This window comes from Azospirillum sp. A26 (assembly GCF_042604635.1).
Classification (GTDB): Bacteria; Pseudomonadota; Alphaproteobacteria; order Azospirillales; family Azospirillaceae; genus Azospirillum; species Azospirillum palustre.
The window spans coordinates 725,001-781,880 of sequence record NZ_CP170473.1 but is presented as its reverse complement, the minus strand read 5'-3'; the positions used below and the strand labels follow the sequence as shown (position 1 = coordinate 781,880).

General features: G+C 67.4%; 47 protein-coding genes and 1 pseudogene (2 of these 48 running past the window's edge). 20 read left to right on the top strand and 28 right to left on the bottom strand.

Features of this window, described 5'->3' with window-relative positions:
• The 5 genes from ABNQ39_RS17715 to ABNQ39_RS17695 form a co-directional block, all read left to right on the top strand.
• A protein-coding gene (locus ABNQ39_RS17715) for a tagaturonate reductase (protein WP_376962205.1) crosses the window boundary here: on the top strand, positions 1-70 show its 3' portion. 1,436 nt of this gene lie to the left of the window's left edge; the window shows 70 of its 1,506 coding nt (coding positions 1,437-1,506); the start codon falls outside the window, past its left edge; it ends in the stop codon at positions 68-70.
• A gap of 30 nt (positions 71-100) precedes the next feature.
• Entirely contained in the window at positions 101-463 is a 363-nt protein-coding gene (locus ABNQ39_RS17710; RefSeq protein WP_376962203.1) for a hypothetical protein, read from the top strand.
• 33 nt (positions 464-496) lie between these two features.
• Positions 497-1,576: a LacI family DNA-binding transcriptional regulator gene (locus tag ABNQ39_RS17705; RefSeq protein WP_376962201.1), complete on the top strand. Its 1,080-nt coding sequence runs from the start codon at positions 497-499 to the stop codon at positions 1,574-1,576.
• 103 nt (positions 1,577-1,679) lie between these two features.
• Complete coding sequence (locus tag ABNQ39_RS17700; protein ID WP_376962199.1) at positions 1,680-2,798, top strand: serine hydrolase domain-containing protein; 1,119 nt, start codon at positions 1,680-1,682, stop codon at positions 2,796-2,798.
• 83 nt (positions 2,799-2,881) lie between these two features.
• The gene (locus tag ABNQ39_RS17695; protein ID WP_376962197.1) at positions 2,882-4,408 is read left to right on the top strand and encodes an FAD-binding oxidoreductase; all 1,527 of its coding nucleotides are present in this window, start codon (positions 2,882-2,884) and stop codon (positions 4,406-4,408) included.
• Positions 4,409-4,470: 62 nt separating this feature from the next.
• Here the strand turns inward: ABNQ39_RS17695 and ABNQ39_RS17690 are convergent, their stop codons facing one another.
• The 3 genes from ABNQ39_RS17690 to pflB form a co-directional block, all read right to left on the bottom strand.
• Complete coding sequence (locus ABNQ39_RS17690; protein ID WP_376962195.1) at positions 4,471-6,999, bottom strand: esterase-like activity of phytase family protein; 2,529 nt, start codon at positions 6,997-6,999, stop codon at positions 4,471-4,473.
• Positions 7,000-7,114: 115 nt separating this feature from the next.
• Positions 7,115-7,876, bottom strand: coding sequence for a pyruvate formate-lyase-activating protein (pflA, locus tag ABNQ39_RS17685; protein WP_109050639.1), 762 nt, complete (start codon positions 7,874-7,876; stop codon positions 7,115-7,117).
• A 184-nt stretch (positions 7,877-8,060) separates the two neighbouring features.
• A complete protein-coding gene (gene pflB, locus ABNQ39_RS17680; protein WP_428846413.1) occupies positions 8,061-10,346 on the bottom strand; it encodes a formate C-acetyltransferase in 2,286 nt (761 codons plus the stop codon).
• A gap of 396 nt (positions 10,347-10,742) precedes the next feature.
• On the opposite strand from pflB, the gene ABNQ39_RS17675 reads away from it, so the two are divergent.
• Positions 10,743-11,603 carry a MurR/RpiR family transcriptional regulator gene (locus tag ABNQ39_RS17675; protein WP_376962192.1) on the top strand — a complete coding sequence of 287 codons (861 nt, stop codon included), beginning with the start codon at positions 10,743-10,745 and terminating at the stop codon, positions 11,601-11,603.
• A gap of 9 nt (positions 11,604-11,612) precedes the next feature.
• Here ABNQ39_RS17675 and ABNQ39_RS17670 read toward each other — a convergent pair whose 3' ends face one another.
• The 4 genes from ABNQ39_RS17670 to ABNQ39_RS17655 all read right to left on the bottom strand — a co-directional run bounded on the left by ABNQ39_RS17670 (position 11,613) and on the right by ABNQ39_RS17655 (position 15,605).
• Entirely contained in the window at positions 11,613-12,578 is a 966-nt protein-coding gene (locus ABNQ39_RS17670) for an agmatinase family protein (RefSeq protein WP_376962190.1), read from the bottom strand.
• A 15-nt stretch (positions 12,579-12,593) separates the two neighbouring features.
• The gene (locus ABNQ39_RS17665) at positions 12,594-13,820 is read right to left on the bottom strand and encodes a radical SAM protein (RefSeq protein ID WP_376962188.1); all 1,227 of its coding nucleotides are present in this window, start codon (positions 13,818-13,820) and stop codon (positions 12,594-12,596) included.
• Positions 13,813-14,754: an EamA family transporter gene (locus ABNQ39_RS17660; RefSeq protein WP_376962186.1), complete on the bottom strand. Its 942-nt coding sequence runs from the start codon at positions 14,752-14,754 to the stop codon at positions 13,813-13,815. The genes ABNQ39_RS17665 and ABNQ39_RS17660 overlap by 8 nt, the downstream gene beginning before the upstream one ends.
• Before the next feature lie 473 nt (positions 14,755-15,227).
• Positions 15,228-15,605 (bottom strand): hypothetical protein, encoded by a 378-nt coding sequence (locus ABNQ39_RS17655; RefSeq protein WP_376962184.1) that lies wholly within the window; start codon positions 15,603-15,605, stop codon positions 15,228-15,230.
• A gap of 208 nt (positions 15,606-15,813) precedes the next feature.
• Here ABNQ39_RS17655 and rraA point away from each other — a divergent pair, with 208 nt between their 5' ends.
• Positions 15,814-16,344, top strand: coding sequence for a ribonuclease E activity regulator RraA (rraA, locus tag ABNQ39_RS17650; protein WP_376962182.1), 531 nt, complete (start codon positions 15,814-15,816; stop codon positions 16,342-16,344).
• 202 nt (positions 16,345-16,546) lie between these two features.
• Positions 16,547-19,138, top strand: a complete 2,592-nt coding sequence (acnB, locus tag ABNQ39_RS17645) for a bifunctional aconitate hydratase 2/2-methylisocitrate dehydratase (RefSeq protein ID WP_376962180.1) — start codon at positions 16,547-16,549, stop codon at positions 19,136-19,138.
• An 82-nt stretch (positions 19,139-19,220) separates the two neighbouring features.
• Here acnB and ABNQ39_RS17640 read toward each other — a convergent pair whose 3' ends face one another.
• On the bottom strand, positions 19,221-20,120 hold the full coding sequence (locus tag ABNQ39_RS17640) for an MBL fold metallo-hydrolase (RefSeq protein ID WP_376962178.1): 900 nt from the start codon (positions 20,118-20,120) through the stop codon (positions 19,221-19,223).
• A gap of 284 nt (positions 20,121-20,404) precedes the next feature.
• On the opposite strand from ABNQ39_RS17640, the gene ABNQ39_RS17635 reads away from it, so the two are divergent.
• Positions 20,405-21,514: an ABC transporter substrate-binding protein gene (locus ABNQ39_RS17635; protein WP_376962176.1), complete on the top strand. Its 1,110-nt coding sequence runs from the start codon at positions 20,405-20,407 to the stop codon at positions 21,512-21,514.
• A 24-nt stretch (positions 21,515-21,538) separates the two neighbouring features.
• On the opposite strand, the gene ABNQ39_RS17630 is transcribed toward ABNQ39_RS17635, so the two are convergent.
• Entirely contained in the window at positions 21,539-24,562 is a 3,024-nt protein-coding gene (locus ABNQ39_RS17630) for an EAL domain-containing protein (RefSeq protein ID WP_376962174.1), read from the bottom strand.
• 458 nt (positions 24,563-25,020) lie between these two features.
• On the opposite strand from ABNQ39_RS17630, the gene ABNQ39_RS17625 reads away from it, so the two are divergent.
• Both ABNQ39_RS17625 and ABNQ39_RS17620 read left to right on the top strand, forming a co-directional pair.
• Positions 25,021-25,347, top strand: a complete 327-nt coding sequence (locus ABNQ39_RS17625) for an antibiotic biosynthesis monooxygenase family protein (protein ID WP_376962172.1) — start codon at positions 25,021-25,023, stop codon at positions 25,345-25,347.
• 36 nt (positions 25,348-25,383) lie between these two features.
• A complete protein-coding gene (locus tag ABNQ39_RS17620; protein ID WP_376962167.1) occupies positions 25,384-26,277 on the top strand; it encodes a pirin family protein in 894 nt (297 codons plus the stop codon).
• Between the two features lie 42 nt (positions 26,278-26,319).
• On the opposite strand, the gene ABNQ39_RS17615 is transcribed toward ABNQ39_RS17620, so the two are convergent.
• The 12 genes and pseudogenes from ABNQ39_RS17615 to ABNQ39_RS17560 all read right to left on the bottom strand — a co-directional run bounded on the left by ABNQ39_RS17615 (position 26,320) and on the right by ABNQ39_RS17560 (position 36,902).
• On the bottom strand, positions 26,320-27,177 hold the full coding sequence (locus ABNQ39_RS17615; RefSeq protein WP_376962165.1) for a hypothetical protein: 858 nt from the start codon (positions 27,175-27,177) through the stop codon (positions 26,320-26,322).
• Positions 27,178-27,306: 129 nt separating this feature from the next.
• Positions 27,307-27,651 carry a HesB/IscA family protein gene (locus tag ABNQ39_RS17610; protein ID WP_098738185.1) on the bottom strand — a complete coding sequence of 115 codons (345 nt, stop codon included), beginning with the start codon at positions 27,649-27,651 and terminating at the stop codon, positions 27,307-27,309.
• 22 nt (positions 27,652-27,673) lie between these two features.
• A complete protein-coding gene (locus ABNQ39_RS17605) occupies positions 27,674-28,123 on the bottom strand; it encodes an iron-sulfur cluster assembly protein (protein ID WP_376962163.1) in 450 nt (149 codons plus the stop codon).
• Positions 28,124-28,138: 15 nt separating this feature from the next.
• Complete coding sequence (gene sufU / locus ABNQ39_RS17600; protein WP_098738187.1) at positions 28,139-28,606, bottom strand: Fe-S cluster assembly sulfur transfer protein SufU; 468 nt, start codon at positions 28,604-28,606, stop codon at positions 28,139-28,141.
• The gene (locus ABNQ39_RS17595; RefSeq protein ID WP_376962160.1) at positions 28,603-29,865 is read right to left on the bottom strand and encodes an aminotransferase class V-fold PLP-dependent enzyme; all 1,263 of its coding nucleotides are present in this window, start codon (positions 29,863-29,865) and stop codon (positions 28,603-28,605) included. Before ABNQ39_RS17595 ends, sufU begins: the two co-directional genes overlap by 4 nt.
• Positions 29,866-29,867: 2 nt before the next feature.
• Entirely contained in the window at positions 29,868-31,235 is a 1,368-nt protein-coding gene (sufD, locus tag ABNQ39_RS17590) for a Fe-S cluster assembly protein SufD (protein ID WP_376962158.1), read from the bottom strand.
• Positions 31,235-31,924 (bottom strand): annotated as a pseudogene (gene sufC, locus ABNQ39_RS17585) (Fe-S cluster assembly ATPase SufC); the annotation flags it as partial. The gene sufD and the pseudogene sufC, both read right to left, overlap by 1 nt.
• Before the next feature lie 133 nt (positions 31,925-32,057).
• Entirely contained in the window at positions 32,058-33,542 is a 1,485-nt protein-coding gene (gene sufB / locus ABNQ39_RS17580; RefSeq protein WP_376962156.1) for a Fe-S cluster assembly protein SufB, read from the bottom strand.
• Positions 33,543-33,587: 45 nt separating this feature from the next.
• Positions 33,588-34,058: an SUF system Fe-S cluster assembly regulator gene (locus ABNQ39_RS17575; protein WP_376962154.1), complete on the bottom strand. Its 471-nt coding sequence runs from the start codon at positions 34,056-34,058 to the stop codon at positions 33,588-33,590.
• A gap of 314 nt (positions 34,059-34,372) precedes the next feature.
• Entirely contained in the window at positions 34,373-35,407 is a 1,035-nt protein-coding gene (locus ABNQ39_RS17570; protein WP_376962152.1) for a hypothetical protein, read from the bottom strand.
• Positions 35,408-35,418: 11 nt separating this feature from the next.
• Positions 35,419-35,844, bottom strand: coding sequence for a phage holin family protein (locus ABNQ39_RS17565; RefSeq protein WP_376962150.1), 426 nt, complete (start codon positions 35,842-35,844; stop codon positions 35,419-35,421).
• The gene (locus tag ABNQ39_RS17560) at positions 35,841-36,902 is read right to left on the bottom strand and encodes a hypothetical protein (RefSeq protein ID WP_376962148.1); all 1,062 of its coding nucleotides are present in this window, start codon (positions 36,900-36,902) and stop codon (positions 35,841-35,843) included. The genes ABNQ39_RS17565 and ABNQ39_RS17560 overlap by 4 nt, the downstream gene beginning before the upstream one ends.
• A 207-nt stretch (positions 36,903-37,109) precedes the next feature.
• Between ABNQ39_RS17560 and ABNQ39_RS17555 the strand changes: the two genes are divergently transcribed.
• The gene (locus ABNQ39_RS17555) at positions 37,110-38,354 is read left to right on the top strand and encodes a hypothetical protein (protein ID WP_376962146.1); all 1,245 of its coding nucleotides are present in this window, start codon (positions 37,110-37,112) and stop codon (positions 38,352-38,354) included.
• A 159-nt stretch (positions 38,355-38,513) separates the two neighbouring features.
• A complete protein-coding gene (locus tag ABNQ39_RS17550) occupies positions 38,514-40,673 on the top strand; it encodes a malate synthase G (protein ID WP_376962144.1) in 2,160 nt (719 codons plus the stop codon).
• 40 nt (positions 40,674-40,713) lie between these two features.
• On the opposite strand, the gene ABNQ39_RS17545 is transcribed toward ABNQ39_RS17550, so the two are convergent.
• Both ABNQ39_RS17545 and ABNQ39_RS17540 read right to left on the bottom strand, forming a co-directional pair.
• Positions 40,714-42,036, bottom strand: coding sequence for a class I SAM-dependent methyltransferase (locus tag ABNQ39_RS17545; protein WP_376962142.1), 1,323 nt, complete (start codon positions 42,034-42,036; stop codon positions 40,714-40,716).
• A gap of 12 nt (positions 42,037-42,048) precedes the next feature.
• The gene (locus ABNQ39_RS17540; protein WP_376962140.1) at positions 42,049-42,525 is read right to left on the bottom strand and encodes a class I SAM-dependent methyltransferase; all 477 of its coding nucleotides are present in this window, start codon (positions 42,523-42,525) and stop codon (positions 42,049-42,051) included.
• Positions 42,526-42,924: 399 nt separating this feature from the next.
• Here ABNQ39_RS17540 and ABNQ39_RS17535 point away from each other — a divergent pair, with 399 nt between their 5' ends.
• Positions 42,925-43,746 carry a ParB/RepB/Spo0J family partition protein gene (locus ABNQ39_RS17535; protein ID WP_376962138.1) on the top strand — a complete coding sequence of 274 codons (822 nt, stop codon included), beginning with the start codon at positions 42,925-42,927 and terminating at the stop codon, positions 43,744-43,746.
• A 26-nt stretch (positions 43,747-43,772) separates the two neighbouring features.
• Here the strand turns inward: ABNQ39_RS17535 and ABNQ39_RS17530 are convergent, their stop codons facing one another.
• Positions 43,773-44,405: an MBL fold metallo-hydrolase gene (locus ABNQ39_RS17530; RefSeq protein WP_376962136.1), complete on the bottom strand. Its 633-nt coding sequence runs from the start codon at positions 44,403-44,405 to the stop codon at positions 43,773-43,775.
• A gap of 260 nt (positions 44,406-44,665) precedes the next feature.
• On the opposite strand from ABNQ39_RS17530, the gene ABNQ39_RS17525 reads away from it, so the two are divergent.
• Both ABNQ39_RS17525 and ABNQ39_RS17520 read left to right on the top strand, forming a co-directional pair.
• Positions 44,666-45,118: an RrF2 family transcriptional regulator gene (locus ABNQ39_RS17525; protein WP_376962134.1), complete on the top strand. Its 453-nt coding sequence runs from the start codon at positions 44,666-44,668 to the stop codon at positions 45,116-45,118.
• A 105-nt stretch (positions 45,119-45,223) separates the two neighbouring features.
• On the top strand, positions 45,224-45,928 hold the full coding sequence (locus tag ABNQ39_RS17520; protein WP_376962132.1) for an SDR family oxidoreductase: 705 nt from the start codon (positions 45,224-45,226) through the stop codon (positions 45,926-45,928).
• Positions 45,929-46,028: 100 nt separating this feature from the next.
• On the opposite strand, the gene ABNQ39_RS17515 is transcribed toward ABNQ39_RS17520, so the two are convergent.
• The 3 genes from ABNQ39_RS17515 to phoU form a co-directional block, all read right to left on the bottom strand.
• Positions 46,029-47,321: an adenylosuccinate synthase gene (locus ABNQ39_RS17515; protein WP_376962130.1), complete on the bottom strand. Its 1,293-nt coding sequence runs from the start codon at positions 47,319-47,321 to the stop codon at positions 46,029-46,031.
• A 147-nt stretch (positions 47,322-47,468) separates the two neighbouring features.
• Positions 47,469-48,623 (bottom strand): ATP phosphoribosyltransferase regulatory subunit, encoded by a 1,155-nt coding sequence (locus ABNQ39_RS17510; protein WP_376962128.1) that lies wholly within the window; start codon positions 48,621-48,623, stop codon positions 47,469-47,471.
• A gap of 223 nt (positions 48,624-48,846) precedes the next feature.
• Positions 48,847-49,617 carry a phosphate signaling complex protein PhoU gene (phoU, locus tag ABNQ39_RS17505; RefSeq protein WP_376962126.1) on the bottom strand — a complete coding sequence of 257 codons (771 nt, stop codon included), beginning with the start codon at positions 49,615-49,617 and terminating at the stop codon, positions 48,847-48,849.
• A gap of 301 nt (positions 49,618-49,918) precedes the next feature.
• On the opposite strand from phoU, the gene ABNQ39_RS17500 reads away from it, so the two are divergent.
• From ABNQ39_RS17500 to ABNQ39_RS17490, 3 genes are read left to right on the top strand one after another with little or no spacing between them, the layout of a single operon-like run.
• A complete protein-coding gene (locus ABNQ39_RS17500) occupies positions 49,919-50,644 on the top strand; it encodes a hypothetical protein (RefSeq protein WP_376962124.1) in 726 nt (241 codons plus the stop codon).
• A 25-nt stretch (positions 50,645-50,669) separates the two neighbouring features.
• The gene (locus ABNQ39_RS17495; protein WP_376962122.1) at positions 50,670-52,808 is read left to right on the top strand and encodes a CHASE2 domain-containing protein; all 2,139 of its coding nucleotides are present in this window, start codon (positions 50,670-50,672) and stop codon (positions 52,806-52,808) included.
• Between the two features lie 53 nt (positions 52,809-52,861).
• Positions 52,862-54,559: a ShlB/FhaC/HecB family hemolysin secretion/activation protein gene (locus tag ABNQ39_RS17490; protein WP_376962120.1), complete on the top strand. Its 1,698-nt coding sequence runs from the start codon at positions 52,862-52,864 to the stop codon at positions 54,557-54,559.
• A 111-nt stretch (positions 54,560-54,670) separates the two neighbouring features.
• Here the strand turns inward: ABNQ39_RS17490 and ABNQ39_RS17485 are convergent, their stop codons facing one another.
• Complete coding sequence (locus ABNQ39_RS17485) at positions 54,671-55,330, bottom strand: cold-shock protein (RefSeq protein ID WP_376962118.1); 660 nt, start codon at positions 55,328-55,330, stop codon at positions 54,671-54,673.
• 411 nt (positions 55,331-55,741) lie between these two features.
• Between ABNQ39_RS17485 and ABNQ39_RS17480 the strand changes: the two genes are divergently transcribed.
• Positions 55,742-56,880 carry the 5' portion of a right-handed parallel beta-helix repeat-containing protein gene (locus ABNQ39_RS17480; protein ID WP_376962116.1) on the top strand. It continues 742 nt past the right edge of the window, so only the first 1,139 of its 1,881 coding nucleotides appear in the window; its start codon is at positions 55,742-55,744; its stop codon lies beyond the right edge, outside the window.

Sequence of the window (56,880 nt, the reverse complement as noted above, 5' to 3'; positions counted from 1 at the left end):
GGCCGAAAGCCTCGCCGCCATCGAGGCGAAGGGCATGAAGGCCGCCATGGCCGATCTGGTCGCCGGCTGATCCGGCTGCCGTACCGCAGGAGAACGGGGCGTGTCCACCGGGACGCGCCCCGAAGGCATGACATCAATGACACCCCTTCTCAGCCGGCGTATCGCCGAACTGGAGCTTGACGCGGCCGTGCTGCGCCATCGCCTGTTGCATATCCCGCTCGCACTGCAAGAGGATTGCGGTCTGTGGGCAAGCCATAGGATCATCGGTCGCGAGGCGTTGAGCCTGTTCCGGGCGGTGCGCCAGGAGACGCGTGACAGCGGGGAGGATTGCGATTCGGAACTCTGCCGGATCGAGGCCGCCTATCAGCTCGTTCACGACGCGATCCTGGCGCTGTCCGAACTGGCGCTCGCCAACCCGGACCATGGCGACATGGCCCATGCCGACCCGCCGACGCGGCACTGATGCGCCGCACCTGATGTGTGAGGAAGACCGACGATGCAGACGACCGAAACCAGGAAGCGGACACGCCGCGGCACCCAGCGGGTGACGATGACCGACGTGGCCACCGCCGCCGATGTGTCGGCCAGCACCGTCTCGCTCTATCTTCGCCGGCCGGAGGCGGTGTCCCACCATCTCGCCGAACGCATCGCGCGGGTGATCGACGAGATGGGCTATGTGCCCAATCTGGTCGCCGGCAGCCTTGCCGCCGCGCGCAGCCGCACCGTCGGCGTCATCCTGCCGTCCATCCTGAATTCCTTCTTCGCCGAGACCTACAACACGCTCCAGGGCATGTTCCAGGCGGCGCATTACCAGACCCTGCTCGGCGTCAGCGAGTTCAGCCCGGAGGAGGAGGAAAGCCTGATCCGCGCCTTCCTCGCCTGGTCGCCGGCGGCGATGGTGGTGACCGGCTTCCACCACACCGAACGGACCCGCGCCATGCTGGCCTCCTGCGGCGTGCCGGTGGTGGAGATGTGGGACATGCCCGGCCACCCCGGCGAGGCGGTCAATATCAGCGTCGGCTTCTCGCATTTCGAGGTCGGCCGCATGCAGACCAGCCACCTCTACGACCAGGGCAGCCGCAAGGTCGCCTACATCGGCGCCGCCGCCCACCAGGATCTGCGCGTCCGCAGCCGCACCGACGGCTACGAGGCGGAGGTGATGCGCCGCGGCCTGCACGATCCCATCGACTTCACCGTTCCCGATGCCGCGACGACGGAGGTCGGGCGCTGGCTGATCGACGAGATCCTGACCCGCCATTCCGACATCGACGGCGTCGTCTGTTCCAACGACGCGCTGGCGCTGGGTGTGCTGTTCGAGGTCACCCGCCGCGACCTGAAGGTGCCGGACGATCTGGCGGTGGTGGGATTCGGCGACCTTCCCTTCAGCAGCTCCTGCCCGCCGCCGCTGACCACCGTCCGCCCGCCCCAGCGCGAGATCGGCCGCCTCAGCGCCACGCAGATCCTGGCGGCGCTCGACGGCGTCCGCGTCACGCCGAAGCACCACAACCTGGACTGCGAACTGGTGGTCCGCGGCAGCACCCGACCAGTGGTAAAGGGGCCGGCTGAAAAGCGCTAACGTCCGCGCCTTGCCGTTTCCCGATTGCGAGTCATACCCTCGATTCCGGTTATGGCTTTCGGCGTAATCCCGCCGGGCCGCTCACTGGATGGGGGCAGGGTGCATGCGCACGCAAGGACGGGACGATACCGGCGGCTTTTCCAGCCGCACCGGGCGGTTGCGCCGGCTGATGCCGGGATTGGCGCTGCTGCTGGCCCTGGCGATCCCAGCCTCCGATGCCGCAGCCGCCAAGCCCGACCGTCTGCAACGGCTGCTCGACCGCTTCCTGGCCGACGAGGAGCTGGATGGTGGCATCCTGCTGGTGTCGGGTCCGGACGGGCGGCGGGTGGTGGTGTCCGGCATCGCCGACCGCAAGGGCGGGCGGCCGGTGACGGAGGACACCCGCTTCTATGTCGCCTCCGTCGGCAAGATGGCGACCGCCGCCGCCGTGCTGCAACAGGTGGAGGAGGGGCTGCTCTCGCTCGACCAGCCGGTGCGGGAACTGGCGTCCGACCTGCCGCTGGACAGGATCGCCAACGCCAACCGGGCGCGGCTGGTCCATCTGCTCGACCACAGCTCGGGCATTCCCGATTACATCACCGACGCCTATCAGGAGGATGAGGCGGCGAAGCCGGAGCGGCTGCCGCGCGACGGCACCCTGCTCGCCTATGCGGCGGGGGAGAAGGCGACCGGTCCGGTCGGCGGGCATTACGAATACTCCAACAGCAACTATGTCCTGCTCGGCCACATCGCAGCGCGGCGCGACGGCCTTCCCTTCGCGCAGGTTCTGCGGAACCGGGTGCTGGAGCGGGCCGGGATGGCTTCGACCAGCGTCGGCGCCGATCCGCGCGACCGCAGCCTCGCCCATGGCTACACCGGGGAGGGCGACGTCAGCCGGCGGTCCTGGGCGGCGACCACCGGCGACGGGCCGCTGGTCACCACCGCCGGCGATCTGGAACGCTTCGTCTTCGCCCTGTTCCGCGACAACCGGCTGCTGGCGGCGCCGACGGTTCGCCGCATGCTGACCCCCTCGGAGAACGAAGAGGGGCAGGGGCTTGGTGTGGCGTTGTGGAAGGACCGCTGGGGACGCGGCGCCGGCCATGACGGGCGCTATGACGGGTTCGAGGCCGATGTCCGCTATTACCCCGGCCGCCGCACCGCGCTGATCTTCCTGACGAACGGCAACCAGCAGAGCGACGATGCCCTGCTGGATGCGGTGGCCGAGGAGGTGTTCGGCCCCTGATCCGGGTACCGTTGACGGAAATTATTATCAATAGGATAGTAAATATAGAAAAACACAACTTATAAAACAGGATGGACAGGCCCATGGCGCTCGGACTGCACGCTTCCCGCCGCAATTTCCTTGTCGGGGCCGGCCGGTTCGCCGGTGCCGCTGCCGCGGTCCGGCTGATGCCGGGTTCCGCCCTCGCGGCGGAGACCGGTGGGGCCTATTGCCCGCCGCCGTCGGCCTGGTCCGATCTGGCGAAGGGGGTGAAGGGCGGGGTGTTGCGGCCGGAGGATCCGTTCTTCGCCGATATCTGCCGGCCCAACAACCTGCGCTATGGCGCCACCCTGCCGGCCGGCATCGCCCGCTGTTCTCGGCCGGAGGACGTCCAGGCCTGCATCGCCTGGGTGAAGAAGCAGGCCATACCCTTCGCTGTGCGCTCCGGCGGCCACAATTACGCCGGCTTCTCCACCACGCCCGGCCTGCTGATCGACATGACGCTGATGGCGGGGGCGGAGCCGGTGAAGGGCTCCGACGGGCTGGTCCGGGTGCTGGGCGGCACGCTGAACTCCTACGTCTACAAGCAGATGGAGCGGCTGGGCCGCACCATCACCCATGGGCGCTGCGATTCGGTCGGTGCCGCCGGATTCCTGCTCGGTGGTGGCATCGGCTTCAACATGCGCAAGTTCGGCATGGCGTCCGACCTGCTGCGCGCGACGGAGCTGGTCAAGGCCGACGGCAGCCACGTGAACGCCAATGCGGACAGCGAATCCGCTCTCTATTGGGCCTGCCGCGGCGGTGCCGGCGGGAATTTCGGCATCAACACCTCCTTCACCCTGGAAACCCGCCCGGCGGAGCCGGTGACGGTGTTCAACCTGGTCTGGACCGGCAAGGATCTGCCAAAGATCCTGAAGCTCCTGCTGACCGAGCTGGCGGCGGCCCCCGACGAGTTCGGTAGCAAGATCAACGTCACCATCCCGAGCTGGCAGGAGCGCTGCGCCAACGTGCCGCTGAAGCTGTCGATCCTCGGCCAGCTGCACAAATCCAGAGTGACGTTGAAGGAAATCTTCAAGTCCACCTGGGAGTCGATCGACTGGAGCCAGTCCAAGCTTGAGGAGAACGTGCCCTACTGGACGGGGCAGGATTTCCTGACCGAAACCACCTTCCCCTATTACTACCAGGAAAAATCCAGCTACATGACGGCGGCGAACATCGGCGACGAGGCCATCGCAGCGATGTTCGACTGGGCGGCCAGGATGTCCGCCACCTCGATGCCGGTCGCCTTCAAGTTCTTCCAGGTCGGCGGCGCCATCAACCGCGTAGGCCCTACCGAGACCGCCTATGTCCACCGCGGCTACGACTGGCTGTTCTCGGTCGAGACCAACTGGTGGCGGCCGACGGATTCGGTCCTGCTGATCGAGCAGGCGCTGGAATGGCAGCAGCGCTTCTACGACGACGTGAACCGCCGGACCAAGGCGCAGGGGGCGTTCCAGAACTTCCCCGACCCGTCGCTCGCCGACTGGCAGCGGGCCTATTACGGCGAGAATCTCGCCAAGCTGGCCGAGGTGAAGAAGGCGGTTGACCCGACCATGCTCTTCACCTTCGCCCAGGCGATCCGCCCGGCGTAAACTTTAACCGGACCGGTGCGGCAAGTCGGGCGGGAGGGCCTCCCGTCCGACTTGCCGGTTTCTCAGAAGCGGTAGCCGACCGAGGTGAAGACGCTGTGGTCGCGGTTGTCGTGACCGAACTTGCCGTCATAGCCGACCTGCCACGCCACCGCTCCGCTCAGCAGAGTGACGCCGGCCCCGGCACGCAGCCCGTCGCGTTCGGGCGTGCCGAAGGTCCGGGTCACCGTGCCCAGGCTGCTCGTGGTGCGGTTGGCGAGCGTGGCGGCCAGCGTCTCGGCCCCGCGCACCCGGTTCCACTCGTAGCTGAGGCGGGCCTGCGGGATGATCGACGCGCTCTCCGTCTCGAAGCGGTGGGCGACCTGCCCGCCGAACTCCCAGCTCCAGCCGCGCTGGGTCTGGCTCGGCAGGATGCCGTTCAGGTGGATGGCTTCCGCCTCCGTGTAGCCGTCGATGGTGGCGCGGGTGTAGCGCGCCGCGGCGACCGGCCCGAACGACCACGCCCCTTCGCCCAGCTCATAGCCGCCATCGACGCCGACCGACCAGCTGCGCCCCTTGGTCTCGCCGCGGGCGGTGAGGCCATAGGCGCCGGTGTTGCGGGCGATCTTGTCGTAGTTGTCGAAGGAGTAGGTGCCCGACAGGCTGCCGAAGAAGCCGCCGTACTGGCCGGCGACATAGGGGCTGATCGAGGCGGAGCGGACCTTGGCGCTGCCGGTGTCGCCGAAGGACAGGCTGTTGCGTGCGCCCCCCACGGCGAAGCCGGCGACGAGGTTGTCGGCGATGCGGATGTCGGCACCGACCTGCCCGGTGCGCGAATCGGTGTCGCCGCCCAGCGCCATGCCGGTGTCGTCGGCGTTGTTGTAGCCCAACCGTCCGCCGGCCCAGCCGCTGATCGCCGGACCGCTTGCGGCCTGCCCACCTCCTTCGCCGGAGGCGCCGAGGAAGCGCAGGCCGTTCAGATGGCTGCGCACCGAGCGCGACGCCGCGTCGGCCATCGCCACCGACGCGTTGCCGAGGCCGCGTGCCACCGGCAGGGCGGTCTGGCGCAGCGATTCGATGGCGAGCGGATCGACGTAGGTCGGCAAGGTCAGCCGGTAGACCAGCAGCATCGTGTCGACATTGGCTCCGGCGTCATAGGCGGCGCCGACCTGATAGCCGTTGCGGGTCAGGAAGTCGTTGTCGTTGCCGACGAACAGGAAGAAGTCGTCGGGCTTGGCGGCGTCGAGCACCGGCAGCAGCCCCATCGCCTCCCACTTCTCCGACAGCAGGTTGGCGTCCTGCGCGCCGCCATTGTGCAGCCCGAACTTCGCCAGCTGGCCGTTGTTGTTGATGCTCAGGAACTGGCTGTAGGACACCGGCGTGACCGAGGCCACCAGATTGCCGCCGGGGGCGACCGGGGTGGTGCCCTCGTATGCGGTGCCGACCAGATTGGTGGCGTTCGACACGTCGACGATGTCGATGCTGCGGTAGAGCGAGTTGGTGCCGCTCAGCCCCTGGCCATTGTTGCTGTCGCGCGACAGGACGAGGAACTGCTTGTCGTTCAGCGCCAGCATCTCGCTCTGCGCCGCAACCAGCGTGCTGCTGCCGGACCGGAAGGTGGGCAGCGGCACGACGTAATGGCCGATCAGCGCCGGGCTGTCCGGGTTGCTGGACACATCGTAGATCAGCAGGCGGGTGTTGCGCCGGGTGGCGCTGTTGCCGCCGGTGCCGCCGTCCTGGCGGGTGGCGCTTTGCAGCAGGGTCGCCAGCTTGGTCTTGTCCGGCGTCAGCGACAGGCCTTCCAGTCCCTGGTTGTTCTGGCGGCCGGTGACCGGGTCGGACGGGGTCGGCGCCGGCTGGCCGGTGGCCGGGTTGTTGGAGGCGAAGTCCAGCCCGCCGTTGCGGACCGGCAGCAAGGCGGCCGGCGGCTGCACCGCCGAGATCATCCGGCCGGTGGCGGAGAAGTGATAGATGTAGGGGCCGTATTCGTCGCTGATGAAGAAGCTGCCGTCGGCGAGCCGGGCGATGCCCTCGGTGTCGAGGCTGACCTTGCCGTTGTAGGCCTGCGGCAGGGCCGGCAGCCCCCCGGCGGCGGCGCGCACGCCGCTGCGCGGCTGCGGGTCGAGACCGGTGGTGACGGCGCCGTTCGCCTCCGTCAGCAGGGTGGTGTCGAGCAGGCTCAGCCCGATCTGCGACTGCTGCCCGCTGCCGGCGGCCAGCGCGGCGCTGCCGTAATAGGGCGTCAGCGACAGGGCCAGCGTGTTGAATCGCGGCCGGTAGTCGGTGGTGCCGACGACGTTGTAGCCGCGGTCGGGCAGGGCATACATGATGCCGCTGTAGCTGTCACCGCTGCGCCGCCAGGACTTGGCGTCGAAGGTCAGCCCGGACATCGAGCCGAAGGTCTCGCCATACTTGTCGCGGGTGGCGGAGCCGATCCGGCCGACGCCGACCAGACCCTGGTTGACGAAGCTGGAGCCGCCGACGGTCACGCTGTCCACGGTCTGGGCGGAGGCGACCCCCATCGCGACGCCGCAGGTGGACAGGATGAGAGAGGCGAGGCCGGTGGCGGACAGCAATGCCGTCCTCAACCGTCCCGCACGGTGTATCGTCCGCATTGAAAAGAACCCCCCAATTGAAACCCAAGCGAATTCCAAAGGGGGTATTAGGCGAGGGCGCGTGACGGCGTCGTGTCGCCTTCGTGACGTGTCGATGACGTTTTCGGCAGGGGGCTCAGTCCGCCCGCAGCCCCTGCGCCTGGAACTGTTTGCGCACCCGCTCCACCAGCTCGCGCGACGGCGGTTCGGTGTCGGTCAGCATGTATTTGCGCCCCAACGCCTTCCATTTGTGCTCGCCCATCTTGTGGAAGGGCAGCACGTCGACCCGGTCGACCACGCCCAGCCCGGCGACGAACTCCGCCAGCCCGTCGATCTCGGCCGCGTCGTCGGTCAGGTTGGGGACCAGCACATAGCGCAGCCAGATGCGCTTGTTCAGCCCGGCCAGCCGTTCCGCGAACTCCAGCGTCGGGCGCAGCGGAACGCCGGTCAGGTGGCGATAGGTCTTCTCGGAAAAGGCCTTGATGTCGAGCAGGACGAGGTCGACGTCCTCCAGCAGATGGTCGTCGGCATGGTTGCCGAGGAAGCCGGAGGTGTCGAGCGCGGTGTGCAGCCCCAGCGCCTTCGCCCCGCGCAGGATGGCGGCGGTGAATTCCGGCTGCACCAGCGGCTCGCCGCCGCTCAGCGTCAGCCCGCCATGGGCGCGTTGCAGGAAGGTGGCGTAGAGCGCGATGTCGTCGAGAACTTCCGCGGAGGTCGTCCGCGTCCCGTCATGCATGTGCTGGGTGTCGGGGTTGTGGCAGTACAGGCAGCGCAGCGGGCAGCCCGACATGAACAGCACATAGCGGATCCCCGGCCCGTCCACCGTTCCGCCGGTCTCGACCGAATGGATCCAGCCGGAAACGGAGCCGGGGCGGGCTTGGGGGAGGGGGGGTGTCATAACCGATCCAATTTTAAAACTTTGCGCCCGGATATCCCCCTCTCCCCCCCCGGGGAGAGGGTCGGGGTGAGGGGGATGCATCTGGAGGATTCTCGGTAAAGGGCCGCTGCGCGCCCCCCTCACCCTAACCCTCTCCCCGGGGGGAGAGGGGATCGCTCTAGGGTGGAAGGGAAGCCGACGCCCCTCAATGCTTGTCGTGGAACGTCCGGCTGATGACGTCGAGCTGCTGCTCGCGCGTCAGCTTGATGAAGTTCACGGCATAGCCGGACACCCGGATGGTCAGCTGCGGATACAGCTCCGGATGGTCCATGGCGTGCAGCAGCGTCTCGCGGTCGAAGACGTTGACGTTGATGTGGTGACCGCCCTGCGCGGCATAGCCGTCCAGCATGCCGACCAGATTGCTCACCCGCTCGTCCTCGGTCCGGCCGAGAGCGCCGGGGACGATGGTGAAGGTGTAGCTGATGCCGTCCTGCGCGTGCGCATAGGGCAGCTTCGCCACGCTGGCCATCGATGCGATGGCGCCCTTCTTATCCCGCCCGTGCATCGGATTGGCGCCCGGCGCGAAGGGCTGGCCGGCCTTGCGGCCGTCCGGCGTGTTGCCGGTCTTCTTGCCGTAGACCACGTTCGAGGTGATCGTCAGCACCGACTGGGTCGGCATGGCGTTCCGGTAGGGCTTCTGCTTGCGCAGCGCCGTCATGAAGCGCTCGACCGCCCACACCGCGATGTCGTCGACCCGCGCGTCGTTGTTGCCGAAGGCCGGATAGTCGCCGTCGATCTCGAAATCGGTGGCGAGGCCGTTGGCGTCGCGGATGACCTTCACCTTGGCGTGCTTGATCGCCGACAGGCTGTCCGCCACCACGCTCAGGCCGGCGATGCCGCAGGCCATGGTGCGCAGGATGTCGCGGTCGTGGAGCGCCATCTCCATCCGCTCGTACATGTACTTGTCGTGCATGTAATGGATGGCGTTCAGCGCGTTCATGTAGACCTTGGCCAGCCACTCCATCATCGGCTCGAAGCGGGCCATGACCTCGTCATAGTCCAGCACGTCGCCGGTGATGGGCGCATAGGCCGGGCCGATCTGCTCGCCCGAAACCTCGTCCTTGCCGCCGTTGATGGCGTACATCAGCGTCTTGGCCAGGTTGGCGCGGGCGCCGAAGAACTGCATCTGCTTGCCGATGCGCATGGCCGAGACACAGCAGGCGATGCCGTAGTCGTCGCCCCAATAGCCGCGCATCAAATCGTCGCTCTCGTACTGGACCGAGCAGGTCTTGATCGAGGTGTCGGCGCAGAAGCGCTTGAAGCCGTCCGGCAGCTTCTCCGACCACAGCACCGTCAGGTTCGGTTCCGGCGCCGGCCCCAGATTGTGCAGGGTCTGCAACATGCGGAAGTTGGTCTTGCTGACCAGCGTCCGGCCGTCCAGCCCCATGCCGCCCAGGCATTCCGTCACCCAGGTCGGGTCGCCCGAGAACAGCTGGTCGTATTCCGGCGTGCGCAGGAAGCGGACCAGACGCAGCTTCATGACGAAATGGTCGATCATCTCCTGGGCTTCCGCCTCGGTGATGACGCCGTTCCGCAGGTCGCGGTCGATGTAGATGTCGAGGAAGCTGGAGACGCGGCCCAGCGACATCGCCGCGCCGTTGGCTTCCTTGACCGCGGCCAGATAGGCCAGATAGGTCCACTGCACCGCCTCGCGGCCGGTGGCGGCCGGGCGCTTGACGTCGAAGCCGTAGGAGGCGGCCATCTCGACCAGCTCCTTCAGCGCGCGGATCTGCTCGGAGATCTCCTCGCGCAGGCGCAGCACGTCCTCGTCGATCCGGCTGACCTCCAGCGACGCCAGCTGGGCCTTCTTGTCCTTGATCAGGAAATCGGCGCCGTACAGCGCCAGCCGGCGATAGTCGCCGATGATGCGGCCGCGGCCATAGGCATCGGGCAGGCCGGTGATGACGCCGGACTTGCGGCAGCGCAGCATCTCGGGCGTGTAGACATCGAACACGCCGTCATTGTGCGTCTTGCGCAGGACCGGGAACACCTCCTCCAGCTTCGGCGACGGGGTGTAGCCGTAGGCCTCCAGCCCGGTCTTGACCATGCGCCAGCCGCCGAACGGCATGATGGCGCGCTTCAGCGGCTTGTCGGTCTGCAGGCCGACGATCACTTCCAGCTCGCGGTCGATATAGCCGGCGGCGTGTGAGGTGATCGAGGCGAAGACTTCGGTGTCGGCGTCCAGGACGCCGCCCTTGGCGGCGCGTTCCTGCTTCAGCAGGTCGGTGACCTTGGCGAACAGCGCGGTGGTGCGGGCGGTGGGACCGGCGACGAAGCCCGCGTCCCCTTCATAGGGGGTCAGGTTGCGCTGGATGAAATCGCGGACGTCGACCGAGCGGCGCCAGACGCCCGGGGCAAAGCCGCGCCAGGGGTCGGCGGCGGACTGCTGCTCCGTGGCCTGGGCAAGTCCGTCCATCAGCAGGGTGTCCATGATGACTCCTCAGAGATATAGCCGTCGGCGCGGGTCAATGGCCGTGTCGGCGGTCTCGTGGTGCCCGCGAACCACGCGGGACGATTGGAAGCATAGGCGCAATCGGCGCCGGATTCGTTGATACACGTCATATTTTCAGACCGGGCGCGGGGCGGCCGGTGCGGTGACCGATGCCGTGCGTTGCGCCCGCTCTGTAGTTTTACTACATACTCCCGGACAGGCATCCGGACAAGGCGGACAGGCCCGGCATTTTGTCGCAGGGCAAGGCCGGAGCGGTTGGAAACGCTTGGAAAGGGCGTGCCCGGCACGCGACGGAATCGGTCGTTCGCAGCGCTGTATATGTAGCTTTGCTACATGTGCTAGGCTGACCCACAATCAGAAGGGAGCGCCCCCCACATGCTGGCGAGAATCGCCGCCGTCCGCGACCAGATCCGGCCTTCGGAACGCAAGCTGGCCGACTATGCGATGGCCCATCCGGGCGACGTGATCAACCTGTCCATGGCCGAACTGGCCGACCGGGTCGGGGTGAGCGAGCCAACGGTGGCGCGCTTCTGCGCAGCACTCGGCTGCCGCGGTTTCCGCGAGTTCAAGATCAAGCTGGCGCAGGACATCGCCGGAGGCATGCCGTTCCTGCACCAGGACCTGTCGGTGGGCGGGGAACTGGACGCTGATGGCGGCGTGCCGGGGGCGGTGCTGGCCGGCAAGCTATTCGACCGGACCATCGCAACGCTGATGCAGGTGCGCAACAACCTGCCGGCCGACGCGGTGGACCGCGCCGCCGACGTGCTGGCCGCGGCCCGCCGGATCGAGTTCTACGGCTCCGGCAACTCCGGCACGGTGGCGGAGGACATCCAGCGCAAATTCTTCCGGCTGGGCATGCCGACCGTCGCCTACACCGACTCCCACGTCTATTTCGCCTCGGCCCTGACCCTGGCGAAGGGCGATGCCGTGGTTGCGGTGTCCAGCACCGGCCGCACCCGCGACATCCTCGACGCCGTGCAGAACGCCCGGAAGGCCGGGGCCGACGTGGTGGCACTGACCCGCTCCGGATCGCCGCTCGCCGACATGGCGACGGTCAGCCTCGTCGCCGACGTGGCCGACGATTTCGATATCCACTCGCCGATGACCGTCCGTATCGCCCATCTGGTGCTGGGCGACATCCTGTCCATCGCCGTCGCCCTGCGCATGGGCGACACGCTTCAGGAACGGCTGAAGCGCCACGACCGTGCGGTGGATGCCCATGTGTCGGAGCGTTAGGCAGCCGGATCAGCCTTGCTGAAGGCGGGCCGCCCGGCCGGCCAGGAAATTCATCGCCAGATGGGCTGCGGACTGGGCGGTGAGGCCAGTGCTGTCCAGAGGCGGGCTGACCTCCACGATGTCCAGGCTGGCGTGGGCTGCGCTGCGTGCGATCTCGAACACCGCATCGGCCACGTCCCAGAGGGTCAATCCGGCGGGATTGGGAACGCTGGTGCCCGGAGCGAAGCCCGCGGACAGGCAGTCGATGTCGATGGAGATATGGACCGCGTCGGTCGGCTCCCCCGCATGCCGGATGGCCTCGGCGACGGTTGCGGCAAGCCCGGCGCGACGGATGTCCCACGGGGTGCGGACCATGATCCCGGCCGCTTCCGCCAGCTCCATGTACGCACCGGAGTAGATCGGCGCGTCGATGCCGAGCTGGACGCTGTGGCGATGGTCGAACACCTCGGCCACCGTATGCATCCAATGACCGGAATGCTCCTTCCCGGGCACCGGAATGCGCGAATCGAAATGGGCGTCGAAGACGACCAGCCCGAGCTTGCGGTCCGGGCTGCGTCTCAGCAGGCCGCGCAGGATCGGGTCGGTGATGGAATGGTCGCCGCCCAGGAACACCGGGGTGTCGCCGGGAGCCAGGCCGGCGACGGTTTCCGCGATGTGGCGATAGGTGGCGTGGATGTCGTTGGTGACCTCGATTTCGCCGAAACGGCGCAGCCGCAACCGGCTGAGATCGGTCCGCTTGTCCGTGCAATAGAGGCTGAAGCCGTCCAGAGCCGCCAGGATGGCGGACGGGCCGAAGCGTGTGCCCGGCCGATGGCTGACCGCATGGTCGAACGGAATTTCCAGGAACAGAATGCCGGTACCATCCTCAACGGAAGGACGGTCGTGATTTTCTTCATTCCCCGGACTTCTGACTGGCCTCTCCCATGCACCGGAAATCCAGCGGACGGTGGAGTCCTCGACGACGCGCGTGTTCATATCGCTCCCCGCCGCTCAATCGTCCGAACCGACCGGGACCGCACCGGTCCGGGCGAGTTCGATGCGGCCAACCCCCACCATCCCCTTCGCCCGTTCGACGATGTCGTCCGGTGCATTGGCCGCCTGCCAGCTCTGATAATCCTCCAGCTTGCGGGCCACGGCCGACTGGTCGCGTCCTTCCCATTGGCGTTCGCGCACGAGGCAGAAGCCGTCCTGGTCCGGTTGCCGCACATGGCGCGCATAGGCCGAACTCCAGATCGCCTCAAGCGAATCCGTACGGACATGGCCGATCAGGCGGGAAAGCCCGTTGCAGTCGTAGACCTCGCCGAACAGATTGACGAACAGGCCGCAATTGACCTGCCGGCAGCGGTAGCCCCCGCCCATCGGCCTGCTGGGCTGGTAGACGATCCCGTATTCCTCCTCGTCGATGCCCCGCATCAGTTCGATCAGTTCGTCGGCGCGGTTTCGTTCGAGCAGGATCGATTTGTGGTCGGCCAATCCCTCGGGGATGAGGGTGACGATATAGCTGTGGACATTGTTGTCCCGGCACCAGCGGAACAGGTCGGCGACGCCGTTCAGATCGTGGTATTTCGGGGTTACGACGACATCGATCGCGAGGCGGGTCGGAATGGTCTGGTTGAACCCGCGGGCGAGCAGGATGCGCATCGCCTCGTGCGCCTTCTCGCCATAGCCGCGGAGACCGACCATGCGGTCCTGCACGACCGTGTCGATGTTGTTGTATTTCAGGAAGATCGTCGCCCCCAGATCGTACAGCCGGTCGGCCGCCGCCTCGTCCAGGTGATAGCCGCTGGTGAACACGACGCTGGTCATGCCCAGCTCGTGGATGAACGAGACGATTTCCCAGAATCCGGGATCCAGCATCGGCTCGCCGGCACCGGGAAACTCGACCGTCGTGGCTCCGAGCGCCTTGGCTTGGCGGATGATGTCCTTGCGCTCCGTCGTGGTCAGTTCCTGCCGGTTGGGAACGCCGTTGTAACGGTCGGGCGTGCGGTCGCAATAGAAGCACTTCAGGGCACAGTCGCCGGTCAGGTCGAGATCGAGATGGATCATCCGCCCGGTCGCCGCGGCGGCGCCGATCAGGCTGGGGCAATGATCCGTGCCTTTCGCCCACAAATCCTCCAGCCGCCTTCCCGCCGCCTGGATGTGGGGAAGTGAGCGCCGGTCCAGATCGGGCTCGATACGGAGATGATCGAGCGGAAGGGTGGCGGGGGTATCAACCATTGTTTGCCTCCAGCAGGGCGGTGCCTTCGGCGGGGCTGCGGGGCGATTTTGCCGGCGCACTGCTCTTCTGCCGTTCCGAAAGCGTGACGAGGATGACGGAAAGGGAGACGAGCGCAATGCCCGCCATGTTGGCGGGGGTCAGCGTTTCTCCCAATAGAAAGTAAGCCATGAGGCCGGCGGCCAGCGGGTCGAGCAACCCGATCACCGTCGCCGGCAGTGCATCGACATGGCGCAGGCCGAACAGCAGCAGCCAGTAGGGGAGGATGGTGGCGACCACGGCGATGAAGCCGATATAGGCGACCATCTCCGCCGTCGGCTCCAGCCTGTGCAGCCCGAGGAAAGGCAGGGCGGCGGCCCAGACGACCGAAGAGATGGCGAAATTCCAGAAGGTCAGCGCCGTGGCGCCGATGCCTCGCGCCTTGCAGGCGTTGCCGATGATGTTGAAGACGGCAAAGGCGAGGCCGCAGGCGAGCCCGACGGCCAGACCGGCGGAGAGCCTTACCCATTCGCCGCCGCCGCCCGTCAGAAGGAAGCAGCCGACGAGGCTGAGCGCGACGATCCCGCAATCGCGACCGCCGATGCGCCTGCTGCCGAAAAGCGCGCCGAGCACCAGCACGAAGAAGGGCGAGGTGTATTCCAGCGTGATGGCCGCCGCGACGTTCATCATGTCGATCGCCAGATAGAAGGTCGCGTTCACCACGACGAACACGATGCCTGCCGCCACCGCCATCGGCCGGGCAGGGGGTGGAATGTGGAAGGACCGACCCGGAACGAGGGCCATGATCGACCCGAGAACGGCGCAGGCCACGAAACTGCGGATCGCCGTCAGGTCGAGAGGGGATACGGTGCCGACGAACAACACCTTCGCCGCCGCTCCCGCCGCACCGAACAGGATCGCCGCGACGAAGATCGCGACCATGCCCACGGCACGCATGGACCTCTGCTCCGTCATGTCTTCTCCTGAGCTGGCGTTTTCCGGTCGGCCTTTCACCAGCAGGCCAGCAGCAGTGCGGCACGGACGCGCAAGCCGTCATCATGGGAAGCCGGCGGCTTTCCCATGGAATCCGGCTGGCAAACGGCTCGTGACGGTGCGGAGGACTTTCGGCAGTGGCCGGTATGACCACAGTCAGGCTATGGGATTACCGTTACCCACATCGGATTCGTGCGTCAAGGTGAATTTAGAGAATTTAAAGTAAAACATATGAAGGTATGAAGAGAAACAAAGACAAACTTAGAGAGCGAAGCAATGAATGCAGGCGGTGCCCAGGCCTGCGGAATTCCTGTCCCCCAAAGTTAAGACAGGTCAGAGATTCGTGGGCGATTCAAAAAGGGGCGACAGTGTGGCCGTGGAGCCGCTCACCGCCAAGTGGAGCGGCTCCATCGCGGAAATGGTCTCGATCCGCCGTCTCAGCGCCTGCCCGGCAGCTTCGCGCCTTCGCGGGCATAGATCTGGATCGGCCGGCAATCCTCGTCGAGCGTGACCACCAGCGAGCCCGGCTGGTCCTTAAGATACACCCAGGCATCCCAGCGGACGATCTTGTCGCGGTATTCGTCGCGATAGATGCCGTAATTCACGCCGCGCACATTGCTCGCAGGCAGGCCCACGCCGGTCAGCACCGCGGCGGTCTGCGGGTTGCAGTCGTTGGTCACATTGCTGTTGATGACGGAAAGCAGCGCCGGATCGGGCTGTGCCACCGGCGGGGGCGAGAGGGTCGAGGCGCAGGCGGAGACCAGCATCGTCAGCGCACCGGCCGCGGCGAAAGCCGCGAGGTTCGGCGTTTTCATGGGGAAGACACCATCCGTTTTCTTCGTCTTTTTGAAAATATGGGTGGCGGTTGCTGGAACGTCGATTGCACGTTCGGCAAATCTCCTGCGTCACGTTCGCCGACCTGCCGTCATCGCGGTGCGCGGCTCTTGCCTGCCGCCCGGCTTTGGCGCAAGAGGGGACGCGGGAAAGTCCCTGCACCGTTCACGCTGCGGAGTTCCAGGCCCCATGACGACTGACCAGACCGCCACCGACCAGACCGCCACCACCTTCGTCCCCACCTGCGACCTGTTCGACCGATTCAAGGACGACGCCCGCTATGTCCTGCCGGGCTTCCGCGATTTCGGCGGCGTCACCCGCTTCACCGGTGCGGTCGTCACCGTGAAGTGCCTGGAGGACAATTCCCGCGTCAAGGAGCTGTTGGCAACTCCCGGTGCCGGCCGCGTTCTGGTGGTGGACGGCGCCGGTAGCCTGCGCTGTGCCCTGATGGGCGACATGATCGCCGCATCGGCGGTGAAGAACGGCTGGGCCGGCGTGGTGATCTGGGGCTGCGTCCGCGACGTGGCCGAACTGGCGACCTTGCCGCTCGGCATCAAGGCGCTGGCCTCGATCCCGCGGGCTTCCACCCGCCGCGACCAGGGGCTGGTGGACGTGGCCCTAGACCTGCCGGGCGCCGCCGTCCGCCCCGGCGACATCCTGTTCGCCGACGAGGACGGTATCGTGCTGCTGACACCCGAGCAGGCGGCCGTGCTGAAGTAAAGCGGGGAAGACGAAGTGGTCATACCAAGCGCCGGTAATACCAGTGCAAAAAGAATGGCAGCTTCGTCCTGTCCGCTTCACGTAAGCGGGGCGCCCCCTTGCACTTTCACTTTAGCAGGCATATAAACCCGACCTGAGTTCAAGCGGGCCGTCTCACGGTTCCCATCCAAGGGCCGGCCTTTCATTTATGAGGAACCCTGCCGTGCTCGAAGCCTACCGCCAGCACGCGGCCGAACGCGCCGCCCTCGGAATCCCGGCCCTGCCCCTGACCGCGAAGCAGACGTCGGAACTGATCGACCTGCTGAAGGCCCCGCCGGCGGGCGAGGAGGCCTTCCTCCTCGACCTCATCACCCACCGCGTTCCGGCCGGCGTCGACGATGCCGCCCGCGTCAAGGCCGGCTTCCTGGCCGCCGTCGCCAAGGGCGCCGACAGCTCGCCGCTGATCTCCAAGGTCAAGGCCACCGAACTGCTGGGCACCATGCTCGGCGGCTTCAACGTCCAGCCGCTGATCGACCTGCTGTCGGATGCCGAATGCGGCACCGCCGCCGCGGAAGGCCTGAAGAAGACCCTCCTGGTCTTCGACTTCTTCCATGACGTCAAGGAACTGGCCGACAAGGGCAACGCCAACGCCAAGTCGGTGCTGCAGTCCTGGGCCGATGCCGAGTGGTTCACCTCGCGTCCGGAAGTCCCGGCGTCGATGACGCTGACCGTCTTCAAGGTGTCGGGCGAGACCAACACCGACGACCTGTCGCCGGCCCCCGACGCCTGGAGCCGTCCGGACATCCCGCTGCACGCGCTCGCCATGCTGAAAAACCCGCGTCCGGGCATTGAGGCCGACGAGCCGGGCCAGCGCGGCCCGACGAAGCAGCTGGAAGCGCTGAAGCAGAAGGGCAACCTGATCGCCTATGTCGGCGACGTGGTCGGCACCGGCTCCTCGCGCAAGTCCGCCACCAACTCGGTGCTGTGGTTCACCGGCGAGGACATTCCGTTCGTCCCGAACAAGCGTTTCGGTGGCGTCTGCCTCGGCACCAAGATCGCCCCGATCTTCTTCAACACCATGGAAGACGCCGGCGCCCTGCCCATCGAACTCGACGTCAACAAGATGGAGATGGGCGACGTCATCGAGCTGCGCCCCTATGAGGGCAAGGCGCTGAAGAATGGCGAGGTCATCGCCGAGTTCACCGTGCGCTCCGAGGTGATCTTCGACGAGGTGCGTGCCGGCGGCCGCATCCCGCTGATCATCGGCCGCGGCCTGACGACCCGCGCCCGCGAGGCGCTCGGCCTGCCGGCGTCGGAGCTGTTCCGCCAGCCGGCCTCCCCGGCCGACACCGGCAAGGGCTACACGCTGGCCCAGAAGATGGTCGGCCGCGCCTGCGGTCTGCCGGAAGGCAAGGGCGTCCGTCCGGGCACCTATTGCGAGCCGAAGATGACGACGGTGGGGTCGCAGGACACCACCGGCCCGATGACCCGCGACGAGCTGAAGGATCTGGCCTGCCTGGGCTTCTCGGCCGATCTGGTCATGCAGTCCTTCTGCCACACCGCCGCCTATCCGAAGCTGGTGGACGTCAAGACCCACCACGAGCTGCCGGACTTCATCTCCACCCGCGGCGGCGTGGCCCTGCGTCCGGGCGACGGCGTCATCCACTCCTGGCTGAACCGCCTGCTGCTGCCGGACACCGTCGGCACCGGCGGCGACAGCCACACCCGCTTCCCGATCGGCATCAGCTTCCCGGCCGGTTCCGGTCTGGTCGCCTTCGCCGCCGCCACCGGCGTGATGCCGCTGGACATGCCGGAATCGGTCCTGGTCCGCTTCAAGGGCGAGATGCAGCCGGGCGTCACCCTGCGTGACCTCGTCAACGCCATCCCGCTCTACGCGATCAAGGCCGGCCTGCTGACGGTCGAGAAGAAGGGCAAGAAGAACATCTTCTCCGGCCGCGTGCTGGAGATCGAAGGTCTGCCCGACCTGAAGGTCGAGCAGGCGTTCGAGCTGACCGACGCCTCGGCCGAGCGCTCGGCGGCGGGCTGCACCGTGCTCCTGAACAAGGAGCCGATCATCGAGTACATGACCTCCAACATCACGCTGATGAAGTGGATGATCGCCAACGGGTACGCCGATGCGCGCACTCTGGAGCGCCGCATCAAGGCGATGGAGGCGTGGATCGCCGATCCGCAGCTGCTGCGTCCGGACGCCGACGCCGACTATGCCGCGGTGATCGAGATCGATCTGGCCGACGTCAAGGAGCCGATCCTGGCCTGCCCGAACGATCCGGACGACGTGAAGACGCTGTCCGAGGTCGCCGGCGACAAGATCGACGAGGTGTTCATCGGCTCCTGCATGACCAACATCGGCCACTTCCGCGCCGCCGGTAAGATCCTGAACGGGAATTCGGACCTCCCGACCCGCCTCTGGATCGCTCCGCCGACGAAGATGGACGCGATGATGCTGACCGAGGAAGGCTACTACGCCACCCTCGGCAAGGCCGGCGCCCGCATGGAGATGCCGGGCTGCTCGCTGTGCATGGGCAACCAGGCGCAGGTCCGCAAGGGCTCGACCGCCGTCTCGACCTCGACCCGCAACTTCCCGAACCGTCTGGGCATCGACACCCGCGTCTACCTGTCGTCGGCCGAACTGGCCGCCGTCGCGGCGCTGCTGGGCAAGATCCCGACCACCGAGGAGTATCTCGCCCAGGTCGGCGTGGTGAACAAGTCCGCCGCCGACATCTACCGCTACATGAACTTCGACCAGATCCCGGCCTTCCAGGAAGTCGCGGACAAGGTCGCCGTTCCGGCCTGATGGCCGCAAGCAGCGGTCTGTAAAGGAAACCCCGCCGGAGCGATCCGGCGGGGTTTCTTGTCTGTATTGAAGGAGGTGGAGGTTAGGGAGCGCAATAGGCGCTTCGGTCCTCTGCGCGTGCCGGCTTCTCCAGATAAATCCCCTGCCGTGGGATGGCGATGCCGTCGAATTCGTCCGCCAGCCGGTGCAGGGCGGCGCGCATTTCGGCCCCCTGCATCGGCTCGCCGTGTCCGGTGATGACCAGTTCGGGGTCCAAGGCCGCCAACCGGGCAACCGACTCCCGTGCCTTGTCCCACTCGACAGTAAAGTACATCGGTGGGCCGTGCATCTCCGCCCGTTGTACCGCGACGGCGTAGGCCGATTCCTGCCCCGTTGTGACGAAGGCATCACCGACGATCATCGAGCGATCCTGCTCCCGCCAGAAGGAGACATGGCCGACGCTGTGCCCCGGCGTGTGGATCCAGCGCCAGCCTGGCATGTCCGGCACCGACCCGTCCTCCGGCAGGGCATGCAGGCGCGATCCGACATCCACCGGTTTGCGCGGGTAGAAGCGCGCCAGCGCCGCCATCGCGCCGCCGCCGACCGACGGATCGCCGGGCGGGTAGGCGGCCCGACCGTTCAGATAGGGGTGCTCCAGCGGGTGGGCGTAGACCGGGGCGTCCCACTCCTCCGCCAGATCCTCCAACACCCCGACATGGTCGAAATGGCCATGGGTCAGGACGATGGCGGCGGGTCTGGCATCGCGGCCGAACCGGTCCGCGGCGGCGGCGCGGATGAAGCCCTTGGTGCCCGCCAACCCGGCATCTATCAGCATCCAGCCGCGGTCACCGGCTCCTGGCGGCCCCCAGAACACCACATTGACGATGCCGAGCCGCCGGTAGGCGAGGTCGGGCGCGATCTCATGCGTGTGGTCGTTGCGCAGCGCATCAAGCGCCGGATCGATTGCGCTGCTGTCCTCCGACAACGGAATCTGCGAGGCCATGGCTGTCCATCTCCCACCTGTGTCCTTCGACAACAGCACGGAGCGGCGCTCGTCCTGTTTTGCGGCTCGGGTTTTCCTGCCTCGCTCGCTCTCGGTTGCAGGCCGGTGACCCGCTCGAACAGTGGCGTACACGGCGATGGCGGCGAACGGTCGCGGTTTCCGTCGGAGCGCTGCGAAACCCATGATCGCGCTTTCAAAATCCTGTCGTATCGGTCAGAAAAGGAAACATGCCGTGGCCGGCGGATATGGTCCGGCACAAAATAGCCATCCTGGGAGAACCAATCATGCGTCTCACCGTCCTTTCCTTCGTCAGCGCGACGGCGCTGCTGGCCGGCTTCGGCACGGCGCAGGCCGACATCGTGATCGGCCTGGGCACGGCGACGACCGGCCCGGTCGCGGCGCTGGGCGAGCAGTCGGTGTACGGAGCCAAGCAGGCGGTCGCGGACATCAACGCCAAGGGCGGCGTGCTGGGGCAGAAGCTGGTGCTGAAGGTGGGTGACGACGCCTGCGACCCGCGTCAGGCGGTGGCCGTCGCCAACCAGTTCGTGCGCGAGAAGGTGACGGCGGTGGTCGGCCATCTCTGCTCCGGCGCCAGCATCCCGGCGGCCGACGTCTATCAGGAGGAAGGCGTGGTGATGGTCACCCCGACCGCCACCAACCCGCTGCTGACCGCCAAGGGCCATCCCAACATCTTCCGCGTCTGTGGCCGCGATGACCAGCAGGGCGTGGTTGCCGGGAATTATCTGGCCCAGACCTTCAAGGGCAAGAACGTCGCGGTTCTGGACGACAAGCAGGCCTATGGCAAGGGGCTGGCCGATGTCGTGGTGGAGACGTTGGAAAAGGCCGGCAGCAAGGTCGCCTATCGCGGGTCGGTCACGGCGGGTGAGAAGGACTTCTCGGCGCTGATCACCAGCCTGAAGGACAAGAACATCGATGCCGTCTATTACGGTGGCTACCATCCGGAACTGGGCCTGATCGTCCGTCAGGCGCAGGAACAGGGCATGAAGCCGCAGTTCATCGCCGGTGACGGCCTGAACAACCAGGAATACTGGTCGATCACCGGCCCGGCCGGCGAGGGCACGCTGTACACCGACAGCGCGTCGGCGGCCAGCGATCCGAAGGCGCAGGAGCTGATCGCCTCCTTCAAGAAGGCCGGCTTGCCGGAACCGGGCAACTTCGCCTTCTACAGCTATGCTGCGGTTCAGGTGATCGCCGAGGGGCTCCAGAAGGCCGGCGGCACGGACAGCGGCAAGCTGGCGAAGACCCTGCATTCCGGCAGCTATGACACCGTCGTCGGTCCGGTGGAGTTCGACAAGAAGGGCGACATCACCAAGCCGAACTATGTCATGTATGTCTGGAACAACGGCCAGCCCAAGATGGTGGCGCAGAAGTAACTGGAACAGGGAACTGGCCCACCATCATGCGTGGGCCGGTTCTTCCATTTCTGCGATCTCCGTTTTCTTCATATATTTGGCGATGAAGTCTTCGACGGACATCGGCCTGTCGAAGTGGTAGCCCTGGAAAACCGTGCAGCCGCGATCTTTCAGAAAATCCCGCTCGGCTGCGGTTTCCACCCCTTCCGCCACCACCTTCAAGCCGAGACGGCTGGCAATCGACAGCATCGTTTCCACCAGAACCGCATTGTGGCTGTTGCTGTCGACATCCTGGACGAAGGAGCGGTCGATCTTGATTTCCCGCACCGGCAACCGCTTCAGGTAGGACAGCGACGAGAAGCCGGTGCCGAAATCGTCCAGCGAGAAGGAGATGCCGAGAGCGGCAAGCTCCGACATTTTGGCGGCGGTGTCGGCACAGTCGCCGACCGCGATGCCCTCGGTGATCTCCAGCATCAGGCGGCGCGGGTCGGTCCGGGTGGCGCGCAGAGCGGCGATGACGCCGGCGCAGAAATTCGGCTGTCGGAACTGGCGCGGGCTGATGTTGACCGACAGGTGGCAGTCGCTGCCGGCATCGGCCAGCCGGCGAAGCACATGGCAGGCCTCCATCAGGACCCAATCGCCGATCGGCAGGATCAGGCCGGACTCCTCTGCCTCCGCGATGAAGGCGCCGGGGGCGACGAAGCCGCGCTGCGGATGCTGCCAGCGGATCAGAGCCTCTGCCGCCACCAGCGTGCCGTCGGCGCTGGTCTGCGGTTGCAGGAACAGGATGAATTCCCCGGCATCGACCGCCTTGCGCAAATCCTGGAGCAGCAGCAGCCGGGCCTGGGCCTCGATCAGCATGGCGGGATCATAGTCGCGGATGGTGTTCCGCCCGCCGTCCTTGGCGGCATACATGGCGGTGTCGGCCTGTTTCAGCAGATCCTCCACCGACTCGTCCGGCGTCTTGGGGAAGACGGTCAGGCCGATGCTGGCGAAGATGCTGTGCTCGCAGCAGTCGAGCTGGAAGGGTTGGGCCACCGCCTGCCGGAGCTTTTCCGCCACCTTTGAGGCGATGGCGGTCGCCTCCTCCAGCGTGGCACCGATGTCCGGCAGCAGGATGACGAACTCGTCCCCGCTCAGCCGGCAGACCAGATCGCCCTTGCGCAGGGTGGCGTTGAGCCGCGCCGCCAGTTCGCGCAGCAGCATGTCGCCGACCATATGGCCGCGGGCGTCGTTCAACCCCTTGAAATCGTCCAGATCGAGGAACATCAGCGCACCGCAGCGCGCGCCCAGCCGGGCCGCCCGCAGATGGACGTCGAGATGCTCCATCAGCAGGCGCCGGTTCGGCAGGTTGGTCAGCGGGTCGTAGAAGGCGAGATTCTCGATCTGCCGCTCCGCCTGCTTCCGCTCGGTGACGTCCATCACCACGGTGAGATAGCCGCGGACCGTGCCGCCGCTGTCGCGCAGCACGCTGGTGACGGTGGAAATCGAGATGCGGGCACCGTTCCTGCGCACGCCGGTCCACTCACCGGGCTCGGGCCGGCCGCTGCACCGGGTGTGGGCGACCAACGCCGCGAAATTCGCCTTGACCGGACGGTCGAGCTCGATGGACAGCCCGTCGGCATGGGCGCGCAGTTCATCCGGGTCATAGAGGCGCGGCAGGTCGGCGCTGCCGATCATCTCCGCCGCCGGGTAGCCGAAGATGCGCTCCGCCTCGCGGTTGAAGACACGGACGACGCCGTCCAGCGTGGTGGCGACGATGCCGCAGGCGGCGCTTTCGAGGATTCCGGTGTTCAGCGACAGGCTGTCCTTCAACGCCTCGCGGCCGGCATAGGTCTCGGTCACATCCTGGAAGACCATGACGACGCCGTGCAGCGTGCCGTCGCGGTCGCGGATGGGCGAGGCCATGTCGGCGATGTGGCTGCGGGTTCCGTCGCACGCCACCAGAACGGTGTGGTTGGCGAGGCCGACCATGTCGCCGTTCTTCAGCACCTGCTCGACCGGCACCGGCACCCGCCGGCCCGTCTCCGCATTCTCGATGTCGAACACCTCGGTCACCGGCCGTCCGGCGGCCTCGCCCAGGGTCCAGCCGGTCAGCCGCTCCGCCACCGGGTTCATCAGGCTGACGCGGCCGGCGGTGTCGGTGGCGATCAGCCCGTCGCCGATGGACAGCAGGGTGACGCGGGCCTGCTCCTTTTCCCGCCAGAGGTCGCGTTCCGACTGGTGCAGGGCGTCATAGGGGTGATGCACCGCGGTGACGAACACCGCGCGGTACAGATACCAGTAGCCGATGACCTTGTAGACATGGCCTGCCATGTTCGCGAGGTCGTAGACGCTGAGATAGAGGGTGAAGCACAGTTCGCTGATCGCGATGGCGATGGCGGCGATCACCATGCGGTGGACGTCGAGCGTGCGCGCCGCGCGCCGGCGGCGATAGAACATCAGCGCCGCCGCGGCATAGAGAAGAACCAGCAGATATTCGGCAGCGATCTTCAGCGGCGTCAGCCCGCTCCCGGCCACATAGGTGCGTGGCAGCAGATCCGGGTGCCACAGGACCGCCCAGAAGATCGCAGCGCTCGACAGCAGAACCCCGCCGATCAGCGGATAGCGCAGGGCCGCCGAGTTCGCCGTGCCGGCCTTCCAGGGAAGGACGGCCGCCATCAGCAGCGCCAGCGCCGCCACCAGCCGGGCGCCGAGCCAGAAGGCGATGGCCTTTTCCGGGCTGGCCGGCGTCACGAAGTCGGGCATGCCGGCAAAGGACAGCAGATGCCCGAAATCGAGCAGCGCCACCCCGAGGAAGCAGGTGGACAGCGCCAGCAGGGCCGGCGGGGTGTCGTCGTTCCGGGAGTGCCAGCCGATGGCGAAGATCAGGGTGGCGACGGCGATGGCGAAGGTTTCGAAGAAGGTGTGCAGCGGCAGGTAATCGGCCAGTTCCACCGACCCCGGCACACGGGCGCCCTGAAGCACGAGCAGGAAGGGAACGGAGAGGGTAACGAGCGTGCCGATGGCGCCAGGAGGCTTGGCACGGCCTTGCACCGTCCCCGTCTGCTTTGGGACTGTCGCAGTCATTTCGCTCCCCCCGGCCACTGGGTCGGTCACCCGGCCCGCGGACCTTGTACCTCTTATGCGTATATTAGAGCTTAACGGCATTAGGGGTCCAGACACGGACAACCCTTACCGGACTGGACGTTTGGAACAGCGTGAAACAGATTCCGGAGGCTGTTCCACTGTTCAGCACATCCGGGGCATGTGGAGATCGCGAGGGGCTTGCGAAGAACGGGCATGGTTGCTTCTCCGGACCGGGGGAGGCGTGTGCATTGTATCCCATCGGTCGGAGCACATGTGGGCACTTGGGAAAAAGTGGGCATCAAGGCTTTGAAGTGTATGTGAGATTTGCGGATTCGGCGTCTCTGCTCCGGCGCGGTACGATCATAAGAGACGCCGCGTCAGGTTGATTGCCCCGCGCTGCCGCCAACTCTATCCTCGACCGGGTCGGGCCTGTCGACCACGCCGGAAAGGAATGCCGCATGTTCATCGCGATGAACCGTTTCAAGGTCCGCCATGGGGCCGAGCAGGAGTTCGAGGAGGTCTGGCTGAACCGCGAGGTCCATCTGCACAAGGTGCCGGGCTTCGTCGAGTTCCACATGCTGCGGGGGCCCGACCGGGACGACCACCGGCTCTATTCGTCCCATACGGTCTGGGAGTCCGAAAGCGCCTTCCAGGGCTGGACGCGGTCGGAAGCCTTCCGCAACGCCCATGGCAATGCCGGTGCCCGCAAGCCGCTTTACGTCGGGCCGCCGGAGTTCGAGGGGTTCGAGGTCATCCAGACCGTGCCGCGCGATCCCAACGCCTGAACGAAACAAGCCTCAACCGTCGGGAGGAAGACCCCCATGCTGGATTTGGTGATCGAACAGCGCCGCAAGAGCCTTGGCGGTTTCGAGGTGGGACGGGTTCTGCCCTTCGTCCAGCGGCGGATGGTCGGCCCCTTCGTCTTCTTCGACCATATGGGGCCGGTCGATTTCCAGCCGGGCCTTCCCCGCGACGTCGACGTGCGTCCCCACCCGCACATCGGGCTGTCCACCGTGACCTACCTGTTCGAGGGCGAGATCATGCACCGCGACAGCGTGGGCTCCGAACAGCCGATCCGGCCGGGCGAGGTGAACTGGATGACCGCCGGCCGCGGCATCACCCACTCCGAGCGTTTCGAGCGCGCCCGGATGGAAGGCGGGACGATGCATGGCATCCAGGCCTGGGTCGCCCTGCCGGAAGCGGATGAGGAGACCGACCCGGCCTTTGCCCATTACGGCACCGGCGACCTGCCGGTCTTCGAGGACGGCGGCGTGCGCGGCCGGCTGGTGGCGGGCGAGGCGTTCGGGGCCAGGGCGGGGGTGAAGACCCATTCCCCGCTGTTCTACATCCACTGGGATCTCGCCCCCGGCGCCCACGTCGCCTTGCCGGAGGACGGATGGCAGCGCGCGGCCTATGTGGTGGCGGGAAGCGTGGAGGTGGAGGGGCAGCGGTTCGAGGCGGGGCGGATGATCGTCTTCGCCCCCGGCCATCCGGCGGCGCTGACCGCCGCCGCCCAGTCCATCGTCATGGCCGTCGGCGGCGAGCCGCTGGGGCAGCGCTTCATCGACTGGAACTTCGTGTCGTCCCGCAAGGAGCGGATCGAGCAGGCCAAGGCGGATTGGCGGGCCGGGCGGATGAAGCTGCCGGACCTCGACAACGGCGAGTTCATCCCGCTGCCGGAGATGCCGAAGCCGCCGCCCAACCCGATGTCGTGAGGGGCAGCGAAAGCGGCGCGGCATCATCGGGGAACCGGTAATCTATCGGCTGACTGGTTTGAAGCTGAACCACGCCGGCATTGTGCCCTTGCCCAGACCGGGAATGTCGTAATCGGCGGCGAAGCGCGCCATTGCGTTGTTTTCGAGTTTGAAGCCGCCTGCAAAGAGCCGGTCGGCAGCGTCCAACTCGTCCTTGCTTGCGATCTTGTCGGTGGTCGAACTGGTTTCCCGATCATCGTCACCAAAGTTCAGATCGGCGAACCGATTGGCCTTGCTGGTGAAGACCGCCCCCATCAAGGAACGCTCCTCGTCCGACACATGGATGGCGCCGGGGGGCGTGGTTCCTTTGAGGCGTTCGGAGACCGAGCGGTGCATGGCGCTGACCTCCTCCTGACTGACGGAGCCATTTTTTCGCGCTTCGCCCAGTTGGTCCATCTCCTTGAGCGCCGACCAGTACTCTGGATTCTCGGTGGCCTTCGCCGCTGCGGCACCCTGTTCATGAGCGACCTTCATGCGGTCGGACATCTGCTGTTCTTCGGCACTGTGACCGCTCTCGGTCACGAAGCGGTTGAACAGCGCATTCTTCGCCAGGGACCGCAGCCCCTTCACAGCGTCATCCGCCGACACACGGCCGGATTCGACAAGGCCTTCCAACTGCTTCTTGCTGTCGGAGTCGAGATGCTCGAATGCCTTCGCTGCGAGGCCGCTCAGCGCCTTGCCGAGTTTGCTGACCGCAACGGTATCGCCGGCAGAGGCGGTCGATGCGTTGACCGACGCCGTTTCCGCTTTGTTTGGCATAGGGGACGAAGCGGCTTTGCCGGCGAACAACTGCGCTGTTGCGCTTGTGCCGGCCTTGCCGGTCAATGCCGCCCAGGCGTTGCTGTAAACGCTTTGCACCATTCCACACCCCCAACTTTGCGTGGCACTACGATCACCATAGCGCAAGCGGGGGTGTGAGTCAAAATTACGCGAGAATTATTATTATATTTCCTCCACCGCCGCGAGTGGCGGTGGAGGCGTTGCCCGATCTCAAACGTGGAAACTCTCGCCGCAGCCGCAGCGGCCCTTTTCATTCGGGTTCTTGAAGACGAAGCCGGTCTGGAACTTGTCGTCGACATAGTCCATCTCGCTGCCGATCAGGAACATGACGGCGGCCGGGTCGATCAGGATGGTGACGCCCTTGTCCTCCACCACCTCGTCGAACTTCATCTTCTCCTTGGCATACTGAACGTCGTAGCTGAGGCCGGAGCAGCCGCGCGCCTTCACGCCGATGCGCAGGCCGACCATGTCGTCGGTGGCCTTGGACATCAGCGCCTTGACGCGCTCCGCGGCGGCGTCGGTGATCGTGAGCGCCTTGGGCAGGGGGCGGGCCATGGTGACGGTCTCCTAATGCGGCTCAGAACATATCCAGTTGCAGGCGGGCTTCCTCGGACATCATGCCCTGGTGCCACGGGGGCTCCCACACCAGCTCGATCTTGACCTCGTTGACGTCCTCGACGCCCAGCACGGCCTGACGGACCTGCTCGGGCAGTTCGCCGGCCACCGGACACATGGGGCTGGTCAGCGTCATATCAATCTCGACATTGCGCTGACCATCCATGTCCACACGGTAGATCAGCCCCAGTTCCCAGATGTCGACCGGGATTTCCGGGTCGTAGCAGGTCTTGATGGCCGCCACGACGCGATCCATGATCTCCTCCCGCGGGTCGTAGCCCTCGGGCGGCTGGGGCATCGGGGCGAAGTCCTTGGAGTCGGGAGCCGCGGTCGTCGCATCGGCCTTCAACTGCGCCTCGGCTTCGGCCGGATTGGGAGCCATCGGGCGCTGGGTCAGGGCTTCATCGGGCATTTCGATCCCCTTCCGTCAAAACTGGTCGCTGGAGGCCGAAGCCTCGCCATGGAGTGCCGCGTTCATGGCGTGCCAGGCCAGCGTCGCGCACTTCACCCGCACCGGGAACTGGCGCACACCGGACATCACCATCAGCTTTTCCATCGTCTCGTCGTCGACACCCTCGGGGATGTCGGGCTCATCCTGGGTGCACAGCTCGTGGAAGGCGTGGAACAGCTTTTCCGCTTCCGCCGCCGTCTTGCCATGCACCAGCTCCGTCATCATCGAGGCGCTGGCGGTGGAGATGGCGCAGCCGCGGCCCTGGAAGGCCACATCGTCAACCACCCCGTCCTTCAGGGTCAGATAGACCATGAAGCGGTCGCCGCACATCGGGTTCTCGCCCTTCGCCTCGCGGTTGGCATCGTCGGGATGGCGGAAGTTGCGGGGATGCTTGCCGTGGTCCAGGATCACTTCCTGATACAGCTCGCGCAGATCGTCCATCATGCTCCGAAGAACTCCTTGACCGCCTGGAGGGATTGGACGAGGGCGTCGGCTTCCTCCCGGGTGTTGTAGAGGCCGAAGGAGGCGCGGACGGTCGGTCCGACGCCGAACCGCTCGGCCAGCGGCTCGGCGCAATGGCGGCCGACGCGCACGGCAACGCCATACTGGTCGACGATGGTGCCGACATCGTGCGGGTGCACGCCGTCCAGCGCGAAGGAGACGATCGGCCCCTTGCCGGGCGCGGTGCCGACGATGCGCAGCCCGTCGATCTGCGACAACTGCTGGGTGGCGTATTGCAGCAGATCGTGCTCGTGCGCGGCGATGGCGTCGCGGCCGAGAGCCTCGACATAATCGATGGCCGCACCCAACCCGATGACCTCGGTGATCGGCGGGGTGCCGGCCTCGAAGCGCGACGGCGGCGCCTTGAAGGTGGTGCCTTCGAAGCTGACGCTCTCGATCATGTCGCCGCCGCCCTGGTAGGGGGGCATCTTCTTCAGGAGGTCGTACTTGCCGTAGAGCACGCCGAGGCCGGTCGGGCCGTAGAGCTTGTGCGCAGTGAAGACGTAGAAGTCGGCGTCGATGTCCTGCACGTCGACCGTGCCGTGGACCACCGCCTGGCTGCCGTCGAACAGGACGGGCACGCCGCGCTCATGCGCCAGCCTGGCGATGGTCTTGGCCGGGGTGACGGTGCCCAGCACGTTGGAGCAGTGGGTGATCGCCACCAGCTTCGTGCGGTCGGACAGCAGGCCGCGGTAGGCGTCCATGTCGAGGACGCCGTCCTCGTCGCACGGCACGACCTTGATGACGATCTTCTTCTCGGCCTGGAGCAGCTGCCACGGAACGATGTTCGCGTGATGCTCCATGATCGACAGGATGACCTCGTCGCCTTCGTTCAGGAAGGTCCGGCCATAGCTGGAGGCCACGAGGTTGATCGCCTCGGTCGAGCTGCGGGTGAAGACGATGCAGCGGTCGTTCGGCGCGTTCAGGAAACGCGCGACCTTGGTGCGCACCGCCTCGAACTGGTCGGTCGCGGTCTGCGACAGGAAATGGACGCCGCGGTGGATGTTGGAATAATCCTCCTCCAGGAAGCGGGTCATGGCCTGGATGACCTGACGCGGCTTCTGGGCGGAGGCGCCGCTGTCCAGATAGACCAGCGGCTTGCCGGGCTTTCCCTTCCTGGCGTGGACGCTGCGGGCGAGGATCGGGAAATCCTCCCGCACCCGCTGCACGTCGTAGGCTTGGTTCAGGATGGCATCGGACATGGTTACTTCTGCTCCTCCAGCCAGCCGGCCACGATCCCCTGGAAGGCGTCGCGGATCGACTCTTCGGCGATTTCCTCAAGGGATTCTGACAGGAAGGCGCCGATCAACAGGCCCTGGGCAGCGTCGTGGTCGATGCCGCGGGCGCGCAGGTAGAACAGCGCGTCGTCGTCCAGCTCGCCCGCGGTGCAGCCGTGGCTGCACTTCACGTCGTCGGCGTGGATTTCCAGCTCCGGCTTGCTGTCGATCTCGGCCCCGTCGGACAGCAGCAGGGCGCGGTTCAGCTGGTAGCCGTCGGTCTTCTGCGCACCGGGGCAGACGGTGATCTTGCCCTGGAACACCGCGCGGGCGGTGTCGTCGATCACGCCCTTGTAGACCTCGCGGCTGGTGCCGTTCGGCTGGGCGTGGACGATCAGCGTGGTGGTGTCGGCATGCTGGGTGCCACGGACCAGATAGCCGCCGCTGACATGGGTGCGGGCATCGGTGCCGTCGAGGCGGCTGACCACCTCGTTGCGCGACAGCTTGGCGCCGGTCGTCAGGATGAAGTTGTCGTAGCAGCCGCCGGCCGCCACCGTCGCCGCGATGTGCGACAGGTGGATGGCGGATGCGCCGTCGCGCTGCGACTTGTAATGGTGCAGGGTGGCGCCCTTGCCGACAAACACCTCGGTGACGTGGTTCGCCAGCGTGGTGCCGGCACTGCGGCCGACATGGTGTTCGACCACCACCGCCTTGGATCCCGCCTCCGCGATCAGCAGGCTGCGCGGGTGGCAGGAGGTCGCCTGCGTCTCCGAGCCGACCGAGACGAAGACCAGCTCGATGGGGCGTTCGACCTGGACGCCGGCCGGCACATGCAGGACGGGACCGTCGGCGAGATAGGCGCTGTTCAGCGCGACCAGCGGACGGTCGTCCGCCGCGGCGAGGCGGCCGATATGGTCGGCCAGCAAATCGCCGTGGCTGTTGAGCGCGGCGGCGATGCTCAGCAGTTCCACACCGGGCGGCAGGCCCTCGACCGACGACAGATCGGCGCGGAAGCGGCCGTCGACGAAGACCAGACGCGGGCCGTCCTGCCCCTCGGCGCGGACGGTCGGCAGCAGGTCGATCACGGCGGCGGCGGGGGCGGCCGGCTGGAAGCTGACCTTGGCGAGGTCGCGCAGGTTGGTGTAGCGCCAGCTCTCGTTCCTGATCGTCGGCAGGCCGACGGCGGCGAAGCGCTCGCGGCCCGCGGTGCGCAGCTCGCGCAGCCAGGACAGGCCGCTACCGGGCAGGCCGGCACCCACCTCGTCGAGCGGCGCCAGGAAGGCCGGCGCCGTCGCCGGATCGGCGCCGCGCGTCGAGTAGGTCATCGGGTGGAGCGGGGAATGGTTGGCCGTCATCACGCCGCCTCGCTCGCGCCGAAGTCGCGGTAGCCGTTCTTCTCCAGCTCCAGCGCCAGTTCCTTGCCGCCGGACTTGACGATGCGGCCGGCGGCCAGCACATGGACATGGTCGGGAACGATGTAGTCGAGCAGGCGCTGGTAGTGGGTGATCACCAGCATCGAGCGCTCCGGTGAGCGCAGCGCGTTGACACCCTCGGCGACGATTTTCAGCGCGTCGATGTCGAGCCCGCTGTCGGTCTCGTCGAGGATGGCGAATTTCGGCTCCAGAACCGCCATCTGCAGCGTTTCGTTGCGCTTCTTCTCGCCGCCGGAGAAGCCGACATTGACCGCGCGCTTCAGCATCTCGTCGCTCATGCCGAGCGCCTTGGTCTTCTCGCGGATCAGCTTGAGGAACTGCATGGCGTCGAGTTCCTTCTCGCCGCGATGCTTGCGGATGGCGTTGATCGCGGTCTTCAGGAAGGTGGTGTTGCCGACGCCGGGGATTTCGACCGGATACTGGAAGGCCAGGAAGACACCCTCGGCGGCCCGCTCCTCCGGCTCCATCGCCAGCAGGTCCTTGCCGTAATAGGTGACCGAGCCTTCCGTGACCTCGTAGCCGTCGCGGCCGGCCAGCACGTAGGACATGGTGCTCTTGCCGGCGCCGTTCGGCCCCATGATGGCATGGACCTCGCCCGGGCGGATGGTCAGGTCGACGCCCTTGAGGATTTCCTTGCCGTCCACGGTGGCGTGCAGGTTCTTGATTTCGATCATCGTCTTCGCCTCGTTGTCTTCTTCAGGCCGCCGGCACGCCGTCCGGTCTTCACGTTCTGTCGGAGGGGCTTTACCCCACGCTGCCTTCCAGGCTGATGCCCACCAGCTTCTGCGCCTCGACGGCGAATTCCATCGGGAGTTCCTTCAGGACCTCCTTGCAGAAGCCGTTGACGATCAGGGACACCGCGTCCTCTTCCGAGATGCCGCGCTGGCGGCAGTAGAACAGCTGGTCCTCGCTGATCTTGGCCGTCGTCGCCTCATGCTCGATGCGGGCGGAGCGGTTGCGGCTCTCGATGTAGGGGACGGTGTGGGCGCCGCACTGGTCGCCGATCAGCAGGCTGTCGCACTGGGTGTGGTTGCGCGCACCCTCCGCACGGGGCAGGATCTTCACGAGGCCGCGGTAGGTCTGCTGCGCCTTGCCGGCCGAGATGCCCTTCGACACGATTGTCGAGCGGGTGTTCTTGCCGATGTGGATCATCTTGGTGCCGGTGTCGGCCTGCTGGAAGTTGTTGGTGATGGCGACCGAATAGAACTCGCCCACCGAATTGTCGCCCTGCAGGATGCAGCTCGGATACTTCCAGGTGATCGCCGAGCCGGTCTCGACCTGCGTCCAGGAGATCTTGGAGTTCCGGCCACGGCAGGCGCCACGCTTCGTGACGAAGTTGTAGATGCCGCCGACGCCTTCGGCATTGCCGGGGTACCAGTTCTGGACGGTCGAATATTTGATCGTCGCGTCGTCCATCGCCACCAGCTCGACCACCGCGGCGTGCAGCTGGTTCTCGTCGCGCTGGGGCGCTGTGCAGCCTTCCAGATAGCTGACATAGGCGCCTTCGTCGGCGATGATCAGCGTCCGCTCGAACTGGCCAGTGTTGGCCTGGTTGATGCGGAAGTAGGTCGACAGCTCCATCGGGCAGCGCACGCCCTTGGGGATGTAGACGAAGCTGCCATCGGTGAAGACCGCGCAGTTCAGCGTCGCATAATAGTTGTCGGTGTAAGGCACCACCGAGCCGAGATACTTCTTCACCAGCTCCGGGTGCTTCTGCACCGCCTCGGAGATCGCGCAGAAGATGATGCCCATCTCCTCCAGCTTGGCCTTGAAGGTGGTGGCGACCGACACGCTGTCAAACACGGCGTCCACGGCGATGGCCGGGCTCTTGCCTTCCGACCCTTCGACGCCGGCCAGGATCTCCTGCTCACGCAGCGGGATGCCGAGCTTCTCGTAGGTCTTCAGCAGTTCGGGATCGACCTCGTCCAGAGACTTCGGCCCGGCCTTCTTCTTCGGCGCCGCATAGTAATGCGCGTCCTGATAGTCGATGGGCGGGAAGCTGACGGCGGCCCATTGCGGCTCCTCCATCGTCTGCCAGACGCGGAACGCCTTCAGGCGCCACTCCAGCAGCCACTCCGGCTCCTCCTTCTTGGCGGAGATGAAGCGGACGATGTCCTCGTTCAGGCCCTTCGGCGCGACGTCGGCCTCGATGTCGGTCGTGAAGCCGTACTTGTACTTCTGCTCGGTGACGGCGCGGACCTGCTCGACGGTTTCCGGTTGGGCGGCCATGGCTTTGCCTCGTCCTTCTCAAGAATGCTGTTCGGTGCGCGCCGTTCAGTGCGCAGGGCGGGCCGGCTGGGCGGCTGTGGAAGTCGTTGCGGCTGCCGGAGCCGGGAAGGTGATCGGGACCATCATGTCGGCCAGCGACACCTCCTCCAGCGCGCCGCGGATGGCGCGGTTCACCTTTTCCCAACCGCCGCGCATGGGGCAAAGTTGCTCCACCCCGCACTGGCTGTCGGCGCCGTCGACGCAGGCGGTCAGCGCGATGGGACCGTCGAGCGCCGTGATGATTTCCGCGATGGAGATTGCATCGGCCGCCCGGCTCAGCGCATAACCGCCGGCAGCACCGCGCTGCGAGGTGGTGAGACCCGCAGGCGTCATCGCCTTCATCAGCTTGGCGACGGTGGGGGCGGGAACGCCGGTGCGGTCGGCAAGATGGGCGACGGTGTGGACCGTGCCGACCTGGCGCGCCATCTCGCTCAGCACGACGATGGCATAGTCGGTCAGCTTGCTCAGCCGGATCATGCCCGCACCCCGTTTCACCCCGGTTTCGAATACAGGACCAATTTAGTCCTGATTGCTCCGGGGGGCAAGGGGCGTTTGTCGATAAAAGCACAGGGTTTCCGCGGCTTTCGCGGGTTTGCATGGCTGACGTGCCGGCAATACCCGTCAACGCCGCTTGGTTATAGCGCCGCGATTGTCCCCACGCTACAGCGAAGCCGCAGGTCAGGCGACGCGATGCGGCGGTTTGCCGCAGGGTCGCGAAGAGTTTTCCAAATACGGAAAACCCCGCGCCGGGAGCGGCGCGGGGTCGGACCGGTGGCGATGGAAGCGGGGGATCAGCCCGGCTTCTTCACTTCCTCGCGGGCGGCGTTGGTGGCTTCGGTGACGACGTCGCGGACGTCTTCCTTGGCCGACTCGACCACGGTCTGGGCGGCCGCCTGGGCGGCGCGGGTGCCGCGGTCCAGCGCGTCCATGGCGATGGCCTTGGCCCGCTCGGTCGCCTCGTCGGCATAGTCGCCGACCCACTGCTTCTCATAGCGGGTGCCGGGCAGGGCGGCGCCGATGGCCGCACCCAGCGCGACGCCCATGGCGCCGGCGACGATGGGATGATCCTCGATCAGATCCCAGAAGCCGGTCGACATGTCGTGCGCGCGGTGGCGCAGATGGTCGGTCGACGGCGTCATCGAGGACAGGCGGGACACGCCGCGGCTGACATAGCCCTGCGACTGGCGCTGGCTGTGGAGGTCGCTCCGGCCGGACACATGATCGGACGCTTGGCCGTCGTCCGAACCGCCCACCATGCCGCTGACGGTGCCCGACGCGCTGTCGTAAGCCGAGCTGACCGCGCCCGAGGCGCTGTCATAGGCCGAGCTGGCGGCGTTGCGGACGCTTTCGCCGGCGTCGCTCAGCGTTTCGCGGGCGTAGTCCACGGCGTCGCCCACGCGGTGGCGGGCGTTGCGGACGGTGCTGGAGCGGGCGATGCGGCGGTCGTAGCCGGTGCTGGACAGGGCCAGCCAGCCCAGACCGATGCCGACCAGCGCCAGCGGGATCGGGTTGCTGGTGACGCTGTCCAGCACCGACCCGGAGGACTGGGACTGCCGGCGGTTGTAATGGACGGTCTGGCCGCTTTCGTAACGGTCGGTCTGGTGCAGGTTGGCGCGCTGGGACGGGGTGTCCGGGGTCGACGGCGAGTAGGTGTGCTTCATGGAATTCTCCATCAGGGTTTGGGGAGACCACCGCGTCAGACTGTCGCGCAGACGGGATGTCCGGTCGCGCAGCGCATCGACGGTGCCGCCGATGCGCGCGCGGCTGGCGCGGATGTCGCCCTCCAGGGCGTCGAGATCCTTCGATTGACGATCGTCTTCCGTCATCGGCCGGCCCCTCAGCGGGCAAGCTGGGATTTCGCCCAGCGCTTGTCCTCGTCCAGCGTGTTCATGGTGCGGCGGGGGCGGAGGTTGGCGGGGCTCAGCCGGTTCTTGCCGACGTAAGCTAGGATGCCGCCCACCGCCAGAACCACCACGCCGACGATCAGCGCGGACAGCCACGGGGCCAGGACGTGGGACAGGCCGAGAACCGCGGAGGCAAGCAGGACCAGGACGCCGGCGAAGGCGACCAGTCCGCCGACGGCGATGAAGGCGACGCCACCGGCGGCCTCTGAGGCCTTGTCGGTCAGCTCGGCCTTCGCCAACGCGATCTCGGATCGGGCGAGGTTGGCGGATTCGCGGGCGAGATCGGCGAACAGGCCGGCAAGCGGCCGATCCTGCCGCGGATCCCGCGGCTCGTCATAGCGGTTCTCGGCGGCGCTCATGGACGCTGACCCTGCGGCTTGGAGGTGGAGGAGGTGGCCCCGGCAGCGCCGCCCTGGTTACCGCCCTGGACGCTGCCGATGCCGGTGGTGCCGGAATTGACGCCGCCGCCGGCGGCACCCGAAACGCCGGCCGGCGTGCCGATGGTGCTGGTGCCGAGAGCGGTGTCCGCCGACGGCGAGGCGCCGTGCCCGGTGACCGAGGCCGGGGCGGTCGACAGCGGCATGCCGATGCGGCCGGCGGCCTGCTTCGGCTCACCCAGACGCTCCGACCCGCGTTCGGAGTCCATGCGGCCGGCCAGATGGCCGGTGTTCACGCCGGAAGACCCCGTCGTCGGGGTGTCGGCGCTGTGGGACGGGGTGCTGCGGCTGACGGACTCGCCGATGCCGCCGGCCATGCCGCGGCTGGGGGTGGTGCCGCGGTTCATGTCGCGATTGCGGTCGCGGCCGGTATCACGGCCGGCGTCGTAGGAAGCGCCGCGGGCGGTGCGCACGGTCTGCGACGGGTGCGCAGTGCCGCGAAGCGAGGTCGAGGCGCGGTGCATGCGACGGTCGCTGGAGCTTTTGAGGAAGCGCGCGGCGAGGAAGCCGACGGCGAAGGCGGCGCCGATGAACACCTCGGGCTGCCGGCGGGCAAAGCCTTCGACCTCGCCGACGATGTCGTCGACCGAGGCGTCGCGCAGCATGTCGGCGACACGCTCGACGCGGCTGGCCGCCTGCTCGGCGTAATCGGCGACCACGCCGCCATTTTCCTCGTTCAACTGCTCGGCGGCCTTGTGGAGGGCGTTGGCGACCCCGCCCAGCTGATTGGCGGCGCGGCCGGTCTGCTGTTCCAGCAGCGAGCGGATGCGGCCCTGGGCGTTGCCCAGCGTCTCGCGGCCGGTGGAGATCACGTCGTCGGCCGCGCGGTTGACGGTCTTCTTCATCTCATCGACGCTGCCGCCGATGTTGGAGCTGCCGGCAGCGAAATTTCCGGTCGACGAGCTTCCAGCGGTTGAACTTCCGGTGGTGGAGCCGGTCGGGGTCGGTCCGCCGGTGCCGGTCATGTCGCGGTTCGGCATCTTGTCTTTCCTCCTCGGGGATTCCGGTATTCCGTGGCTCCGCGCCTGCGGTATCGAACCGCCCGTTGCGGAAGCGGGTGTCGGGAAGTGAAACACCGGCCAAGCCTTCAGGGTTCCACGCACGCACCGCGCGAAATGGACAGTTTCTGCGATTGTGCTAAACTTTGCCGCGAACAAGTTGGTTCGGCCGGACCGGGGGGTGGCGGCATGAGCGTTTTCAGCGTTGTGGCCGACGGCCAGGCCGGGCTTTTCCGCCTGCAGCAGGCGAAGAAGCCGTGGGAGAAGGAGCTGCAGGCCAAGGACGCCCACGGCCAGCTCGCCCAGAAGGCGGAGCGCGCGCAGGCGCTGACCCAGGCCGCGACCAAATGGCAGAGCGATCATGCCAGCGCCCAGGCGGCGCTGGAGGAGGCGAGGCGGGTCGGTGGGCCCAAACAGGCGGCTGCCGCGCGGCTCGAGCAGGTCGAACGCAAGATCGAGCAGTTGAAGCTGGCGATGCGCTTTGCCCAGGGCGATCCGCAGAAGCTGGCGACCCTGGCGCGGGAGGCGGCGCTGCTGGCGCGCGAGGCCGGGCGCGCCGCCAAGGAGTATGGTGCCGGCATCAAGGCCGCGGCGGAGTTGGGGCTGCCGGGTGACAGCAGCGCCGCCACCGGCGGCGGCACGATGCTGTCGTCGGAGACGACGATCACCCGCACGACCACCAGCATGACCCTGCAACAGACCGAAGTGACGCTGACCATCGGCATCTCGACGGGGGAGGGGGCGTCGGCCGCCGCCGGTTCCGCGGAAAGCGCCGCCGACCTGATGGCGGCCGATGCCGGCGCCGATGCGGATGCCCAGTCCGCGGGAGCGGCGGAGATGAAGGATGGCAAACTGCCCGCCGACATCGCCCGCATGGTGGAGGATGTGCTGTCGGGCCTGGGCAATGGCGGGATGACCGCCGCCAGCCCGTCAGGCGCCGATCCGTCCGCTGCGGGCCAGCCTGCCGACGGTCAATCCGCCGCTGCCGGCCAGTCCGCCGCCAGTCAGTCCGCTGCTCCGGCGGCCGGCACCGGCGGGCGAAGCGCGATGATCCAGCAGCTGATGGCCGACAACGCCATGAAGATGTCGCGCTACCGTGAGGCCGACACCTTCGGTCAGCGGGTGGAGGGGGTGCTCGCCACCTCCAAGCGCATCATCGGCGAGGCGAAGGCCGCCAACATGCTGGACGAGTCGGAAAAACGGCGGCGCGAGCGGCGGGAAGGCTTCAAGGCCGACGACAAGATGGTCGAGGCCGCCCAGAAGGAGGTCAACGCCCTGCGCGCCGCGGCGCTCGGGTCCGGCAAGGAGCTTGGGCAGGTGCTCGGGGCCACCGGAGCGCCCGATAGCGCTGCCGACGGGGCAGATGGCGCGGCCCTGTCGACCGCCGCCGCTTCGGCCAACCAGCCGGCAGCAGTGCTTAATCTCTTGGCGTGAGCGCGGCCGGTCCGGCGCCGGCCGCCTGCTACCATTTCTCCATACGCTGCGGTGCGACATTGTGTTGACCGGGTCAATCGGAAGACGCGATAACCGATGACAAAGACTCCCGGAGAGGAGTCTGCGAACCGAGCGCAAGAGAATGGGACACGCAACGAGATGAGCAACTGGATCCGCCGTGGCGGCCTCGAAATCGCCCGCCCGCTGTACGACTTCATCAATGACGAGGCGCTGCCGGGGACCGGTGTCGACGCCGACCGTCTCTGGACCGGCCTCGACCAGCTCCTGCACGAGCTGGCGCCGCGCAACAAGGCGCTGCTGGACAAGCGCGACAGCCTGCAGGCGCAGATCGACGGCTGGCACACCGCCCGCCGCGGCAAGCTCTTCGATCAGGCCGAATACGAGGCCTTCCTGCGCGAGATCGGCTATCTGGTGCCGGAGGGCGGCGACTTCGCCGTCGGCACCGGCAACGTCGATCCGGAGATCGCCTATCTCGCCGGCCCGCAGCTGGTGGTGCCGATCACCAACGCCCGCTATGCCCTGAATGCCGCCAACGCGCGCTGGGGCAGCCTGTACGATGCGCTGTACGGCACCGACGCCATCCCCGGCACCCCGGCGGCCGGCGGCTATGATGCCGCGCGCGGCGCGCAGGTGATCGCCTGGGCCCGCAAGTTCCTCGACGACAGCGTTCCGCTGGCCGACGGCAGCCATGCCGACGCCGCTGCTTACGCGGTCGAGGGCGACGCGCTGGCGGTGACGCTGAAGGACGGTGGCAAGACCGGCCTGAAGGACAAGACCGCCTTCGTCGGCTGGCAGGGCGAGGCCTCGGCGCCGTCGGCCGTGCTGCTGGTCCAGAACGGCACCCACATCGAGATCCGCATCGACCGCAGCAGCGTGATCGGCAAGGACGATGCAGCCGGCGTCGCCGACGTCGTGCTGGAAGCGGCGCTGTCGACCATCCAGGACTGCGAGGATTCGGTCGCCGCCGTGGATGCGGAGGACAAGGTCGTCGCCTACCGCAACTGGCTGGGCCTGATGAAGGGCACGCTGGAGGCCAGCTTCCCCAAGGGCGACAGGACCGTCGTCCGCAAGCTGAACCCGGACCGCACCTATACCACGCCGGCCGGCAGCGTCACCCTGCATGGCCGCAGCCTGCTGCTGGTCCGCAACGTCGGCCATCTGATGACCATCGACATGGTCAAGCTGTCCGACGGCAGCGAGGCGCCGGAAGGCATCCTCGACGGCGTCTTCACCTCGCTGATCGCTTTGCATGACCTGAAGGCCGAGGGAGGGCTGCGCAACAGCCGCGCCGGCTCGGTCTACATCGTGAAGCCGAAGATGCACGGGCCGGAAGAGGTCGCCTTCGCCGACGAGCTGTTCGGCCGCGTCGAGGATCTGCTGGGCATCGCCCGCAACACCCTCAAGGTCGGCATCATGGACGAGGAGCGCCGCACCAGCGTCAACCTCAAGGAGTGCATCCGCGCCGCCAAGGACCGGGTGGTGTTCATCAACACCGGCTTCCTGGACCGCACCGGCGACGAGATCCACACCTCGATGGAGGCCGGCCCGGTCGTCCGCAAGGCGGCGATGAAGGCGACCAAGTGGATCTCCGCCTATGAGGACAACAATGTCGATGTCGGGCTGCGCGCCGGTCTGAAGGGCCGCGCCCAGATCGGCAAGGGCATGTGGGCGATGCCCGACCTGATGGCCGACATGCTGGTCGCCAAGATCGGCCATCCGAAGGCCGGCGCCAACACCGCCTGGGTGCCGTCGCCGACCGCAGCCACCCTGCACGCCACCCACTATCACGCGGTGAATGTGGCCGAGGTGCAGGACCAGCTGGCCAAGCGGCAGGCCGCAGCATTGTCCGACATCCTGACCATCCCGCTCGCCGACCGGCCCAACTGGTCGGAGGACGAGGTCCGGCAGGAGCTGGAGAACAACGCCCAGGGCATCCTCGGCTATGTGGTGCGCTGGATCGACCAGGGCGTCGGCTGCTCCAAGGTGCCGGACATTCACGACGTCGGGCTGATGGAAGACCGCGCCACCCTGCGCATCTCCAGCCAGCACATCGCCAACTGGCTTCACCACGGCATCTGCACCGAGGCCCAGGTGATGGAGGTCATGAAGCGCATGGCCGCCGTCGTCGACAAGCAGAATGCCGGCGACCCGCTGTACAAGCCGATGGCCGGCAACTTCGATGGCAGCATCGCCTTCCAGGCCGCCTGCGATCTGGTGTTCAAGGGCCGCGTCCAGCCGAACGGCTACACCGAGCCGGTCCTGCATGCGCGCCGCCGTCAGGTGAAGGCGGCCGGCTGAGGTCGGTCTTCGCTGCGGGGGGCCTCGCTCCCCGCAGCACTTATCCCGAGTGGCCGATGCCCAGAACCCGCACCGCGACCTGCTTGGTATAGGGGCTGGCGGCGAAATACTCGTAGCGCACCGCGTTTTCGGCGACGAATTCCTGGAAGGCCCGGTACTCGTCGTCGCGCCAGCTGCGGTTGCCGATATACTCGTCGAAGACGACGATCGTTCCCGGACGCACCCGGTCGGCCAGCGCGGTCAGCACGGTGCGGGCCGAGGCGTAGATGTCGCTGTCGACATTGACGAAGCGCACCGGCCCCGGATGGGCCGACAGGAACGGCGGCAGGCTGTCCTCGAACCACCCCACATGCAGGCGGGCATTGTCGCGCACCGGCGGCAACTGGCTGCCGGTGGTCAGAACGCCGCGGGGAGAGTTGACCCAACCCTCCGGCAGGCCCTCGAACGAATCGAAGCCGTGGACCTCCTGGCCCGCCGCATCGGCGATGTGGTCGAGCGAGGTGCCGCGCCGCACGCCGAACTCCAGCACCAGACCGGGCGTGGCGGCGCAGGCGACGGCGTGACGCAGCAGCCGGCCGCTGTTGCCGAACAGCCGGAAGTCGGCGGAGAGCTTGGGCAGCAGCGCCTTGACCCCGTCGGGCAGCGGGCGGCGCTTCGGGTTGTCGCCGACCTCCGCCACCTCCACCGCGTCGGCCTCGGCATCGCGGCCGAGCAGCCGCAGCGTGGCGGCGAGATAGCCCCAGTATTTGCCGGCGGCACCGCCGCAGCGGGTGGCGCGGCGCAGGCGGCGCAGGGCTTCGTCGGGCCCGAGATCGTGCAGGGCCTGGGCGTGGCTGCCGAACCAGGCCGCGGCGTGCTCGGGATCGTCGGCCAGCAACGCGTCGAAATGGGCCAGCGCCTCCCCGTCGCGCCCGAGATAGGCGGCGGCGGTGGCGGCCTCGAAGCGGATGTCGGGGGAGAGGTCGCCGGCGGCCAGCGCCTCGCGCGTCACGGCAATCGCGTCGCTGTAGCGGGCGTCGCGGCGCAGGGCTCCGGCCAGCGCCGCGGTCAGGTCGGGGCGTCCGGGGGTGACGCGCAGCGCGCGCTCCAGCCAAGTGACGGCGGGGAAGGGGGCGTTGTCGGCCTGATGGGCCTTGGCGAGCATGGCCAGCCGGTCAGCGTCTCCGGGGCTGTCGGCCAGCACCCGGCGCAGGCAGGCGACGGCGGCCGCCGGACCGCGGTGGCCGAGATGGGCCAGCCCCAGCAGATGGAGCCGCTCGATCCCGGAGGACGCGGGGGCGCCGCGAAGCAGGCGCAGGGCGGGGCGGTAACGGCGCGCGTCGATCAGGGCGCGCGCCTCGTCCAGTACGGTATCAGCGGTCAAAATGACTCGTCGTCAGGGCAGCCTGCGGAAGGTCCAGACCGACGCCGGGGGCAGGTTCCGGGCGATCCAGGCATGGCGCCGCGGCTTCAGCCGCAGCCGCCGGATCAGCTCCGGATTGACCGGGGCGAAGGGACCGTAGGTGAATTGCACGAAAACGCCGTCGGGCGCCAGCACGGAAAAGGCGCCGCGCACGATCCGCGCCTGCACCGACAGCGGCATGGCGATCAGCGGCAGGCCGGAAACCACCGCGTCGCAACTCTCCCAGCCATGGGCCTGGACGATGCGGTGAACCCGCGTCGCGTCGCCGCGCACCACCGTGGCGCTGGGGTGCAGCATCGACAGATGGTCGGCGAAGGCGGGATCGAGTTCCACCATCAGCAGATTGTCGGGCGTGACGCCATGGGCGAGCAGCGCCGTGGTGACCGGACCGGTGCCCGGCCCCAACTCCACCACCCGCCGCGTGGGGCTGCACTGGGCGGCCTTCGCCATCGCCCGGCACAGTTCAGGTCCGCTTGGAGTTACCGACGCGACCTTCAATGGTGAGCGAATCCAGCGCTCGACAAAAAGCTTGCGCTCAGCAAGTGACATCGACCGACCTCCCAACAGACGCCCGATCAAATCCTCGGCTCTGCATAACCCCTTTCTACTGAGTTACGTTTCATTGCGCCAGCCGAATGGATTTTGAACGATCGTTTAACAAAACGGTGACGCCGCCATGACGGATCCTTGTCATCGAGTATTTCAGTCGGACTCTCGCGCACGCAGCATCGACGGAGCGATGTTCTCCTTTTCTTCCACTGCACCGTTGACAGGGCTGTAACCGCCGGGCACCGTTGCGGAACCGGAAGAACGCCGGAAGGATTGGGGACCAGGGGACCAGACCAGGACATGCCGACGCTCGCACCCGATCACTCGGATCTGTTCGACGATATGGGCAAGCCGCCCCGGCTGCTGGAACTCGACGTCGCCAGGATCATGCGCAACCCGAGCATGCCGCGCCGCCATTTCGACCCGCAGGACATGCAGGGGCTGGCCGATTCGATTGCGCATTACGGGCTGAAGCAGCCGGTGCTGGTGCAGGAGGTGGTGGGCGGCCACCGCCTGGTCGCCGGGGAACGGCGGCTGCGGGCGCATGAGATGCTGGGGCTGGCGACCATCTACGCGCTGGTCACCTCCGGCAATCCGGACGAGCTGACGCTGGTGGAGAATGTGCAGCGCGTCGATCTCGACGCGCTGGAACTGGCGGAGGCGCTGGCGCGGCTGATCGACCGCTTCGGCTACACCCAGGAACAGCTGGGCCGCATCATCGGCAAGAGCCAGAGCAACGTCAGCCATACCCTGCGGCTGAACAGCCTGCCGGAGACGATCAAGCAGGAATATGCCGCCGCCCACCATGACGTGTCGCGCTCCACCCTGATCGAGATCGCCTGGATCAAGGATCTGGACGAGCAGATCGCCCTGTGGGAGCAGGTGAAGGCCGGCGACGGGACGGTGCAGGCGGCGCGCAGCCGCAAGGACGCCGCCAAGGAGCCGTCGCTGCGCACCATGTCGGCGGTCGGCCGCTTCCTCGACGCGCTGCGCCGCGCCACCGCCCGGCTGGGCGATCCGCGTGAGCACCGCGCCTATGTCGACGACATGCAGCGCCGCGAACTGATCAGCCTGCGCCGGCGCATCGACCTGCTGCTGGGCGACGATCCGGCGGTGAATTGAGGGGGTGGATTGAGGGGTGTGCCTCCTCAATCGTTCAGGAACGGGTTGTACAGCCGCTCCTCGCCGAATCTCGACATCGGACCGTGGCCGGGGATGAAGGCGATGTCGTCGCCGTAGGGGAACAGCTTGTCGCGGATCGAGGCGATCAGGTCGCCGTGGTTGCCCTTGGGGAAGTCGGTGCGGCCGACGGAGCCCTGGAACAGCACGTCGCCGACGATGGCGAGCTTCGACGGCACATGGACGAACACGACGTGGCCGGGGGTGTGGCCGGGGCAGTGACGGACCTCCAGCGTCTGGTTGCCGACGGTCACCGTGTCGCCCTCGTCCAGCCAGCGGCCGGGGGTGAAGGAGCGCACCGGGGGAAAGCCGAACATCTGGCTCTGCATCGGCATGCCGTCGATCCAGAACTGATCGTCGCGGTGCGGACCCTCGATGGGCAGCGACAGCTTGTCGGCCAGATCGGCGACGGCGCCGGCATGGTCGATGTGGCCATGGGTGACGAGGATCTTCTCCAGCGTCACGCCCTTCGCCGTCACCGCGGCCAGGATGCGGTCCAGGTCGCCGCCGGGATCGATGGCCGCCCCCTTCATCGTCTCGGGGCACCAGAGCACCGTGCAGTTCTGCTGGAACGGGGTGACCGGAACGATGGCGTACTGCATGGCCTGACCTTCGGTTCTGCGGGAAAATGGCGGAATGATCCTATGGCAGGGCGACCTTAACGCGCCCGCGACGGCTGCCGCAAACCATTCACGCGTCAATTCGATTCCGATTTTGCGCGATCCGATCTAAGGTCCGCTGGTTCCGGCCGCAAATTGCGCCTTTGGGTGGAATAGCGGACCGGTACGAAATGTTAACCACCGAAGCTTTAGATCGGGGCGGACCACCCTACCGCCGCCGCCATAATACGGATTCCGCCGGAATGCTGTCGCAGAAAGCCAAATACGCGTTGCGTGCCCTGATCATGCTGGCGGAGAAGGACAATGGCGACCTGATCCTGATCGCCGACATCGCGGAACGCGAGAACATCCCGCGCAAGTTCCTCGAAGCGATCCTGGTCGAGTTGCGCAAGGAAGGCATTCTGTTCGCCAAGCGCGGCAAGAGCGGCGGCTACCGGCTTGCCCGCCCGGCTGCGCAAATCACCTTCGGCGAGGTGATCCGGCTGATCGACGGGCATCTGGCGCCGATCCCCTGCGCCAGCAAGGCGTCCTTCCGGCCCTGCGAGGACTGTATCGACACCGAGACCTGCTCGGTCCGCTGGCTGATGGTCCAGGTCCGCGACGCCACCGCCGCCGTGCTGGACAACCAGACGCTGGCCGACGCCCTGCGCCATCGCCAATCCACCGGCACCATCGCCGCCAATTTCGACATCTGATGCTTCCCGCTTCTAGGATCCCGGCCCGCCGCCTCTGAAATCGCATTTGAGGCGGCGACCGGCCGCCCTTATGGTTGGGCGACCGAAGGATTGGGAGAAATGAGCATGTCCGACGAAAAGGTTGCCGTCATCACCGCCGGCGGCAGTGGCATGGGCGCCGCCTCGGCGCGCCGGCTGGCGGCCGACGGATTCAAGGTCGCGATCCTGTCCTCCTCCGGCAAGGGCGAGGCCCTGGCCGCGGAACTCGGCGGCATCGGAGTGACGGGGTCGAACCAGTCGAACGACGACCTGAAGCGGCTGGTCGATGCGACGATGGAGCGCTGGGGCCGCATCGACGCGCTGGTCAACAGCGCCGGCCACGGTCCGCGCGGCTCCCTGCTGGAGATCAGCGACGAGGACTGGCACCGCGGCATCGAGGTCTATTTCCTCAACGTCGTCCGGGCGGTCCGCCTGGTGGCGCCGATCATGGTCGGGCAGAAGGCCGGCTCCATCGTCAACATCTCCACCGCCTGGGCGTTCGAGCCGAGCGCCATGTTCCCGACCTCCGCCGTCGCGCGGGCCGGTCTGGCCGCCTACACCAAGCTCTTCGCCGAGCAGTATGCGGCGGAGAATGTGCGGATGAACAACGTCCTTCCCGGCTGGATCGACAGCCTGCCCGCGACCGAGGAACGGCGCCAGAGCGTGCCGATGCAGCGCTACGGCAGCAGCGAGGAGATCGCCGCCACGGTGGCTTTCCTGGCTTCGCCGGGCGCCGGCTACATCACCGGCCAGAACATCCGGGTCGATGGCGGGCTGACGCGGTCGGTGTGATTGGGGCGGTGTGATGGGGGCGGCCCGACCTGAGGCCGCGGAAACGAAAAAGGGCCGGCGGAATGCCGGCCCTTTTTCTTCAGGAGAACCTCCCGCCGGATCAATCGGCGAAGGGGTCCGTCATCAGGATGGTGTCGTCGCGTTCCGGGCTGGTCGACAGCAGGGCGACCGGGGCCTGGATCAGCTCCTCGATGTGGCGGACATACTTGACCGCCTGGGCCGGCAGCTCCGCCCACGAACGGGCGCCGCGGGTGGTGTCCTTCCAGCCTTCGAAGGTCTCGTAGATCGGCTCGACGCGGGCCTGGGAGCCGGCGTTCGACGGGTAATAGTCGAGTTCCTGGCCGTCCAGGCGGTAGCCGACGCAGACCTTGATCTCGTCGAAGCCGTCCAGAACGTCGAGCTTGGTCAGGGCGATGCCGTCGATGCCGCCGGTCTTGACCGCCTGGCGGACCATGACGGCGTCGAACCAGCCGCAGCGGCGCTTGCGCCCGGTGACCACGCCGAACTCCTTGCCCTTCTGGCCGATCAGCTCGCCGATGTCGTCCTTGAGCTCGGTCGGGAAGGGACCGGAGCCGACGCGGGTGGTGTAGGCCTTGCAGATGCCCAGCACATAGCCGACGGCGCGCGGACCCATGCCGCTGCCGGCGGCGGCGTTGCCGGCCACCGTGTTGGAGGAGGTGACGTACGGGTAGGTGCCGTGGTCGATGTCCAGCATCGTGCCCTGGGCGCCTTCGAACAGGATGCGCTTGCCGGCGCGGCGCAGCTCGTCCAGCTGCTTCCAGACGACGGCGGCGTAGGGCAGGACCTGCGGGGCGATCTCGCGCAGCGGCTCCAGGATGTCGGCCGGGGTCATCTCCGGCGCGCCCAGCGCGCGGAACAGCGCGTTGTGGTGGGCGAGCAGGGCGTCGACCTTCTCCACCAGCACGGCATCGTCGGTCAGGTCGCACAGGCGGATGGCGCGGCGGGCAACCTTGTCCTCATAGGCCGGGCCGATGCCGCGGCCGGTGGTGCCGATCTTGCCGGCGCCCTTGGCCTCTTCGCGCGCCTTGTCGAGCGCGCTGTGCACCGGCAGGATCAGCGGCACGTTCTCGGCGACGATCAGGTTTTCCGGGTTGACGGTGACGCCCTTTTCCTTGATCGCGTTCACTTCGCGGATGAAGGCCCAGGGGTCGAAGACGACGCCGTTGCCGATGACCGACAGCTTGCTCTGGCGCACCACGCCGGACGGCAGCAGGCTCAGCTTGTATTCGACGCCGTTGATCACCAGCGTGTGGCCGGCGTTGTGACCGCCCTGGAAGCGCACCACCACATCGGCCCGGCTGGACAGCCAGTCGACGATCTTGCCCTTGCCCTCGTCGCCCCACTGGGCGCCGACCACCGCAACGTTGGCCATCTCTCGTCTCCGCAAAACTTCAAAAAGGAACCGCTCAGCCTCCCGATCCACCGCAGGGTACCATCCGCGCGGCGTGGGGGCCCGTTCACCCTGAACCCAACTCGCTTGAACCCAACTTCTTTGAACGCAAGTCGTTTGAACCCAGGGTCACCCGACCGGCTTGACGTCCCCGCCGGCCAGCCAATAGCCGCAGTGAAGCCGTCTGGCTTCCGCGGCCGCATCGCCCACCGGGGCAAGCCCGGCGACCGTCACCCATCCGTCGGCACGCAGCCTGCGCGCCGTTTCCCAGCCGCTGCCATGCGGCAGATAAACCCGGCCCGGCGCCTTGGCCGCCGGAACCGCGCGCAGCAGCGTATCCATGTACAGCGTGAAGCCGGTCGCCGGCTCCCCGCGATCTTCGCCCTGCGCGCCGGCGCGGTAGCGTCCGCCCTGGCCCAGTTCGCCCGCGGCGCGGGAGAACAGGGTGAAGCTGAGGCCGGTCTGGTATTCGAAGCCGCGATGCTCGACCAGATCGATGGTCACCGTCAGGTCCGGCATCGCCGCGCGCAGCAGGGCCAGCGTGTCGGTCAGCCGGCGGCGGTCCTTCTCGGCACCCTCCGGCAGCGGCAGGGCGGCCAGCGCCTGCATGGCGCGGTCGGCCGGTCCCGACGCGTTCATCAGCGTTTCCAGCAGCGAGGCGGCGGGGCCGCCGACGGCCGCCACGGCGGCCGAGTCCTTGCGGTCCAGCGCGGCGCGCAGCTGCCGGATCTCATCCTCGCCCAGCCCGAGGCCGGCGCAGATGCGCGACACCATGGTCGGCACACAGAGATCGACCGACAGGTGCGGCACGCCGATGGCGGTCAGCGCCTGGACGGCGAGCAGGACCACCTCGGCGTCGGCCTCGGCCTCCAGCGCGCCGATCAGCTCGACGCCGACCTGGGTGAACTGGCGTTCGGGGCGCAGCTGCGATCCCTTCACCCGCAGCACCTGCCCGGCGTAGCACAGGCGCAGCGGCCGGGCCTCGTTCTTCAGGCGGGTGGTGGCGATGCGGGCAATCTGCGGGGTGATGTCGGCGCGGACCGCCATCATCCGCTGCGAATGCGGGTCCATCAGCCGGAAGGTCTGCTTGGACATCGCGGCACCGGGGCCGGAGAGCAGGTTCTCTTCGAACTCGACCAGCGGCGGATCGACGCGGCGATAGCCCTGCGCGGCGAATTCCGCCAGCAGGCGTTCGACGGCGGCCGCCTCATGCGCCGCTTCGGACGGCAGCACGTCGTGCAGTCCGGCGGGAAGCAGGGCGGAGCTCAGTGCGTCGGCGGGCATGACCAGCGTGTCTCGTTGCAGGCAGGGAAAGGGATGCCGCGGCTGATGTCGGGCACACGGGGCGGGCTAATACCCGACCCCCGCGCCGCATGCAAACGGAAAAGCCCCGCACTGTGGCGGTATCTCCCCTGCGCGTGCGATTCCGCGGCTGCTGCCGGACAAAGTGTCGCTGCCGGGCGAGGTCCGGGCAAGCGCGCAGGCGGCGGTCCTGGCGGGCGGCGGATCAGCCGGCGTCGACGGGGCCTGCGTCGTCGTCGGGAGGCAGGGCAAAGCCGCTGCCCGGCGCCATCGGCGTGACGACGGCGAAGCTGCTGCCGTCGTTCTTCGGGCGCAGCACGGTCAGGGGGCTGCCGACCACCAGGAAATGGATGATCTCGGCGATGTTGGTGGCGTGGTCGCCGATGCGCTCCAGGTTCTTCGCCATGAACAGCAGATGCGTGCAGGGCGTGATGTTGCGCGGGTCCTCCATCATGTAGGTGAGGACCTCGCGGAACAGGCTGGTGTAGAGGTCGTCCAGTTCCTCGTCGCGCTCCCAGGCGGCGATGGCCTTGTCGACGTCGCGCTCGATATAGGCGTCGAGCACCTCCTTCAGGATCGCCTCGACCAGCCGGCCCATCCGCGGGATGCCGGCCGCCGGCCGCACCACCGGCACCTGGGCCAGCGCCAGCGAGCGCTTGGCGACGTTGGCGGCATAATCGCCGATGCGCTCCAGATCGGCCGAGACCTTCAGGGCCGAGACGATCTCGCGCAGGTCCTGGGCCATCGGCTGGCGCAGAGCCAGCAGCCGCACCGCCTCCGCGTCGATGTCGCGCTCGTAGGCATCGAGCCGCGCGTCGGCCTGCATCACCTGGGAGGCCAGCCCGACGTCGCGGCGGGTCACCGCCTTCACCGCGGCCTCCACCTGGGCTTCCGCCACGCCGCCCATCTGGGTGACGAGGTTGGACAGACGCTGCAATTCCTGCGCGAAGGAGCGGACGATGTGTTCGGTACCCATGTTCGGTCGCGACGCTCCAATGATGTCCGTCCCATCCGGCGGGACCCGGAAGGCCGCCACGCGCGGGAGGTGTATATTAGCCGGTGGTCATGACGTCGGTGTGGCGGGAGTATTTCACTTTCTTGACAATAGGATGTCGCCGGAATGGCGGGAATTGACCGGCGGCATCGCTGTGACCGGGGGCCGCGGTGGCGTATTGGATTTGAAGTACCCCGGTAACTTCGTTAAAGGGAACGTTGGCTATAGTGATGCCGTCCGTAGGGGGTACAGCCCCCTGCACTGACCGGGAGGCCGTTTTTCGATGTCCGTCGCCATGTCCGTTGCGTTCCAGATGCCCGTCCGCTCCGCCGTTGCCGGAGCCCTGCTTCTGCTGGTTGCATCGCCGCTGGCGCTCGCCGCGGATCCATCCCCGGCCCCGGCCCCGGCGGCACCCACCGCATTGGTTGAGGATGTGTCCGACGGAGTCGACGGCGTGCAGCCGATGGATTACCTGGGGGCCGGCCGCACGGTCACGTTGAAGGCCGGGCAGACGCTGACGCTGAGCTATCTGGAATCCTGCGTCAACGAGACGATCACCGGCGGTTCGGTGACGGTCGGCGCCCGCGAATCGGCGGTGCAGGGCGGCAGCATCGACCGCCACACGCTGCCCTGCGACGGCGGCAAGCTGCTGCTGGCCTCCAACGAGGCAGGCAAGGCGGGGGTGACCGTCTTCCGCAGCGCCCCCATCGCCCTGCCGGGCATGAAGGCGCCGCTGCCGAAGCCGGACTTGACCCTGTTCAAAACCCACCCGGTGTTGATCCTGTCGGCGCCCGGCCCGGTCACCATCGACCGGCTGGACGTGCAAGGCATCGCTCTGAGCACGGTCAATGTTCCCGGCACCACGCTGGACACCGCCAAGAGCGGCGCCGGGCTGGAGCCGGGCGGCCTCTACAAGATCGCCGCCGGGCAGAAGTCCTTCGTCGTGAAGATCGACGAGAAAGCCGCGGCCGGCGGCGGTCCGGCGCTCGGCCGGCTGATCCGGTTCTGAGCGGCGGGCGCGGCCGTTGAACGCGATGAGGCTGCCCCGGCGCGTCCGGCTGGTCCTGCTCGGCGCGGTGGCGCCGGCGGTCGCATCGCTTCTGGTGCTGGCGGCCTCGTCCATGCTGCAGGGGCCGTCGATCGACAGCCTCTATTGGCTGCGCGAGCAGGTGCATGGCCCGCGGCTGGCTCCCGACCCCTCGCCGGTGGTGGTGGTCGGCATCGACGAGGAGACCTACCGCCGCCCGCCCTTCGCCGGCACGCCGCAGGCGCTGTGGGGACCGCGGCTGGGCACCGTCCTCGGCGCCATGCTGGATGGTGGGGCGGCGGCCATCGGCCTCGACCTTGTCCACCCGACCTCGGTCGAGACACTGATCCCGGGCTTCGAGCGCGATTACCTGCTGACGCTCCGCCGCGGCGGCAAGGAGGGGCGGCTGGTGCTGGCCAAGGTCCAGCATCAGAGCGACCCGCTGATGCCCTACCGCGGCTACATGATCGCCGCCGGGGTGAACAATGTCCGCTCGGTCAATCTGGTGGAGGATGCCGACGGCGTGCTGCGCCGGGTGCCGCTGACGCTGTCCGTTGCCGGACCCGACGGCCAGCCGAAGGCCGAGCCCGGCATGGCGGTCGAGGTCGCCTCCCGCGCGCTGAAGGCGCCGCTGGAGCGGGGGGCCGACGGCTCCGCCACGCTGGCCGGCTACCGGGTACCGGGCGGGGAGGGCAACCGGCTGCTGGTCAACCACGCCACTGCCGCAGGATCCATCCCGACCTATTCGCTGGCCGACCTCCATGCCTGCGCCGAAGCCGGCAGGACCGACTTCTTCGCCAGCCACTTCAAGGGCAAGGCGGTGATGGTCGGCACCGTGCTGGATGTCGAGGACCGCAAGCTCTCCTCCAACCGCTGGGTCACCAAGCCGGAGGGGATGAACCTTCCCGACCGCTGTGCCCTGCCGGTGATGAGCGAGCTGTATGTCGCCGGCCGCACCCGCGACAGCATCCCCGGCGTCTACATCCACGCCGCCGCCATCTCCAACCTGATCGCGCACGATGCGCTGGAGGAAACCGGCCCGACCGCCGCCGCGGCCCTGGTCCTGCTGCTGGCCGGACTGGCCGCCGTGGTGACGCTGGCGACCCGGCCGGCGGTGGCCGCGGCCGGCCTGCTCCTGCTGCTGGCGGGGTGGAGCGGGGTGGCGGTGCAGGCGTTCCAGGGCGGGCTGGTGCTGCCCTACCTCCAGGCGGCGCTGGCTGTGCTTCTGGTCTTCCCGCTGGCGCTCGGCTTCCGCTTCGCCGTGCTCGACCGCGACCAGCGGCACATCCGCAACGCCTTCAAGCTCTACCTGCCGGGATCGCTGATCGACGACATGATCGATTCGGGCCAGTCGCCCAGCCTGGGCGGGGAGGAGCGCGACCTGTCCATCCTGTTCTGCGACATCGCCGGCTTCACCAGGATGTCGGAGGGGATGGAGCCGGAAGCGCTGGTCGCCGTGCTGAACCGCTATTTCACGGTGATGACCGACATCATCGAGGCGCATGGCGGCTTCGTCGACAAATACATCGGCGATGCCGTGCTGGCGGTGTTCGGCGCCCCCTATGCCATCGACAACCATGCCCGCGCCGCGGTGTCGGCCGCGCTGGCGATGCGTCAGGCGATGGCGGACGACCCGACCCTACTGGCGACGGCCAGCGGGCGCGGCTCCAACCGCACCGGCATCGCCACCGGCCCGGCGCTGATCGGCAACATCGGCTCGCCGCGCCGCTTCAACTACACGGTGATGGGCGACACGGTGAATCTGGCCTCCCGGCTGGAGGGCGCCAACAAATACTACAACTCCGTGCTGATGGTCAGCGGCGAGACCGTGCGCCACCATGGCGACCCGGACGCCTTCCGCGCGCTCGACATCGTGCAGGTCGTCGGCCGCAGCGAGCCGGTCGAGGTGTTCGAGCCGCTGTCCGAGGCCCGCCGCGCCGATCCCGAGGACTGCGCCCAGCGCGCCGCCTACGCCGCTGCGCTGGAGCACTGGCGCGCCGGCCGGTTCGAGGCCGCCGCCGCCGGGTTCCGCGCGCTGGTGGCCGCCGACGGCGCCGCGCTGGCGATGCTGCGCAAGGCGGAAAAACGCATCGGACAGCCGGCCGAACCTGGCTGGGCCGGCGTGACCGCCCTCACCGACAAATAGATTTGCGACGACGATCCGTGTCCCGAACCGCACCCTCCGCCATGTCGATGTCCATGTCCGCGCCCCGGCGCCTCGTCCGCCTGTCCGTCCTCCTGTTGGCGGGGGGTGCCGCTCCGTTGCCGGCGCTGGCCCAGGCGGTTCCCCCGCTGCTGCCGCCTTCGCTCGACCCCAACCGGCTGGAGCAGCGCTTCGAACGGCCTGCCGTGCCGCAATCCTCGCCGGAAATCGAGATGCCGGCGCCGGAGAAGGCGCCGCCGCCGCGCGATGCCGAACGCATCGCCCTGACGCTGACCGAGATCCGCATCGACGGCAACAGCGTCTATGACGGCGACAGCTTGTCCGCCCTGTGGCGCGACAAGCTGGGCAAGCCGGTGACGCTGGCCGATCTCTATGCCATCCGCGATGCCGTCACCGCGCGCTACCGCAATGACGGCTATGTGCTGTCCCAGGCGGTGGTGCCGGCCCAGCGCATCCGCGACGGCGTGGTCCGCCTGCAGGTGGTGGAGGGCTATGTCGACGAGGTGGTCGTCCAGGGCGAGGCAAAGGACCGGCTCGGCCTGCTCCGGCGCATGGGGGAGAAGATCAAGGCCTCCCGCCCGCTGCGCATGGCCGACATGGAGCGCTACGTCCTGCTGGCCGACGATCTGCCCGGCGTGGCGGTGAAGACGGTGCTGGAGGCGTCCCCCGACACTCCCGGCGCCTCCCGCCTGACCCTGGCGCTGGAGCGCACGCCCTTCAACGGCTTCCTGTCGCTGGACAACCGCGGCACCCGTTCCATCGGCCCGATGCAGCTGACCGGCGTCGCCACCGTCGAGGATCAGCTCGGCCTGTTCGAGCGGACCACCGCCCAGGGCATTGTCACCCCGCAGATCCGCGAGCTGCGCTTCTTCGACGTCGGGCAGCTGGTGCCGGTGGATGCCGAGGGCACGACGGTGGAGTACGGCGTCCGTCGCTCCTGGTCGCAGCCCGGCGATAGCGTGCGGCCGCTCGACCTCTACAGCCTGACCACCTCCGGCCGGGTGGCGGTGTCGCATCCCTTCATCCGCAGCCGGGCGGAGACCCTGCGCGCCGGCCTCAGCTTTACCATCCGCGACAGCCGCACCGACGTGCTGGGCGATAAGCTGTCGCAGGATCGGCTGCGCATCGTCGCCGCCAACGTCTCCTACGATTTCGCCGACGGCTGGGGCGGGTCGAACCTGTTGACGGCGGAACTGTCCAAGGGCCTCGACATCCTGAACGCCACGGAATCCGGCAGCGCCAACCTGACCCGCAGCGGCGGGCGCAGCGATTTCCGCAAGCTGCTGCTGTCGGCCCAGCGCAACCAGCCCCTGACCGACCAGCTGATCCTTGCCCTCTCGGGCGAGGCGCAATACAGCCCGGACCAGCTGCTGTCGTCCGAGGAATACGGGTTGGGCGGCAAGCAGTATGGCCGCGCCTTCGATCCGTCGGAAATCACCGGCGACAGCGGCTTCGCCGGCCGGGCAGAGCTGCAATACATCCTTCCGGTCCAGGAGGACGGGCTGGATTACGCGGTCGCCTATGGCTTCGGCGATTATGGGGCGGTGTACAATTACGAAGGCGGCACGCGCCATGGTCGCCGGTCCCTCGCCTCGACCGGCGTCGGCCTGCGCTTCGGGGTTTTCCAGCGCATCGACGCCAGCGTCGAACTGGCCAAGCCCTTCATCACCACGCCGTTCAGCACGCAGGACCGTGCCCCGCGGGCTTTCTTCACGCTCTCGACCAGATTCTGAGGCGATGCGCTTGTGAAGCGGTCGGGTCCCAATCCGATTGCAAAGCGGCCGCCGCGCGACCGGCCTGTTACGGCCGGCCTGCGGCGGCAGGCGCCTGCGACGGCGGTAACGTCAGATCAGCTCGACCCGTTGGGCGACCGGCGCATCGTCCGACCCGACGACCAGATAGCGCACATCCTCGCCGTCGGCGACGATGTCCAGGCCGGACTGGCGCAGGGTGGCGCGGTCGAAATAGACGGTGGCGCCATCTTCCCACGGCTCGATCAGGCCGGACTGGCTGTCCAGATTGTACCAGCGCACCGTGCCATAGGCCATCGTGGCCGGCCCGGCCGGTTCGGACTGGCGCTCGCGCCGTTCGCGCGTCGGCTTCGGCGGACGGGCGAAGCCCTCGCCGCCATCCTCAGGCTGCGGGCCCTGTCCGGCGGCCTGACCAACTGGCTGCCCCATCGGCTGGCCCATCGACTGGGATGCCGAGGCGGCGCCGCGCGGCGGGCGCTGGTTGCGGGCGCGCGGGGCGGGCGGGGTTTCCGGCGGCGTGGCGGAGTGAATGGCGACGACCTGGGGCCCCTTGGCGCCCTGGGCCAGATCGCAGACGACCGTCGTGCCCTCGACCGGGTTGGGCAGGGAGGCGGCGGCCAGGACCGAAGCGTGCAAGAAAGCCTCGCCGGAGCCATCGGCAAGGCGGACGAACCCAAAACCCTTTTCCGGCTTGAACCACTTTACCGTCGCGGTGACGTTCGTCGCGGTGACGTTCTTCAACTCTTCGCTCAAGACAGGTCCCTTTCACGTCCTGTAGCCGGGGGAGGGGCGGCCCTGACGCTGAACTGGGCGCGGCACCGCTGTATGACCAAGAACAAAACCCCGGCGCCGGTCAGCTTATCATAAAATTCCAGAAAATGACCAGTCCAGTGATGCCCTGTAACGCGGCGGCGACTGTCGGCATCACTTGCCGGCCGGGTGGTGCGCGTAATGCGCGAATCCGGATGGCGAGAGCTTGTCCATAAAGAAGGTTCGGTTTCACAATTAATGCCGGATCATATTGCCACCAATTCGTGGATGTTCATCGCATCGCATAATACCGTTCTTGCAGAGTCCCCCTGTCCATCAGAGGTACTAAGGCCGTAAATAAAATTTTAACTAAAAAATTCGACTCATGTCTCCATCAGAACGGAGGAATGACTTATGACGACCACCGACCAGACCGCTTTTTTCGTGTCCACCAAGGGCAATGACAGCTGGTCCGGGCGGCTCGCCGCTCCCAACGCCGCCGGCACCGACGGTCCCTTCGCCAGCCTCGAGAAGGCGCGGGACGCGATGCGGGCGGGCGATGTCGACACCACCTATGTTCGTGGCGGGACCTATCGCCTGGACAAGACCCTAACACTCGACTCCCACGACGACGGCCACAGCTTCCTCGCCTACGGGAACGAGACGCCGGTCCTCAGCGGTGGGGAGCGGGTGACCGGCTTCACCTATGAAGGCAAAGGCCTTTATTCCGCCAAGCTCTCCTCGGCCAACGGCCTAGATGTCAGCATCGGCGGCGTGCGCCAGCATGCGGCGCAGACCGGCGACTTCGATCCCGCCGAGGCGGCCACCAGCGGCTGGCATGTGCTGAAGGCCAACTCCACCGGCGCCAGCAAGACCAGCTTCAACTTCTCGAACGGCGACATCCCGTCGGGGCTGAAGCCCCATGACGGTCTGGTCGTGCAGACATTCGATACGGAACGGCTGAGGGACGACATCTCAGCCGTGAAGTCGATCGACCAGTATCACCACACGGTGACGCTCGACGACGCGGCCTCCTACGCGCTGCGCACCGGCGGCACCTATCGGGTGATGAACGACGCCTCGCTGATCCGCGACGCCGGTGAATTCGGCTGGCGCGCCGGCGACGGCAAGCTGGTGGTGAAGCCGGAACATGCCGCCAGCTTTCAGTCGGACGGCGTCGTCGTCGCCCGGCTCGGCACGCTGATCAAGTCCAGCAACGCCAGCAATGTCAGCATCGAAGGGCTGACCTTCTCCGACACCCGCTATGACGGCGCGGCGCTGTCGATGCAGGGCGGGCACGGCAACTCAGTCGGCGGCAATCACTTCGTCAATGTCGGGACCGCGGTCTCGCTCGACGGCACCGACAACAGCCGCATCGCCGGCAACCATATGGAGCAGCTCGGCGACACCGGCGTTTCGATGATCCATGCCGCCGACGGCAACCGCATCTACGCCAACACCATCGAGCACATCGGCCAGATCACCAAGGGCGGGGCCGGCATCGGCGCCGTCGGCAGCAGCAACAGCATGGTCAGCAACAACGACATCACCGA

Excerpts from the sequence above, each read along its gene's own strand:
- ABNQ39_RS17705 (WP_376962201.1), top strand. The coding sequence starts at position 497 with ATGCAGACGACCGAAACCAGGAAGCGGACACGCCGCGGCACCCAGCGG.
- ABNQ39_RS17700 (WP_376962199.1), top strand. The coding sequence starts at position 1,680 with ATGCGCACGCAAGGACGGGACGATACCGGCGGCTTTTCCAGCCGCACC.
- ABNQ39_RS17695 (WP_376962197.1), top strand. The coding sequence starts at position 2,882 with ATGGCGCTCGGACTGCACGCTTCCCGCCGCAATTTCCTTGTCGGGGCC.
- ABNQ39_RS17690 (WP_376962195.1), bottom strand. The coding sequence starts at position 6,999 with ATGCGGACGATACACCGTGCGGGACGGTTGAGGACGGCATTGCTGTCC.
- pflA (WP_109050639.1), bottom strand. The coding sequence starts at position 7,876 with ATGACACCCCCCCTCCCCCAAGCCCGCCCCGGCTCCGTTTCCGGCTGG.
- pflB (WP_428846413.1), bottom strand. The coding sequence starts at position 10,346 with ATGGACACCCTGCTGATGGACGGACTTGCCCAGGCCACGGAGCAGCAG.
- ABNQ39_RS17675 (WP_376962192.1), top strand. The coding sequence starts at position 10,743 with ATGCTGGCGAGAATCGCCGCCGTCCGCGACCAGATCCGGCCTTCGGAA.
- ABNQ39_RS17670 (WP_376962190.1), bottom strand. The coding sequence starts at position 12,578 with ATGAACACGCGCGTCGTCGAGGACTCCACCGTCCGCTGGATTTCCGGT.
- ABNQ39_RS17665 (WP_376962188.1), bottom strand. The coding sequence starts at position 13,820 with ATGGTTGATACCCCCGCCACCCTTCCGCTCGATCATCTCCGTATCGAG.
- ABNQ39_RS17660 (WP_376962186.1), bottom strand. The coding sequence starts at position 14,754 with ATGCGTGCCGTGGGCATGGTCGCGATCTTCGTCGCGGCGATCCTGTTC.
- ABNQ39_RS17655 (WP_376962184.1), bottom strand. The coding sequence starts at position 15,605 with ATGAAAACGCCGAACCTCGCGGCTTTCGCCGCGGCCGGTGCGCTGACG.
- rraA (WP_376962182.1), top strand. The coding sequence starts at position 15,814 with ATGACGACTGACCAGACCGCCACCGACCAGACCGCCACCACCTTCGTC.
- ABNQ39_RS17640 (WP_376962178.1), bottom strand. The coding sequence starts at position 20,120 with ATGGCCTCGCAGATTCCGTTGTCGGAGGACAGCAGCGCAATCGATCCG.
- ABNQ39_RS17635 (WP_376962176.1), top strand. The coding sequence starts at position 20,405 with ATGCGTCTCACCGTCCTTTCCTTCGTCAGCGCGACGGCGCTGCTGGCC.
- ABNQ39_RS17630 (WP_376962174.1), bottom strand. The coding sequence starts at position 24,562 with ATGACTGCGACAGTCCCAAAGCAGACGGGGACGGTGCAAGGCCGTGCC.
- ABNQ39_RS17625 (WP_376962172.1), top strand. The coding sequence starts at position 25,021 with ATGTTCATCGCGATGAACCGTTTCAAGGTCCGCCATGGGGCCGAGCAG.
- ABNQ39_RS17620 (WP_376962167.1), top strand. The coding sequence starts at position 25,384 with ATGCTGGATTTGGTGATCGAACAGCGCCGCAAGAGCCTTGGCGGTTTC.
- ABNQ39_RS17615 (WP_376962165.1), bottom strand. The coding sequence starts at position 27,177 with ATGGTGCAAAGCGTTTACAGCAACGCCTGGGCGGCATTGACCGGCAAG.
- ABNQ39_RS17610 (WP_098738185.1), bottom strand. The coding sequence starts at position 27,651 with ATGGCCCGCCCCCTGCCCAAGGCGCTCACGATCACCGACGCCGCCGCG.
- ABNQ39_RS17605 (WP_376962163.1), bottom strand. The coding sequence starts at position 28,123 with ATGCCCGATGAAGCCCTGACCCAGCGCCCGATGGCTCCCAATCCGGCC.
- sufU (WP_098738187.1), bottom strand. The coding sequence starts at position 28,606 with ATGATGGACGATCTGCGCGAGCTGTATCAGGAAGTGATCCTGGACCAC.
- ABNQ39_RS17595 (WP_376962160.1), bottom strand. The coding sequence starts at position 29,865 with ATGTCCGATGCCATCCTGAACCAAGCCTACGACGTGCAGCGGGTGCGG.
- sufD (WP_376962158.1), bottom strand. The coding sequence starts at position 31,235 with ATGACGGCCAACCATTCCCCGCTCCACCCGATGACCTACTCGACGCGC.
- sufB (WP_376962156.1), bottom strand. The coding sequence starts at position 33,542 with ATGGCCGCCCAACCGGAAACCGTCGAGCAGGTCCGCGCCGTCACCGAG.
- ABNQ39_RS17575 (WP_376962154.1), bottom strand. The coding sequence starts at position 34,058 with ATGATCCGGCTGAGCAAGCTGACCGACTATGCCATCGTCGTGCTGAGC.
- ABNQ39_RS17570 (WP_376962152.1), bottom strand. The coding sequence starts at position 35,407 with ATGACGGAAGACGATCGTCAATCGAAGGATCTCGACGCCCTGGAGGGC.
- ABNQ39_RS17565 (WP_376962150.1), bottom strand. The coding sequence starts at position 35,844 with ATGAGCGCCGCCGAGAACCGCTATGACGAGCCGCGGGATCCGCGGCAG.
- ABNQ39_RS17560 (WP_376962148.1), bottom strand. The coding sequence starts at position 36,902 with ATGCCGAACCGCGACATGACCGGCACCGGCGGACCGACCCCGACCGGC.
- ABNQ39_RS17555 (WP_376962146.1), top strand. The coding sequence starts at position 37,110 with ATGAGCGTTTTCAGCGTTGTGGCCGACGGCCAGGCCGGGCTTTTCCGC.
- ABNQ39_RS17550 (WP_376962144.1), top strand. The coding sequence starts at position 38,514 with ATGAGCAACTGGATCCGCCGTGGCGGCCTCGAAATCGCCCGCCCGCTG.
- ABNQ39_RS17540 (WP_376962140.1), bottom strand. The coding sequence starts at position 42,525 with ATGGCGAAGGCCGCCCAGTGCAGCCCCACGCGGCGGGTGGTGGAGTTG.
- ABNQ39_RS17535 (WP_376962138.1), top strand. The coding sequence starts at position 42,925 with ATGCCGACGCTCGCACCCGATCACTCGGATCTGTTCGACGATATGGGC.
- ABNQ39_RS17530 (WP_376962136.1), bottom strand. The coding sequence starts at position 44,405 with ATGCAGTACGCCATCGTTCCGGTCACCCCGTTCCAGCAGAACTGCACG.
- ABNQ39_RS17525 (WP_376962134.1), top strand. The coding sequence starts at position 44,666 with ATGCTGTCGCAGAAAGCCAAATACGCGTTGCGTGCCCTGATCATGCTG.
- ABNQ39_RS17520 (WP_376962132.1), top strand. The coding sequence starts at position 45,224 with ATGTCCGACGAAAAGGTTGCCGTCATCACCGCCGGCGGCAGTGGCATG.
- ABNQ39_RS17515 (WP_376962130.1), bottom strand. The coding sequence starts at position 47,321 with ATGGCCAACGTTGCGGTGGTCGGCGCCCAGTGGGGCGACGAGGGCAAG.
- ABNQ39_RS17510 (WP_376962128.1), bottom strand. The coding sequence starts at position 48,623 with ATGCCCGCCGACGCACTGAGCTCCGCCCTGCTTCCCGCCGGACTGCAC.
- phoU (WP_376962126.1), bottom strand. The coding sequence starts at position 49,617 with ATGGGTACCGAACACATCGTCCGCTCCTTCGCGCAGGAATTGCAGCGT.
- ABNQ39_RS17500 (WP_376962124.1), top strand. The coding sequence starts at position 49,919 with ATGTCCGTCGCCATGTCCGTTGCGTTCCAGATGCCCGTCCGCTCCGCC.
- ABNQ39_RS17495 (WP_376962122.1), top strand. The coding sequence starts at position 50,670 with ATGAGGCTGCCCCGGCGCGTCCGGCTGGTCCTGCTCGGCGCGGTGGCG.
- ABNQ39_RS17490 (WP_376962120.1), top strand. The coding sequence starts at position 52,862 with ATGTCCGCGCCCCGGCGCCTCGTCCGCCTGTCCGTCCTCCTGTTGGCG.